This is a genomic window from Solilutibacter silvestris, from assembly GCF_002895945.1.
GTDB classification, from domain to species: Bacteria; Pseudomonadota; Gammaproteobacteria; order Xanthomonadales; family Xanthomonadaceae; genus Solilutibacter; species Solilutibacter silvestris.
In genome coordinates, this window is the sequence record NZ_NPZB01000001.1 from 1,619,672 (window position 1) to 1,664,168 (window position 44,497).

At 58.1% G+C, this 44,497-nt stretch carries 39 protein-coding genes (1 of these 39 only partly in view); 32 read left to right on the top strand and 7 right to left on the bottom strand.

The window, feature by feature from the left end:
• The 6 genes from Lysil_RS07450 to Lysil_RS07475 all read left to right on the top strand — a co-directional run.
• On the top strand, window positions 1-439 hold the 3' portion of the coding sequence (locus tag Lysil_RS07450) for a DNA-binding response regulator (protein ID WP_129588398.1). It extends 257 nt beyond the left edge of the window; the window shows 439 of its 696 coding nt (coding positions 258-696); the start codon falls outside the window, past its left edge; the stop codon is at window positions 437-439.
• The gene (locus Lysil_RS07455; protein ID WP_103074852.1) at window positions 439-1,020 is read left to right on the top strand and encodes a hypothetical protein; all 582 of its coding nucleotides are present in this window, start codon (window positions 439-441) and stop codon (window positions 1,018-1,020) included. The genes Lysil_RS07450 and Lysil_RS07455 overlap by 1 nt, the downstream gene beginning before the upstream one ends.
• A gap of 139 nt (window positions 1,021-1,159) precedes the next feature.
• On the top strand, window positions 1,160-4,441 hold the full coding sequence (locus Lysil_RS07460; protein ID WP_205756886.1) for a UvrD-helicase domain-containing protein: 3,282 nt from the start codon (window positions 1,160-1,162) through the stop codon (window positions 4,439-4,441).
• Window positions 4,442-4,528: 87 nt separating this feature from the next.
• The gene (locus Lysil_RS07465; protein WP_103074854.1) at window positions 4,529-5,284 is read left to right on the top strand and encodes a multiubiquitin domain-containing protein; all 756 of its coding nucleotides are present in this window, start codon (window positions 4,529-4,531) and stop codon (window positions 5,282-5,284) included.
• A complete protein-coding gene (locus Lysil_RS07470; RefSeq protein ID WP_103074855.1) occupies window positions 5,259-6,434 on the top strand; it encodes a ThiF family adenylyltransferase in 1,176 nt (391 codons plus the stop codon). Before Lysil_RS07465 ends, Lysil_RS07470 begins: the two co-directional genes overlap by 26 nt.
• The gene (locus tag Lysil_RS07475; RefSeq protein WP_205756888.1) at window positions 6,431-6,880 is read left to right on the top strand and encodes a ubiquitination-like system serine protease family protein; all 450 of its coding nucleotides are present in this window, start codon (window positions 6,431-6,433) and stop codon (window positions 6,878-6,880) included. Before Lysil_RS07470 ends, Lysil_RS07475 begins: the two co-directional genes overlap by 4 nt.
• A gap of 704 nt (window positions 6,881-7,584) precedes the next feature.
• On the opposite strand, the gene Lysil_RS07480 is transcribed toward Lysil_RS07475, so the two are convergent.
• Window positions 7,585-7,998, bottom strand: a complete 414-nt coding sequence (locus Lysil_RS07480) for a glutaredoxin family protein (protein WP_103074856.1) — start codon at window positions 7,996-7,998, stop codon at window positions 7,585-7,587.
• Window positions 7,999-8,910: 912 nt separating this feature from the next.
• Between Lysil_RS07480 and Lysil_RS07485 the strand changes: the two genes are divergently transcribed.
• The 10 genes from Lysil_RS07485 to gspD all read left to right on the top strand — a co-directional run bounded on the left by Lysil_RS07485 (window position 8,911) and on the right by gspD (window position 19,202).
• Window positions 8,911-10,584, top strand: a complete 1,674-nt coding sequence (locus Lysil_RS07485; protein WP_103074857.1) for a GspE/PulE family protein — start codon at window positions 8,911-8,913, stop codon at window positions 10,582-10,584.
• Entirely contained in the window at window positions 10,581-11,801 is a 1,221-nt protein-coding gene (locus tag Lysil_RS07490; protein WP_103074858.1) for a type II secretion system F family protein, read from the top strand. Before Lysil_RS07485 ends, Lysil_RS07490 begins: the two co-directional genes overlap by 4 nt.
• A 13-nt stretch (window positions 11,802-11,814) precedes the next feature.
• Window positions 11,815-12,252 carry a type II secretion system major pseudopilin GspG gene (gene gspG, locus Lysil_RS07495; protein WP_425477153.1) on the top strand — a complete coding sequence of 146 codons (438 nt, stop codon included), beginning with the start codon at window positions 11,815-11,817 and terminating at the stop codon, window positions 12,250-12,252.
• Between the two features lie 19 nt (window positions 12,253-12,271).
• A complete protein-coding gene (locus Lysil_RS07500) occupies window positions 12,272-12,727 on the top strand; it encodes a GspH/FimT family pseudopilin (RefSeq protein ID WP_165782414.1) in 456 nt (151 codons plus the stop codon).
• Window positions 12,724-13,137, top strand: a complete 414-nt coding sequence (locus Lysil_RS07505) for a prepilin-type N-terminal cleavage/methylation domain-containing protein (RefSeq protein ID WP_103074861.1) — start codon at window positions 12,724-12,726, stop codon at window positions 13,135-13,137. The genes Lysil_RS07500 and Lysil_RS07505 overlap by 4 nt, the downstream gene beginning before the upstream one ends.
• Window positions 13,134-13,769, top strand: a complete 636-nt coding sequence (locus Lysil_RS07510) for a prepilin-type N-terminal cleavage/methylation domain-containing protein (RefSeq protein ID WP_103074862.1) — start codon at window positions 13,134-13,136, stop codon at window positions 13,767-13,769. Before Lysil_RS07505 ends, Lysil_RS07510 begins: the two co-directional genes overlap by 4 nt.
• 29 nt (window positions 13,770-13,798) lie before the next feature.
• Window positions 13,799-14,560 carry a type II secretion system protein GspK gene (locus Lysil_RS07515; RefSeq protein WP_165782415.1) on the top strand — a complete coding sequence of 254 codons (762 nt, stop codon included), beginning with the start codon at window positions 13,799-13,801 and terminating at the stop codon, window positions 14,558-14,560.
• Window positions 14,561-14,643: 83 nt separating this feature from the next.
• Window positions 14,644-15,627, top strand: a complete 984-nt coding sequence (locus Lysil_RS13225) for a PilN domain-containing protein (RefSeq protein ID WP_129588401.1) — start codon at window positions 14,644-14,646, stop codon at window positions 15,625-15,627.
• Window positions 15,624-16,256, top strand: a complete 633-nt coding sequence (gene gspM, locus Lysil_RS07525) for a type II secretion system protein GspM (protein WP_165782416.1) — start codon at window positions 15,624-15,626, stop codon at window positions 16,254-16,256. The genes Lysil_RS13225 and gspM overlap by 4 nt, the downstream gene beginning before the upstream one ends.
• A gap of 765 nt (window positions 16,257-17,021) precedes the next feature.
• Window positions 17,022-19,202 (top strand): type II secretion system secretin GspD, encoded by a 2,181-nt coding sequence (gspD, locus tag Lysil_RS07530; RefSeq protein WP_205756914.1) that lies wholly within the window; start codon window positions 17,022-17,024, stop codon window positions 19,200-19,202.
• Window positions 19,203-19,323: 121 nt separating this feature from the next.
• Here the strand turns inward: gspD and Lysil_RS13230 are convergent, their stop codons facing one another.
• Window positions 19,324-20,031 carry a hypothetical protein gene (locus tag Lysil_RS13230; RefSeq protein WP_129588402.1) on the bottom strand — a complete coding sequence of 236 codons (708 nt, stop codon included), beginning with the start codon at window positions 20,029-20,031 and terminating at the stop codon, window positions 19,324-19,326.
• Window positions 20,032-20,206: 175 nt separating this feature from the next.
• On the opposite strand from Lysil_RS13230, the gene Lysil_RS07535 reads away from it, so the two are divergent.
• Both Lysil_RS07535 and Lysil_RS07540 read left to right on the top strand, forming a co-directional pair.
• Window positions 20,207-21,136 (top strand): RHS repeat-associated core domain-containing protein, encoded by a 930-nt coding sequence (locus Lysil_RS07535; protein ID WP_240600227.1) that lies wholly within the window; start codon window positions 20,207-20,209, stop codon window positions 21,134-21,136.
• Between the two features lie 2 nt (window positions 21,137-21,138).
• The gene (locus tag Lysil_RS07540; protein WP_103074868.1) at window positions 21,139-21,399 is read left to right on the top strand and encodes a hypothetical protein; all 261 of its coding nucleotides are present in this window, start codon (window positions 21,139-21,141) and stop codon (window positions 21,397-21,399) included.
• Between the two features lie 51 nt (window positions 21,400-21,450).
• Here Lysil_RS07540 and Lysil_RS07545 read toward each other — a convergent pair whose 3' ends face one another.
• Window positions 21,451-21,840: a helix-turn-helix domain-containing protein gene (locus tag Lysil_RS07545; protein ID WP_103074869.1), complete on the bottom strand. Its 390-nt coding sequence runs from the start codon at window positions 21,838-21,840 to the stop codon at window positions 21,451-21,453.
• A 101-nt stretch (window positions 21,841-21,941) separates the two neighbouring features.
• Between Lysil_RS07545 and Lysil_RS07550 the strand changes: the two genes are divergently transcribed.
• The 4 genes from Lysil_RS07550 to Lysil_RS07565 all read left to right on the top strand — a co-directional run bounded on the left by Lysil_RS07550 (window position 21,942) and on the right by Lysil_RS07565 (window position 26,356).
• Window positions 21,942-23,756: a P-loop NTPase family protein gene (locus Lysil_RS07550; protein WP_129588403.1), complete on the top strand. Its 1,815-nt coding sequence runs from the start codon at window positions 21,942-21,944 to the stop codon at window positions 23,754-23,756.
• The gene (gene xerC / locus Lysil_RS07555; protein ID WP_103074871.1) at window positions 23,756-24,745 is read left to right on the top strand and encodes a site-specific tyrosine recombinase XerC; all 990 of its coding nucleotides are present in this window, start codon (window positions 23,756-23,758) and stop codon (window positions 24,743-24,745) included. Before Lysil_RS07550 ends, xerC (Lysil_RS07555) begins: the two co-directional genes overlap by 1 nt.
• A gap of 586 nt (window positions 24,746-25,331) precedes the next feature.
• Entirely contained in the window at window positions 25,332-26,093 is a 762-nt protein-coding gene (locus Lysil_RS07560; RefSeq protein ID WP_240600229.1) for an RHS repeat-associated core domain-containing protein, read from the top strand.
• A 2-nt stretch (window positions 26,094-26,095) separates the two neighbouring features.
• Window positions 26,096-26,356 (top strand): hypothetical protein, encoded by a 261-nt coding sequence (locus Lysil_RS07565; protein WP_103074868.1) that lies wholly within the window; start codon window positions 26,096-26,098, stop codon window positions 26,354-26,356.
• 51 nt (window positions 26,357-26,407) lie between these two features.
• On the opposite strand, the gene Lysil_RS07570 is transcribed toward Lysil_RS07565, so the two are convergent.
• Complete coding sequence (locus tag Lysil_RS07570; protein ID WP_103074869.1) at window positions 26,408-26,797, bottom strand: helix-turn-helix domain-containing protein; 390 nt, start codon at window positions 26,795-26,797, stop codon at window positions 26,408-26,410.
• A 101-nt stretch (window positions 26,798-26,898) separates the two neighbouring features.
• Here Lysil_RS07570 and Lysil_RS07575 point away from each other — a divergent pair, with 101 nt between their 5' ends.
• The 3 genes from Lysil_RS07575 to Lysil_RS07585 all read left to right on the top strand — a co-directional run bounded on the left by Lysil_RS07575 (window position 26,899) and on the right by Lysil_RS07585 (window position 31,047).
• Window positions 26,899-28,713 (top strand): P-loop NTPase family protein, encoded by a 1,815-nt coding sequence (locus Lysil_RS07575; RefSeq protein WP_129588403.1) that lies wholly within the window; start codon window positions 26,899-26,901, stop codon window positions 28,711-28,713.
• Window positions 28,713-29,702 carry a site-specific tyrosine recombinase XerC gene (gene xerC / locus Lysil_RS07580; RefSeq protein ID WP_103074871.1) on the top strand — a complete coding sequence of 330 codons (990 nt, stop codon included), beginning with the start codon at window positions 28,713-28,715 and terminating at the stop codon, window positions 29,700-29,702. Before Lysil_RS07575 ends, xerC (Lysil_RS07580) begins: the two co-directional genes overlap by 1 nt.
• Before the next feature lie 601 nt (window positions 29,703-30,303).
• A complete protein-coding gene (locus tag Lysil_RS07585) occupies window positions 30,304-31,047 on the top strand; it encodes an RHS repeat-associated core domain-containing protein (RefSeq protein WP_240600347.1) in 744 nt (247 codons plus the stop codon).
• A 429-nt stretch (window positions 31,048-31,476) separates the two neighbouring features.
• On the opposite strand, the gene Lysil_RS07590 is transcribed toward Lysil_RS07585, so the two are convergent.
• The gene (locus Lysil_RS07590) at window positions 31,477-31,872 is read right to left on the bottom strand and encodes a helix-turn-helix domain-containing protein (RefSeq protein WP_103074874.1); all 396 of its coding nucleotides are present in this window, start codon (window positions 31,870-31,872) and stop codon (window positions 31,477-31,479) included.
• Window positions 31,873-31,982: 110 nt separating this feature from the next.
• On the opposite strand from Lysil_RS07590, the gene Lysil_RS13235 reads away from it, so the two are divergent.
• Genes Lysil_RS13235 through Lysil_RS07595 form a run of 3 tightly spaced genes read left to right on the top strand, consistent with a single transcriptional unit; the run spans window position 31,983 to window position 33,112 of the window.
• The gene (locus Lysil_RS13235) at window positions 31,983-32,216 is read left to right on the top strand and encodes an RHS repeat-associated core domain-containing protein (RefSeq protein ID WP_129588404.1); all 234 of its coding nucleotides are present in this window, start codon (window positions 31,983-31,985) and stop codon (window positions 32,214-32,216) included.
• 30 nt (window positions 32,217-32,246) lie between these two features.
• Window positions 32,247-32,708, top strand: a complete 462-nt coding sequence (locus tag Lysil_RS13240; protein WP_129588405.1) for a hypothetical protein — start codon at window positions 32,247-32,249, stop codon at window positions 32,706-32,708.
• Entirely contained in the window at window positions 32,705-33,112 is a 408-nt protein-coding gene (locus Lysil_RS07595; RefSeq protein ID WP_103074875.1) for a hypothetical protein, read from the top strand. The genes Lysil_RS13240 and Lysil_RS07595 overlap by 4 nt, the downstream gene beginning before the upstream one ends.
• 136 nt (window positions 33,113-33,248) lie before the next feature.
• Here Lysil_RS07595 and Lysil_RS07600 read toward each other — a convergent pair whose 3' ends face one another.
• Entirely contained in the window at window positions 33,249-33,575 is a 327-nt protein-coding gene (locus Lysil_RS07600) for a helix-turn-helix domain-containing protein (RefSeq protein ID WP_165782418.1), read from the bottom strand.
• A gap of 2,039 nt (window positions 33,576-35,614) precedes the next feature.
• On the opposite strand from Lysil_RS07600, the gene Lysil_RS07605 reads away from it, so the two are divergent.
• Genes Lysil_RS07605 through Lysil_RS07615 form a run of 3 tightly spaced genes read left to right on the top strand, consistent with a single transcriptional unit; the run spans window position 35,615 to window position 40,262 of the window.
• On the top strand, window positions 35,615-39,070 hold the full coding sequence (locus tag Lysil_RS07605; RefSeq protein ID WP_165782419.1) for an RHS repeat protein: 3,456 nt from the start codon (window positions 35,615-35,617) through the stop codon (window positions 39,068-39,070).
• Entirely contained in the window at window positions 39,067-39,960 is an 894-nt protein-coding gene (locus tag Lysil_RS07610; RefSeq protein WP_338064163.1) for an RHS repeat-associated core domain-containing protein, read from the top strand. The genes Lysil_RS07605 and Lysil_RS07610 overlap by 4 nt, the downstream gene beginning before the upstream one ends.
• Window positions 39,957-40,262 carry a hypothetical protein gene (locus Lysil_RS07615; RefSeq protein WP_103074879.1) on the top strand — a complete coding sequence of 102 codons (306 nt, stop codon included), beginning with the start codon at window positions 39,957-39,959 and terminating at the stop codon, window positions 40,260-40,262. The genes Lysil_RS07610 and Lysil_RS07615 overlap by 4 nt, the downstream gene beginning before the upstream one ends.
• 147 nt (window positions 40,263-40,409) lie before the next feature.
• Here the strand turns inward: Lysil_RS07615 and Lysil_RS13720 are convergent, their stop codons facing one another.
• A complete protein-coding gene (locus tag Lysil_RS13720; RefSeq protein WP_129588411.1) occupies window positions 40,410-40,619 on the bottom strand; it encodes a helix-turn-helix domain-containing protein in 210 nt (69 codons plus the stop codon).
• Window positions 40,620-40,912: 293 nt separating this feature from the next.
• On the opposite strand from Lysil_RS13720, the gene Lysil_RS07620 reads away from it, so the two are divergent.
• On the top strand, window positions 40,913-44,392 hold the full coding sequence (locus Lysil_RS07620) for an RHS repeat domain-containing protein (protein ID WP_129588407.1): 3,480 nt from the start codon (window positions 40,913-40,915) through the stop codon (window positions 44,390-44,392).
• Window positions 44,393-44,497: the final 105 nt, after the last annotated feature.

The window sequence follows — 44,497 nt, forward strand, 5'->3', positions numbered from 1 at the left end:
TCTGGCCAAGGAATCCATCGAATACCAGGACAAACTCGACTTCTGCGAGATCCAGTTCGCCGGGGCGCTGGTACGACTCCTGCAAGATGCCCGAAAAAAGGCCACGAAGGATAAAAACCGCAAGGCTCCCTTGATGAACGAGGAAACCGGGGAGGTCGACGCGCAGGTCGATCAGGCTGCAGGTTCGTTCAACCCGTTCGACCCGGAAAATATATCCGAGGAAAAGTACCGGACGGTTCTCGATGAAGCGATGGAAGAGTTACCCGCCACGCAGAAAAGGATTCTCGAGATGCTGCGCAATAATATCCTCATTGACTCACAGGATCCGACCGTCCCGACTATTTCGAAGACCCTGGGGAAGTCGGAGAAGACCATTCGCAACCAGCGCGACAAGGCTATCGCAGCCATCAAGGCGTTCGTGAACAAGGGAGAGCGATAATGTTGGCCCGTAAAAACAACCTATCCCTAGAAGAGATCCTGGACTCCTTTGCAATGGAGCCAAATCCCAGTGGCGAAGTGTTGGGTCGCTATTTGGCCGACTTTCCTCAGTTTGCGGAGGACCTTGTCGATTTGTCCCAAGAGATGTTCCAGGTTGGCTTGGTGCAGGACCGGGAGCTTACGAGCCTGGACAGCAATCGGATCAGTTCGGCTTGGAGTGTGCTTCAAGCCAGTATCGGTCAACCTTTGGCCGACCCGCTTGCGAGCCTATCGCAGCAGGTCATGGGCGATCTTTCGGAGGTGCTGCAGGTCCCACGGCAAGTGATCCTGGCCTTTTGGGAAAGGCGAGTGCTGCCTGCGTCAGTGCCCCGTCAATTTCTCAACAGAATGGCGAGCGCTCTCGATGCGAGCGCACAATCGCTGATCGAGTCGCTCGCTCTTCCAAAGCAGGCACTCGCACGCAGCCACAAGGCCGACGAAAAGCCGACATCTGACGCCGACAAGCAGGCATTTGAGCGGGTGCTTCGAGACGCAAAAGTGCCTGAGGATCAGATTGCTGCCCTTCTGACAGAAGGCGCTTGATGTGGATGGGGTGGAGATAGGCCGACAAACTGCTCAAGCCCTCCATCTAGCGGCAGTTGCAGCCGGAGGCGATCCGTGGTCGCCTTTGGCCTTCGCGTTAGCCCAAGTAGAACGCGAGGGCCTGTCGGTTAATCCCGCCATGCCTGGCGCCGATATTTTGGACGGCGGTCTGGCCTGCTATATCCCCAAAGCCGGTCTAATCGTTTACGAAGATAGCGACACGGATTTTGATCGGGCGTTCCGGATCGCCCACGAGCTCGGGCATCTGCACCTTGGCGACAGTGAGGAGGAAGACTTCACCGGTCCGCCTTACGCGATCAACCCAGACAGGCCAGCCGAGGCCGCGCCGATAGGTGTCGAGCGCGTGATCGACTATGGGCGACGCCAGCGACGAGAGGTCCAAATGGACCTGTTTGCTCGTGAGTTTCTCTTGCCCCGGTCAGTTGCCAAGAAGCTCCATCTTGAAGACGGCATGACCGCCGCTCAGATTGCCAGCAAGCTCGGTGCCCCAGTCGCCGTGGTTGCGCAGCAGCTCTTCGATGCTCTGTTGTTGCCACCGGTCGAGCTTCCCAGCGACGGCAGTATCCCCGAGAAGCCGCTAAATGATCTCCAAGCGGCCGCCGCCAAGCACCAAGGCAGCGCCTTTCTGCTAGAAGCCGGGCCTGGCACTGGCAAGACCAAGACCTTGGTAGGGCGGATCAAGCACCTGCTGAGTCAAGGCATAGACCCACGGCACATTCTGGTGCTGACCTTTTCCAACAAAGCTGCCGCTGAGATTGTTGAACGCATTGCAGCGGTGGACGCAAAGGCGTCCGCGGCCATGTGGATAGGCACCTTTCACGCCTTTGGGTTGGATCTGCTCCGTAGGTTCTACGGCGAGCTCGATCTCCCAGCCGATGCCCGAATGCTTGATCGAACCGAAGCGGTCGAGCTCATCGAGAATGAGTTTCCTCGCCTGGGCCTGGTCCATTACCGCGACATATACGATCCAACCAAGATTATCTCTGACCTTCTCGCCGCGATCTCGCGGGCGAAAGATGAAGTTGTATTTGCCGATGACTACGAGCGCTTGGCGAAGGAGATGCAGTCCTCTGCCAGCGAGGAAGAGCGCATCGCTGGTGACAAGGCCGCCGAGGTCGCACGCGTCTATCACACCTACGAGAAGCTCAAACGCAGCGTGCAGGCTGTGGATTTCGGCGACCTGGTGTCTTTGCCGGTCCGCCTATTGGAGGATAGCCAGGAGATTGCGCATGCGCTCAGGCAAGCCCACCAACATGTTCTTGTGGACGAATACCAAGATGTGAACCGAAGCAGCGTTAGATTGCTCAAAGCGCTATGCGGCGAAGGGCAGAACCTCTGGGTTGTCGGCGATGCGAAGCAATCCATTTACCGGTTTCGCGGCGCGTCCTCGGTCAGCATGGACCAATTCAATACTCATGACTTTCCGAATGGCGCGAGGGCACAGCTGAAGGAAAACTACCGTTCGGTCCCGGAAATCGCAAGGACCTTCTCCCACTTCGCCTCAGCCATGAAAGCGGCGAGCGCCAAAAGCGAGGTCGAGTCCAACCAAGCGGAAAGCGGCCTCGTTCCTTCCATGCGGCGCGTCGATCGGAAGGTCGACCAGGTGGTGGCGCTTGCGGAGACCATCTTGGAGATGCGTTCTGCCGGCCACTCGTTCCGCGACCAGGCTGTGTTGTGCACGGGAAACGACAAGCTTTCTGACTTTGGTGAACAGCTGGAGCGGATGGGTATTCCCGTCCTATTTCTGGGCAGTCTCTTCGAGCGCCCTGAGGTTAAGGATCTGCTGGCCGTGCTTACCTTGTTGGTCGATCGGCGGGCGACGGGCTTGCTGCGAACTGCCTGCATACCCGATTTCGCAATGTCCTTGGAAGATGTAGTCGTAGTTTTGAACTACCTGCGCACCGCAGAGCATGCCCCAGGTGCCTGGCGAGAACTGCCCCCAGCCGTGGAAGGGCTTTCTGCGGCAGGTAGGGCCGCATTGGTGAGCTTGGACGCAGCATTGGCCGGCCTGGAGCGCGAAAGCGATCCGTGGGAAGCCATGTGCCAGTTCCTGCTTGGGCCTTCCAAGCTGGTGGCGCAGTTGGTTGCATCGGGCACGCCTGGCGATCGGGCCAAGGGTATAGCCGTCTGGCAACTGCTGAACTTCATGCGCGTGCAGCCGAAAGGGCAGGGCTTGCCCATCCAGCGACTGACCGACCGCATCCGCAGGTTGGTGCGCTTGGCCGATGAGCGTGACCTACGGCAATTGCCCGCTGCCGCTCGCAGCATCGACGCCGTGCGGCTCATGACCATTCATGGGGCCAAAGGACTTGAATTTGAAGTCGTCCATTTGCCAGGAATGAATCAGGGAGCCCTTCCGCGAACGGTGCCGCAAGGCCCATGTCCACCTCCGACGAACATGGTAGAGGGTGCTCATGGAGCAGCTGCGCAGTATCACAACGACGAGACGTTCAAGGAGCACGAGTGTCTTTTTTATGTCGGCCTATCCCGGGCGCGTGCACGGCTGTTCTTCTATGCGGTGAATTTCACAGACAGTAGCGGCGACCGAAAACCATCCAAGCGCGCGCAATCGCCCTTTATCGACCGCATTGCTGGCTTCATCAGCAACGAAGTTGTAACGCCTAAGACAGAAGCGCCTGCGGTCCCGGAAAGCATTCCTGTAGAACTGGTAACGGAGGGCGGGGTCGTTCTCGAAGGCTATCAGGTGGGCCGCTACGACCATGGGTGTGAACGCAATTATCTGTATGTTCATTTGTTGCAAGTGGGCGGAAAGTCCAAGGCAACCGCGTTCTTGCAGATGCATAACGCGGTGCGGAAAGGCTATCAATCGGTGGTGCAAGGGGGTGATGCGGACCTGGCGGCCATAACAGCCGCATTGAGAGAGTCGTTTGCCGCAAGCGGATTGGACCAGCACGGGTATGTCGAGGACTATCTGGCGTTGGCCAATGGCATGCTCGCTTCTTTCCTGGCCAGCCGCGCGGGTCGCTCGGCCGAAAAGCCGGTCGCCCTGACGCTTTCCTTTGGTGATGACAAGATTTTGGTAACGCCCGACGACGTCCTGTTGGAGTCAGACGGCCGCAAAACCTATCGCAAAGTGAGCACCGGAAAGACGCGCTCTGACGACGAAACCGACATCGGGGTCGCCTCGTTGCTGCTCGCTGCGCGAGCCATCGATCCATCAGCTCAGGTTGAGCTGGTTTACCTTTCGGATGGCAACAAACTGTTTTTGGATCGGTCGGCAAAGCAGTTGGATAACAGTAAGCACAAGGTGCAAGGTGCGATTGGCCGCGTTCGCGCCGGTCGCTTTATGGCAAAGCCATCCAACTTTACCTGCCCCACCTGCCCAGCGTTTTTTCTGTGCGGCCCGCTACCGTTTGGGGCATTGCACAAATCGTTCTAGGCTGTGTTACCGGTCGAGCAATGTCGCTTCGATTAATAGGTGAGACCGAACAATTCGTTCGGCTAAATCTAAGAGGCGATACAAGACATGACTCCGAACGACCCGATTGATTTTGAAGACGTAGGCCAGGCCATCCGCGAGGACCGCGCTCTGCGCCCAGCCCCCCGTTACCGCATCCAGTTCGCTCAAGACGGGCTTGATTTCCGAGCCGTGGATGTCGAAAGCGCCATCCCTCTGGGCCAGCAGATCCTGGCCGCCGCAGGCCTGAGCATCGCCGGCGAGTTCAGCCTCTTTGCCATCCTGTCCACCGGAGACTTCGAGGACGTTCTCCTCAATGAACCGTTCGACTTGCGGGGAGCCGGTGCCGAGAAGTTCGTCGCTTTCCAATCTGATCGTGATTACAGGCTGATGGTCAACCAGGCTCAGATGAGCTGGGGCAAGCCCGCTATTTCCGGGCGCACGCTCTATCAGTTGAGTGAGGCCAAAGAAAACGAGGTGGTTCTTCTGGAAGTACCTGGCGGCGATGATCGGCTGATCGAAGATTCCGACCTCATCGATTTGACCGCCGCTGGCGTGGAGCGCTTCTTCACGGCCCACAAGCCCCAGCACGCCATCCAGATTGTGGTCAACGGGCGCGAAGTTGAAGTTCCCCAAAGCCACCAGACCTTCGAGGACCTGGTCGCAATCGCCTACCCGGGCGAGCCCCCGATGCCCAATGTCACCTACAGCATGACCTATCGAAAGGTCGCTTCCGTCCCCCACAGCGGCGAACTCGCTGCGGGCGGCTTCATCGAGGTCAAGAACGGGAGCATCGTCAATGTCGGACGCACTGTTCAGTCGTAATGATGACCTAAAGCGCCTGCGGGACGCCGGCTACCTGATACAGGTAGTCGGCGGTCTCCTGGTGATGCGAGAGGTCCCGTATGTAAATGCGCAGAAGGAGGTCAAGCGCAGTGTATTGATCTCCACTCTGTGCCTCTCAGGCGATCTGACCCAAAAGCCTGAGCCGCACACGGTCCAGTTCTGTGGCGATTTCCCATGCCAGGCCGATGGCGTGCCGCTGCAGGCGATTGCCGCGGGAACGGGACAGTGGGACCTGGGTCATGGGCTGGCAGCCCAGCACATGTTTTCCAGCAAACCCGACAACCGCGGCTATCAAAACTACTTCGACAAGATGACCACCTACGCCAACATCCTCGCCGGCCCTGCCGCAGTGCTGTCGCCGGGAGTCTCGGCTAAGGTGTTCAGGGAGCCAGACGAGGACGAGGAGAGCGTTTTCAACTACCTGGAAACAGCTTCTGATCGCGTCGGCATCGGAGCGCTGACGGCTCGCCTCAAAGGGGAGCGGGTCGCCATAGTCGGGGTTGGAGGGACGGGGTCTTACATTCTGGATCAGGTTGCGAAGACGCCAGTAGCTGAAATCCGCCTCATCGACAAGGACGAGTTCCTGCAGCACAACGCGTTTCGGGCGCCGGGCGCTCCCAGCTTGGATAGCCTGCGGCAGGTCTGGAAGAAGGTGGAGTATTTCAAGGAAATCTACTCGCGCATACACCGGCATATCGTGGCGCATGCCGTCCAGCTCGATGCCAGCAACGTCCATGTGCTGGATGGCGTGACCTTCGCCTTCCTGAGCATGGACGCAGGGGAGCCCAAACGCGCGGTCATCGAACGGTTGGAGTCGATGGGGGTGTCCTTCATCGATGTGGGGATGGGTCTGGAACTCAAAGGCGATTCATTGGGTGGGATCTTGCGCGTAACTACGAGCACTCCTGGCGCCCGCGAGCACTTGCGCCAACGCGTCTCCTTCGATGGCGGCGGCGACGATGTTTATGTCTCGAATATCCAGGTTGCCGAGCTCAATATGCTCAACGCGGCACTGGCAGTGATCAAGTGGAAGAAGATCCGCGGCTTTTACAGGGACCTGGAACAGGAGCATCACTGCTCTTACACCATCGACGGAAACATGCTGCTCAATGGGGACCAGACATCATGAAGCACGACGTCCTCGAACCTCGTTTCGTCAAGGTGGTTCCACGCGACTTGGAGCCCGGTGTTCTCTATGTCTCGATGGAATATGGCACCGTCGTGCATAGTTGCTGCTGCGGGTGCGGCTTTGAAGTGGTAACACCCCTTACCCCCACCGATTGGCGCCTCACCTTCGATGGTGAAAGCGTGTCCCTATGGCCGTCGGTGGGAAGTTGGAATCTGCCTTGCCAGTCTCACTACGTAATCGAAAACAATCGTGTCAGGGAAGCACTGCAGTGGAGCACTGCCCGTATCGAAGCGGAGCGGACTAGGGATGGACAGGTCAAGGCGAAGTTCTACGCGCGACAGGCTGCCATCGAAGCGATCGATGCGCCCGTCATCGCTCCTGTGCCGCCTTGTCCAGAAGTCCGCCCGACTGGATTGCTTGCTAAGGTTCGCAGGTGGATCTTCTAGTGAAGCCCCAATGTGGCGCGTGAGGCCACCAAGCAAACTCGATGGCGCAGGTGCGAATTGAGATCGAAGTCGTATCCAGGGCGCGACATTGGTGAACAGCACCATCGCGCAATTCTTCGAGTGGCTGCTTCTGGCTGGAAGCCGCCACTTGCACTTGCCACATGGGCGGAGCCGTCGCCTCTGGATTGCCATTTGAGTCGCTGATAAGTTCATCTCAAACAGCCACCGATCGGCGACAGAGAGAAATCCTCCCAGCCGCAACTCAGCCAATTTCCCTGGGAGTCGGCTAATTCGAGCTGCGCCGCGGTTTTCTGCTGATATATGACCAGATACTCAGCGCGGTTCCTGAGTGTTATAGCCACTAGGCGGTCCAAATTGAGTCGGATAGGGAGGTGGGACTACCACCCCCCTATTTCGGACATCAGCAATTTCGATCGCAAATCGACCAGCAAAAAGAATTTGGTTGATTTGGATCACAATTGCTGCAGCACGGCCTCGCAAATGCAGACCAACTGACCCCCATCCCTACAGCAAAAGTGCAGATGCATAGAATGATGCGTCGGCGGTTGAACTTCGATTTCATCTGATTGTCCCTCACTAGATTAAGGATCTGAATTCCGCATTCCTAGCGAAACCTGTCCCGATGACTCTTCAGCGGCCAATCCGCACAGAGCCGTTAAGCTGCGAATCCATCCGAAGCTAAGCTACTGCTTTACCGCATCAGCATTGATGTGAGCGTTCTTCAAGGCATCCCGGATAACTCCCTCACGAAATCCAAGAATGCGGCGATCTCCAATGAACAATAGAGGCACCCCGTCGCCATTCAACACCTTGAAACGGCCTTTCGCATCAGAGTCTTGATCGATGACAAAATCTCGGTAGGTCACCCCAAGCGCACCTAGCAATCGCTTTGCATCGCGGCAATGCGGACAAGTTGATGTTGAGAAGATCACTACCTGCGCATTGCTTTTGCTGTAAACATCGGAATAATCCCCCGTAATGTAGAGCGGCAGCGGGAAAGCTCGTTCGTACGCAACTCGCGCCAGCGGCCCAAGCCAAAGTCCTGCGGCCAAGCAAGCAGCCATTACGAGCCCATTCAACAACATCTTTTTGATCATAGTCCTCCCTCCCGTGCAGAAGCTCTGGTCCCCTGTGCGACCATATGCACGGATTCAGAATGGCTATAACTTTTACAAAATGCATATTGCAGCGCACCATACAAGCCGTTGCTATTGGCATGAAGGCATGAACGACGAGCAAAACAATCTGGAAGACCCACGTCTAACCGACAGCGAACGGTAGCGACCTGATAAACGGGCTGGCCACTCGGTCAATAACTAGCGTTCCGAATGATGAGAATGCCTCGTACGCACACGTTACGGGCCAGCGTTTTACACCGAAGTCGATTTCGATACCCGGGCGCGCATCGGCCAACAACGGCTTCAGCTGAGTGTTCTTTTGTTCAACTTCCTTCAAGCGCCCGGCGTCTTCGACATTCATGTCGCTGCGCTTACGAAGTCAGTTGGCCGCACTAAAGCCATGTTGGCGGGCCAGCTCGGCATGGTCAGCTCGCTTGATGAAGCTAATGAGCTGCTACGGCTCTTCTTCATGTCCGTCTTCTTGCGTTGACGGACTTTACGCCTTCACGTGATATGGCTGAGTGGGACAGGTCAGGCCGTAATGGCGCTCAAGCTTCTGTTCGTCTTATCAATTTCTTGTAGCAGTAAAATACGCTAGCATCTAAGAACTAAAGTTGATGGAGAGGGGCATGGCAACCAATAGAATCCTAGCGAGCATCTGTATTGTCATCCTGCTGACGGCTTGCTCAAGCCGGCAGAACGCTCCTAACGACACTGCCGCTGCCGAACAAGCAGCCGCAAAGGCTCAAGAAGCGGCAAATCGCGCGGCCGTTGCCAATAGGCCAGGAGCCGCGGCCGGGACAACCGCTTCGGAACCCGCCAAAGCAAGCGAAAGCAAAAAATAAGTAGTACTCCTCTGTGGGCCGTCCTCATGCCCGGCCAACGGTTTTCATGAACGCAGAAGCGGCCATCGTTTCCGAATTGCTGGCGAACGGCGACATCCGTCCGGATGAACTGCGCCGCGCCGAAGCCGTGCTGGAACCGGGAACGGGCGTGTTGGCGATGCTGGAGAAACTCGGGCTGTTGTCCGAGCAGCGTCAGGCCCTCGCGACCGCGCATGTGCTGCATCTTCCGCTGGCCGATCCCGCCAATGCGCCGGAACTCGCGCCGGATATCCAGCCGGTATCGATGCGCTTCCTGCGCCAGTTCCAACTGATCCCGGTGCGGCTGGAGGCGGATGGACTGGAGGTGTGGTCGGCGCAGGCGCATGTGCATGCAGCGCTGGATGCCATGCGGATCGCCACCGAACAACCATTGAAGGTGAAGGTCGCATCTCGCTCGGTGGTGACCGCGTTGCTCGATCGCTGGTATCCGGAAGTGGCACCCGATACTGCGGATGGCGATGGCGAAAGCAGCGATCTCGAGGATGTCGAGCATTTGCGTGACATGGCGTCGGAAGCGCCGGTCATCCGTATTGTCAACCAGATCCTGCAGCGCGCCGCCGAGCTGGGTGCCTCCGACATCCATCTCGAACCGTTCGAACGCCAACTCAAGTTGCGTTACCGCATCGATGGCGTACTGGAAGACATGGAATCGCCACCGGTGGCGATGGCTGCGGCGATCCTCAGCCGCTTCAAGATCCTCGCCAAGCTCGATATCGCCGAACGTCGCTTGCCGCAGGACGGCCGCATCCAGTTGCGCGTGCAGGGCCGCGAGCTTGACCTGCGTGCGAGCACGGTGCCGACCACGCACGGCGAATCGCTGGTGTTGCGCTTGCTTGATCGCGAAGCTGTGCAGTTCGATCTTGCGCAGATGGGCTTCTCCGATCATTTGCGTGCGCAGTTCGAGGAGGTGTTGCAGCAACCGCACGGTATCGTGCTGGTGACCGGGCCGACCGGGTCGGGCAAGACCACCACGTTGTATGCGGCACTGAGCCAGCTCAACACGCCGCACGTCAAGATCATCACCGTCGAGGATCCGGTCGAATACCGCATGGAGGGCGTCAACCAGATTCAGGTGAAACCACAGATCGGCCTCGATTTTTCTCATGCATTGCGCAGCATCGTGCGCCAGGATCCGGATATCATCCTGGTCGGAGAAATGCGCGACATCGAAACCGCGCGCACCGCGATCCAGTCGGCGTTGACTGGCCACTTGGTGTTGTCGACACTGCACACCAATTCCGCAGCGGGTGGGCTGACGCGCCTGCGCGATATGGGCATCGAAAACTATCTGGTCGCATCGACCGTCAATGCGCTGCTGGCGCAACGACTGGTGCGGCGGATCGAATCGACGCACGCGCAGCCGTATCTCGCCAGCGAATCCGAAATCGAACGCTTCAGCCTGCGCCGCTACCAGCCGCAGGGCGATATCGTGCTGCATCGTCCGGTGCCGTCGGCGTTGACGCCGACCGGTTATCGCGGCCGCGTCGCTATCGCCGAACTGGTGCTAATGAGTGATGCGCTTAGTCGTGCGGTGATGGACAACGCCGCGACCGGCGCGCTCGAGCGCATCGCGCGCGAAGAAGGCAGCGCGAGCATGGCCGAGGACGGTATCCGCAAGGCGCTGGCCGGCCTCACCACGCTGGAAGAAGTGATGCGGGTGACGCAGGCGGATCGCGAATGACGCAATTCGATTTCCGCGCGCTGGATGCATCTGGCAAGACGCAATCAGGCATGCTGGAAGCCGCGGCACAGGCACAGGTGGTGGAAGCGCTGCAGGCCAAGGGCTGGGTGCCGATGGACATCGCACCGGTAGGCAGCGGACTGGTCCGCAATGGCACGTGGAATTGGCGGCGTGGGCGAACACGCGTGCGCCTGGCCGAACTGGTTGCGGCGACGGATCAGTTGTCGACCTTGCTGTCGGCGGGACAGCCGCTGGATCGCGCGCTTGGCATCCTCAACGAGGTGGGTGGCAATCCGGCCTTGATGGCGGCGATCGCTGATGTCCGCGACCAGGTGCGCGGTGGCGCGGCATTGAGTGACGCCTTGGCGCGCCATGCGCAGATCTTTTCGTCGATGTATTGCGCGATGGTGCGCGCCGGCGAAGCGGGTGGCGTGCTGCCCCAAGTGCTGGCGCGGCTGGCGGAACATCTCGCGCGTGCATCGGAATTTCGTCGCAATGTCACCAATGCGCTGGTCTATCCGGTGATCCTGCTGGTGACGGTGCTGCTGTCGATGGGCTTCCTGCTTGCCTACGTGGTGCCGCAGTTCGCCGACATGTACGCCAACCTGCACGCGGAACTGCCGTGGTTCTCGCGGATCGTTTTGGGCATCGGCATGGCGGTGCGCCGCTGGTGGATGCTGCTGGCGGGCGCGGTGTTCGTGGCGCTGCTGGTGATCAACCTGTGGCTGAAGCGGCCGGAATCGAAACGCTGGCTGGAGCAGCGCATGTTGTCGGTGCGCGGACTAGGCCCGTTGCTGGCGAAGATGGAAGCGGAACGCTACTTGCGCACGCTGGCGACGCTGCTGGTCAGTGGCGTGCATCTGGTGCAGGGCTTGCGCATCAGTCGCGCGGTGTTCTCGAATGGAATGTTCGTCGATGCCGCGGCGCGCGCAGAGGATCGCGTGCGTGGTGGCACGCGTTTTTCCGATGCATGGGCGGACGCGGCACATTTCCCGCGATTGCCGCTGCAGATGGCGCGCATCGGCGAAGAGGCGGGCGAACTCGATGCGATGTTGCTCAAGGCGTCGGACACGCTCGCTGCCGACATCCGCACGCGGCTGGATCGCGTTCTCGCCGCGCTGGTCCCCGCCGTCACCGTGCTGATGTTCCTGCTGATCGGCGCGGTGGTGATGTCGATCCTTGTTCCCCTCTACGACCTGACTTCCGTCATTGGATAAGCCCATGCACAACATTCGTCGCAATCGCATCGCCACGTCGGCGCTGGCCCGCCAGCAAGGCGGCTTCACCCTGATCGAAATCATCCTGGTGGTGATGCTGATCGGCGCGATCGTGGCGTTCGCGGCGTCGCGCATCCTCGGTGGCAGCGATCGCGCCAAGGTCAATCTCGCCAAGGCACAGGTGCAGACCACGGTCGACAAGATCGAACAGTTCAAGGCCGATACCGGCCATCTCCCGGCGAAGCTGGATGATCTTGTCACCGCGCCGACTGCAAACGGTACAGGCTGGTTGGGCCCGTATGCCAAGACCAACGACCTGAAAGACCCATGGGGGCACGATCTGCTATACCAGGTGCCGGGACAGAACGGCAAACCGTTCACCGTGACCAGCCTCGGTCGTGATGGTGTACCAGGCGGAAGCAGCGTCGATGCCGATCTGGTGTCGGAATAAGCACGGAGTATCGAGGGTCGTGTCACCCCGACAACAGCAGGGGTTCACCCTGATCGAGATCGTGCTGGTGATGGCGTTGGTGGCGCTGGCGACGGCGTTGGTGGCATCGACCATCTCGCGCAACAGTGGTGGCCAGCGCCTGCGCGACGCCGCGCAACAGATCGCGATGGGATTGCGACAGGCGCGCACCGAAGCGATGCGCAGCCAGTTGCCGCAACGTTTCGTGCTGGAACCGCAACAACACCGCTGGGCGATCGTCGGACGCAATGCGCGCCCGCTCGATCCCGATCTCGAAGTGACGATGGAAAGCGGCCGCGAACTGGCACAAAACGCGCAACAAGGCGTGATCGTGTTCTTCCCCGATGGCGCATCGACTGGCGGCCGCGTCACCCTCGCGCGCAACGGCCAGCGCTGGCGCAGCGACGTCAACTGGATCACCGGCGAAGTCACGCTGCAACGGGATGGCGCGCCGTGACGCGGCAGCGCGGTTTCACCCTGATCGAAGTGATCGCTGCATTCGCGCTGATGGCGTTGGCATTGACGTTGTGCCTGTCGGTGGCGAGTCGCGCCTATCGGCAAGTGGCGTGGTCGGACGCCAATGCGCGCGCGGTGCTGTGGGCGCAGAGTCTGGCTGACGAAGCGCTGGCGCAGCCGTTGGCGATCGGTGTGCAGGAAGGCGAGACGCCGGATCATGTCTTCCGCTGGAGGCGGGAAGTCGCGGCGTGGGTCGACCCATCCGGCGCCGTCATCGCGCACGGCGAAAGCACCGGCTTGCTGGAAATCAGCATGCAGGTATCGTGGCTGGATGGCGAAGCTACACGTTCGTTTTCTACCCGCACCTTGCGCTTGCCGTCGCCGAAACTAGTGACGGGCGCTACGCCATGACGATGGGCGTCCCCGACCGTGCACAGGGTGGATTCACCTTGCTGGAATTGCTGCTGGCAACAGTGCTGCTGGCGCTGGCGATCACCGTGACCGGCGCGGCCTTGCGCGGATTTTGGATGGGGCGCGAACGCAGCGATCGCCAGATCCGCCAGGCCGAAACGCGCGATGCCGCATCGAATGCGTTGCGCGAACGCCTGTCGGCGATCACCCCGACGCCATTCCTCGCCGGCGACGGCAGCGAAGTGTTGTTCATCGGCACGGCGAACAAGATGGCATTCGTTGGCAATGTGCGCGCCTACATCGGTGCCGGCGGTACTTTCCGCCAGACCCTGCAGGTGGTGCCGGGCCGCGACGGCGTGGCGATCTGTTTGCGTGCGGGCGCGCTGCGTGATCGCAACGAAACTCGCGATTGCGAGCCGGACGCGCAGACCACCGTCGCCGATGGCTTGAAGCAGGTGCGCTTCCGGTATCGCGGCCATGGCGCCGATGGAAAAATGACCGACTGGAATCCGCGTTGGGCGCTTACCGGGGTATTGCCGGAATGGATCGAGGTCAGCGTGACGCCGGCATCCGGCCCGGACTGGCCGCCGATCCGCGTGCACCTGCCGCTAACCGGGAGCGACGGACCATGATGCGGCGATCGGCCATCACTGGATTCGCGTTGCCGTTGGTGCTGTGGCTGATCGCGATCATGACCACGGCGATCGCGCTGCTGGCGATGTCGGCATCGAATCGCCATCTGCAATCGTCCACCTTGGGCGACCGCGTCGCGGCGGAAGCGGCGGCGCGTGCTGGCATCAACTATGCCGTCGCCCGCATGGATGCGCGACTGGGTGCGCAGCGCTGGCTGCCCGACGGGCAACCGCGCAAGTGGGACTACGACGGGTATGAACTGACCATCGTCATTCGCGATGAATGGGGCAAGTTCGACCTCAACGCCGGCGATCCCGACGTGCTGCGCGCGCTGATGCAGCTCGACGACATGCCACCGGATGAGATGTCTGCAGTGATCGAGGGCCTCGGTGTTATGCGCACGGCGCGATTGTCGCGACAAGAGGGAATGAACGATGCGGGCGATATGCCTACGCATCTATTCACAGTCGCGTCGCTGTCGCAGCTGCGTGGCGTCTCCCCGGAAATACTGGCGCGGCTGGCGCCGGAACTGACTGTATACAGCGGTCGGTCATTGCCCGACATGGGTTTGGCGGATGCACGGATGCGTACGGCACTGATGGCATCGGGCAAGGCGGTGGGTACGCCGGTGGGGATTGCCACTGGCAGCGGACTATACGACATTGATGTCACAGCAATTCGGCCGGGCAAGCCTCCAGGACGGGTTTGGGTCGTATTGCAGCAAATGCCGCGTTACGATGGCGGCATTGAGATCAAATGGCTTGCTTGGGGGCATGGGGTTTGGCAGTAAGAGTTCAATTTCGATGGTTTGGGGGAGGACTGAAGTCTGGATCGGGGTTTCTGCATTGGGAAATCCAAGGCCTGACGCTCTGGTTGACCCCCACCACGCGCGCTCGCTGGTGCCCGCCACTGTCGCGCGTCTGGCTGCGCATGGTCAGCGGTGAATGGCAGAAACGTACAATAGGTTTCAAGGCAGATTTGGAAACGGTCGAAACCGGCGCGATAGGTCGCCTCTTGTCGCGGTACCCAGATCGTCCGCGCTGGTTGCTGGTCGATGACAGCATTGTGATCCGCGCGACACTGCGACTTCCATTGGCGGCCATTGACCACCTGAGGCAGGCTGTTCGTTACGAGATCGATCGACAGACGCCCTACGCGGAAAGCGATGTCGCCTATGACGCACGGGTGGTCGAGCGTGATTCCATCAACAAGCGGATGACCGTCGAGCTGTTGGTCATACCGCGCATACGGCTTGCACCCCTGGTGGAAGAAGCCGAGCGCGAGCTGGGTGTCGCACTGCATGGGGTGGATGTGGCCGGCAGCGACGGGCACCCGCTTGGTGTGAATCTGTTAGAGGTAGAGGCGCGTGCACCCCTTCATCGGCCTTACCGGCTCCTCAACTCGATATTGGCGGCATTCGCGGTGGTGGTCGTTGGGTTGGCACTATGGCGCACGGTGATCAACGAGCGATCCCGTGCCGATGCACTCGAGGCTAGCCTGAAGCAGCAGGCGTATCAGGCAAAGGTGGTCTCGATTCAGCGCCAGCGACTTGAAGATCTGGTGGCAGGTGCAAAAAAAGTCACGATAGAACGCAAGCGGCGCACCGATCTTGTCACGCTCAGCAATGCCCTGGCAGAACGATTGCCGGACAATATCCATATTGAACGGATGAACCTGCAAAATGGGCAAATGGAATTAAGTGGGCAAGGCGCACAAGCTGCGGCGTTGATGTCCTATTTAGGTGCGAATCCATTATGGGACGCGCCATCGCTGGTCGGGGCGGCAATGAATGCCACACCTTTTGGACGAGACCGTTTTGGCATCGGCCTCCACTTGAAATCGGAACCGCATCCGTGAGCACGTCATCGGAGCAGTGGCTGACCCCGGCGCAGTATCGTCAACGTGCGATTGCGACGGCGCTGGCGCTGGTGCTGTTCGCAGGCGTGTTGATTCTCCTCTATGTGTTCTGGTGGCGACCATGGTCCATACAAAGGGATCGGCTGCAGAGTCTGCAGGAGCGACGTGCGCGTGTTGAAGCAGTCCTGAACTCCCGCCCAGCGATTGAGACGGCGTTGCGGGGCGCTGAATTGGCAGCCAACCGTGATCCTTTGCTTTTCCCAGAACCAACACGTGATCAAGCAATCGCCGGGATGATGCAGCGAATTCAGGAGCGCGTGACCTCGATCGGGGACGAGGGAAAGCATTGCCGCATCGATAGTCAGAACCCAGTCACGGCAAATCAAACAGCCGACCCCCAGCGGATCGCCGTCAATCTGCGTTTGCATTGCGGGAATAGCGAGTGGTTGCAATTTGCGCAGGCGGTGGAGTCGGCGCGGCCAGCGATGTTCATTGATGAATTGAATATCACTGCACCGTCGGAGCAATCAAATGGAATGAGTAGCGCGCAGCAAGGTGCGTTGGATATCGGCTTGACCGTCTATGGATTTCTTCGCAATGCAGAACCTAAGGTGGACGTGCGGCCGTGATGTCGCTACGTATATTGCCACTGCCCACACTTGCTTTGCTTGGTCTTTCGGCGGCGAGTCTGGGCTTTCTTGGATGGATCTTGTTGCCGGGAGCACGATCATTACCCCTTGCGGCCGCCGCGCCGCAACCCTCAGTGTTGTCTGCCTACGCAGTGGGTCGCATGTTGCCCGTGGCATCTGTCAGTGTCGCCGACCCTGCATGGTCACACCCGTTGTTCTTCCGGGATCGCAAGCCGCATGTCGCATCACTCATGGACACGGGATCTGTGCCTCAGATAGCAACGTTTGACGCGACGCTCACCGGGATCATTCGCTCGAACACGTTGAATATGGCCTCTTTACAATGCACAGGCGCGTCACAGCCGACTCGCGTTCGCTTGGGGCAAGAGGTGCCGGATGCACCCGGTTGGCGCCTTGTTGCTCTGACCACACGAACCGCACGCTTCCGCTCGGGTGACGATGAAAAAGTCCTCAAGCTGGAAGTCGCACGATTGGATGGGCCAGCACCGCCACCGAGTCCAGCCGCCACAACTGTGCCTCCTGTGGTGGCCAATACCTCTGGTCAGTCGACAGGGGGATCAGAGAAACAACAGTCGGTACCTCCACCACTGGTGACCAATTCCATGCCACCACCAAAACCGACAGCGCTGACACAACAACAGCAAGTTGACGCGGTACGACAACGCGTCGATGCCGCAAGAAAGGCCATGCATCAGCCGTCGTCTACCGCTAACCATTGATGGGCCAATGAATCGAATGAATCGAATGAATGTCCGAGCACTACTTGTGGCTACGATGATCGGCTCACTGGCCGCTTGCGCAGCCAATCCTGTGCCTCAGGTGCGGCGAGATGCTGATCTTGAGCGGTTGCCTGGCGCCGTGACTGGAAGTTCAGCCGCAAAAGTTCAAGCTCTGGACGATGACCAATCGACCGATAGGCTGCAGCCGGAAATCCGCCGTGGAAGTCAAGCGCCGCTTCGGGATATCGCGCCGGCCAATGGGAATACCGCGCCCTCGCCGCGCCAACGTGGGTCGACGGGTTTCAATTTTCAAGGCGTACCGATCCAAATCGTGATTGCGGCGATCCTTGGCGACATGCTGGGACAGAAATATGCGATCTCGACAGGAGTCCAAGGGACTGTCACGCTCAACACGCCCAAGCCGGTGACCCACGCCGAAGCACTGCAATTGCTGGAAACCGTGCTCAGCTGGAATAACGCGCGGATGATCTACAGCGGCGGCCGCTACAACATCGTGCCAGCTGATCAGGCACTCAACAGCGGCATGGTCTCGCCGCGCGGCAGCACGGCTGCGTACGGCTATCAGGTCCGACCCGAACGCTTGCGTTATGTCTCGGCCAATGAGATGAAGAAGATTCTCGAACCGTACGCGCGGCCCAATGCCATCGTCAGCGTCGATAGCATGCGCAACATCATCACTCTTGCCGGTACGCCGGCGGAACTTGCCAACTACGAACGCACTATCCAGACCTTCGATATCGACTGGATGGCCAGCATGTCGGTAGGGGTATATCCGTTGCAGAGTGGCAACGCTGCGAAAGTCGTCACCGATCTCGAGCGCGTCTTCGGCGAGCAGAGCCATACGCCAGGTGCGGGCATGTTCCGCTTCATGCCACTGGAATCGGCTAACGCAGTGATGGTGATCGCCGCACAACCGAACCAGCTCGACCGCATCCAGACGTGGATCGATCGTCTCGATGGCGGCGGCGGTGGCGGTTCACGACTCTATACACAGGAATTGCGTTACATCAGCGCACGCGATCTTGCGCAGCGGTTGGCGGAAGTTTTTGGTGGTGGTAATAACCAGAACGGACAGGTGCCAACATCCAGCCTAATGCCCGGCTTGCAATCGACGCAGATCGGCGATAGTGCGATGGATACCGCAACCAGTAGCGCGCCGATCACGGGCACGAATGGTGCATCGTCTGGCGGTGCGCCGATCGGACAAATGACATTGCCGCAACGCAACGGTGGCGCCGCGTCCGCCAGTTTCAAAGTCGGACGCGACGACGTTGGCGTGTCCGCAGTTGACGAGAACAACGCCTTGTTGGTGCGCGCCAGCCCCGCGGCGTGGAAATCGATCCGCGAAGTGATCGAGAAGCTTGACGTGATGCCGTTGCAGGTCCACATCGAGGCGCAAGTGGTCGAGGTCAAACTGACAGGCGACCTCAAATATGGCGTGAATTGGTATTTTGGCAATCTGATCGCCGATCCGGTGTTGCGCGCTGCGGCAACTGCACGCAATGCGATGGCTGTGGTCGGCGGATCCAATGAGGGCGATGGCAACGGCTTGGTGCTGAACTACGTCGGTGGCAATTCCGTCGCAGTGATCAATGCGCTCGACAAGGTGACGGATGTTCATTTGTTGCAAACGCCATCCGTCATCGTGCGCAACAATACTGAAGCCACGCTCAATGTCGGCAGCCGCATCCCGATCGCATCGGTCACGGTAAATCCTGGGACTGGAAGTAGCACCAACACCTATTCGCAGGTACAGTACATGGACACCGGCACGATCCTCAAGGTGCGCCCGCGCGTGACTCGCGATGGCATGGTGTTCCTTGATCTGGTGCAAGAAGTAAGCAGCCCTGGAAGCGTGGCGGATGCCTATGGCAACGTCCGGATCGATACCCGGCGGTTGCGGACCGAGGCTGCGGTACAGAGTGGCGACACCGTAATGCTTGCCGGCCTCATTAGTGATGGCGTGACACATGGTTCCAGTGGCATCCCAGGCCTGAGTCGCATCCCGGTGATTGGCGGACTATTCGGGACCAAGCAGCAACTTGCAGAACGCAGCGAAATCATCATCCTGTTAACGCCCACGTTGATCCGCGATCCGATGGAAGCGCGCAAGCTAACTGACGAGTATGGGCAGAAGTTCCGAGGGATGGACCCGATTCGCAATCAGAGAAAGCAAACGCATTGAACTGAGCCCAAGGCTGGTCTAATGTAGCGCATGTATTGGTTTCAAAGACACCAAAATCAGACTTTTTACAGAGATAACAACTTAAGGTTTGGCATTGTGCTTGAGCCTTGTGTCTATAAAATTAGAGCGTCAAATCCATTTCAGTTGAAAAAACTGATTCATATCCTGCATAAGGCATGGGTTGGGCCATTAGTGCGGCTGCCTCCAGTTGGAGTTGATCTTCTTTGGAGAGACCGCATGTCGCTGCCGATGCGGCGGTCACGGCTCCGCCGGGATTTTGGCTGAGATGGATCGTGCATCCACTGGGGTAAGAATTCTTTGATAAGCCTTGCCATGTTTTGAAGATGGCTACACGCATGGCAGCTTGATAGCTGGCAAGGAGATCGTTTCCAGTATTGCCACCACTTGAAGCCAATGGGGTGTTTCTCGTTGCTACCTGGGCCTTTTTTGTGTGGGGCTGTGGCTCGGGCGTCTCAGGGGCAGCGGTGTGTGCGTTCAATTCGACTTGGCGGATTGATCGTGAGAGATCTAGATTTTTAATCAATGAAACTTGCTTCGCAGCCGAATCACTTGGTTTGGCTTTTGATACATCGTCAATTATTGGAACTGGGGTTGGCGAAGTCGATTTCAATCTGTTTTCGGGTGAGGTGATGACAATCGGGTAGACGACAAGACTGTCGCCATGGCCAATGCTGTTTCCGGTGTGCCTGTTACGGCCATTGCTTGCATTGCACAATAGAAGCGATAGGAAGAGGGCGTGAACAAGGAGCGCACAAATGGCAGCGATCACTTTATCGCGCCGTGAAACTCCTTGGAGATTGGATCCCATGGGCATCCCAAAACTGTACAGGCCAATGCCATCTAGGGTGCCACGAGTGTGTGCTTGCACTTGCATGGGGATGTCGTTTATAAGAGGCGGGCGCGGGTCGCTTAGCTGCGAGCGAGGGTGATCGTAATCGATTAGGCAAGCAATAGGTTCTGGCGCGAGACAAATGCTAAGGGGAATGGCTGTGCAGCGAATCGGTAAAATTTTGTATGCAATCTGTCTCTTGCTATTAGCGATTCTGATGACGCCGGTGGCCCAGGCACAGGTGGTCGAGTACGTCCACACCGATGCTCTAGGCAGTCCGGTAGCGATCACCAATGAATCTGCGCAGGTGATTGATCGGACAGACTATGAGCCGTATGGCAACCTGATCGGCAAGGTGAATAATGATCGACCGGGCTATACCGGGCATGTAATGGACAGCGCGACAGGGCTGACCTACATGCAGCAGCGCTATTACGATCCCACCATCGGACGGTTCCTGTCCACCGATCCTGTCGCGGCAGATGCCAACACGGGTTCGTTGTTTAATCGCTATTGGTATGCATCGAATAATCCGTACCGCTTCACTGATCCAGACGGGCGTTGCGATAATTCACCTAGTTCGTTCTGCAACTTCGTGAAGGGGATAGTGCTTGCGGTTCACGACACTATTGCACCAATAGCGAATGCAATTGCTGATCCCGATGGCACGAAGATCGATGGGAGCTATGATCGGTTTGGGCCGGGTAGCAATCCGATGACTCAAGGCGGATATAAGTTTGGTGGCGCGTTAATTACTGCTGAAGCAATTAAGGCGCCGAGCACTGTTGCAGGTGCTGTAGTAGATGCTAAAGCCCCAGTTGCACTTACAGAAGCACAAACGAAGAATTTAGCTAGATTTAACTCCAAGCTTCCTGCCGCGAACACAGGGACAACGGTGGAAAGAACGGGTAAAGGAGTTACTTTTACTAGCGAAGTTCCAGGCAAGGTGCCGGGATCGCAAGCGACGTATCAGAAAACTGTAAATTCGGCGGGCCAGACTACTGGGTATACGAAGACTACGACAGCACCCAGTGGCCAAGTCATCCATGTGAAGGATAAGTTTCCGGACAAGCCACAAAATTAGTTATGAGCCAGATGCATACGACTTTTGTTAAAGAAGATGACTTGATATCCATTCTTGAGCGCTTCATGTTGCGAGAGCTCAACAAGAAAGGCGTTGAGGATTGGGCGGAGAATAATGATGCGAATGACTCCATTGAGTTTTCTTCCGATCTTGTGCGCGATTTGGTTTTTGAGCTTTCAAGCCCGGAAATTAACGGCGAGTTGTCTGATGAACGTGCCCTTCAACTGATTGAGATTCTCAAAAGCAATAGGCTCTCTGCATAGCAAGAAGCCCGCGCACTGCGCGGGCTTCTTGTTGTGCAGCGTTGGCGATTGTTAGCGTGTAGCTTGCGCCAACACCGAATCGATCACTTGCATGACGAACTGTTGCTTGGTACGCGGCAGTTGGTTGATGCGCTCGACCTGTAGTTGCAGCTTGCCCACCGGCCCGCGCTTGCTCGCGCGTGTGGGCGAGCCGATCAGTTCCTCGATGGTGACGTGCAGCGTCTTGGCGATCACCGGTAGGTTGGATACTTGGATGCGCCTGCGTCCCGTCTCGTAGGCGGTGATGGTCTGCTGCGAGACGCCCAGCAGTTCGGCCAGTTGCACCTGGGTGATGCCCTGTTCCTTGCGCAGTTGGGTGATGCGGCTGCCAAGTTGGACGAAGAAGGCTTGTTCTTCCTTGCTGAGTGCCACGGCGACAGGTGCGGGGGTGGAGTTGTCCATACCGTAAGCCTGACCTGCGGAGAGTGGTTGCCTATACTACCTAAAGTAGTATCATGCGACGAGTTGTTCTGCTTGACAGGTTTTTTGCCCGGAGGCCGTTTATGCAGCAAGCCCTTGATCCTTCGTCGGCGTCGCTGTTGCCGGCTCTCCCTGCCAGCCCTTCCGTGGAGGTCGTTAGCCCTGACGAGGCACGCTTCGCCCGCGGCCCGCGTGCGTACCGGGTGCGCGGGCTGGCGCGCTGCCTGTCGGCGGAATCCCTCAAAGTTCTCCTACGTGTGTCGCTAGGCGATCGCGTGCATCTGGACACGCTGGACCTGTACCAGGCACGTGGGCGTGGCACGTTCGCAAAATCCGCTGCCCTTGAACTCGGCGTCGGCGAAGACGTGATCGCGGGCGACCTGTCGGCGCTGGCGCTGGCCTTGGAGCCGGTGCAGGACGCGGCGATCCGTGGCGCGCTGAAACCCTCGGTCCCCGAGCAACCCGCACTCACCGCCGAAGCGGAAACGGCGGGGCTGGCGTTGCTGCGCGATCCACGGCTTGCCGAACGCATCGCCGCCGATGTGGAAGCCATCGGCGTGGTCGGCGAAGGCGTGAACGCGCTGGTGGGTTACATCGCCTGTGTCTCGCGCCTGCTCGACAAGCCGCTGGCGATCCTGATCCAGAGCACATCGGCTGCGGGTAAATCCACCCTCATGGATGCGCTGCTGTCGCTGTTGCCAGACACCCAGCGCATCCACTACAGCGCCATGACCGGGCAATCGTTGTTCTACCTCGGCGAGAAGGACATGCGCCACAAGGTCCTGGCGATCGCCGAAGAAGAAGGCGTGCGCCAAGCTGCCTATGCGTTGAAGTTGTTGCAATCGCAGGGCGAACTGTCGATCGCCAGCACCGGCAAAGACCCGGCCACCGGCAAGCTCGTGACCGAGGAATACCACGTCGAAGGCCCGGTGATGCTGTGCCTCACCACCACGGCCATCGATATCGACGAAGAACTGCTCAACCGTTGCCTGGTACTGACGATCAACGAGACGCCGGAGCAGACGGCGGCGATCCAGCAGCGGCAACGGCAGGCGCGGACACTGGCGGGCCTGCAGGCACGCGTGCGCGGCGACGCGGTGCTGGCGGCGCACCGCGCCGCGCAAACGCTTCTTCGTCCGCTGGCGGTGGTGAACCCGTTCGCCGAATCCCTGACGTTCGCCAGCGACCGCGTGCGGTTGCGCCGCGACCATGCCAAATACCTCGCTCTCATCGACGCGATCGCACTGCTGCACCAGTACCAGCGCAAGGTGCATGCCGTGGAAGTCGATGGCGCAACCGTCGAATACGTCGAGGTCATCGAGGCCGATATCCAGTTGGCCAACCGTCTTGCACACGCCGTCCTCGGCCGCAGTCTAGATGAACTACCGCCACAGACGCGCCGCGTGCTGTCGGCGTTGGATGCATGGGTGACACAGCAGATCGCCGGCACCGATACGCCGCGCAGCGATGTGCGCTTCACGCGCCGCATCGTGCGCAGCGCGTTGGGCGTAAGCGACACGCAGCTGCGCGTGCACCTGGATCGGCTGGTGCAGCTGGAATACGTGCGCCAGCACACGGGCCAGAACGGCAGTCTCTACACGTACACGCTGGTCTTCGACGGCGAGCCTGCAAGCGATGGGCCGCAGTTAATGGGCTTGGTGGAACCCGCGACCTCGCGGCCTGCGGGGCCGACCTTGCGGGGCAAGAAGGCGACCTTGCGGGGTGCAACCCCCGACCTCGCGGGGGGCTTGCGGCCACCTTGCGGTACCCCTGCGGGCACCTTGCGGGGTGACAAATCCGCCAAAAACCCCAAAAAATCCAGCCCCATCGCAGCAAAAGGCCTGTCGAACGTCCGCAAAGCACTTCACGGGACGCTCAACGGCCACGCGGAGGCGTGATGGCGCGGGGCGTGCGCCTGCGGGTGTTCATGGGGTCCGGGGAACCGGAGAGCCTCACGGCATGGATGTGGCGCTACCTCGCGCATCTGGAAGCCCTGCAGCGCAGCGTGAACGACGTGCGTACCCGGCGCACGAAGCTGACCATGTTCTATCGCTGGTGCGAGGATCGCGGCTTGCGCGATCCCAAGCAGATCACGCACCGGCACCTGGAACAGTTCCAGCACTGGCTGTTCCGCTATCGCAAGAAGAACGGCCAGCCGTTGGTGATCAACTACCAGCGCATCGCCTTGTTCACCTTGCAGATGTTCTTCCGTTACCTGGTCAAGCAGGGCGTGGTGCCATCGAACCCGGCGGCAGATCTGGAGCTGCCGAAACGCACGATGGATCTGCGCGATCCGCTGACGCTGGAAGAAATGGAGGCCGTGCTTGCGCTGCCTGACCTCGACACGCCGGAAGGCTTGCGCGATCGCGCCTGTCTGGAACTGTTCTATGCCACCGGCATCCGCCGCGCTGAACTGACGCATCTGGCCATCACCGACGTGGACCACAGTCGCGGCACGCTGCATGTGCGGCTGGGCAAGGGACGCAAGGATCGCTTCGTGCCGGTGGGCGAACGGGCGCTGGCGTGGATCGACAAGTATCTGCAGGAAGCCCGCCCAACACTTGCACGCCGCGATGGCGAACGTCGCTTGTTCGTGAACCAGTACGGCGAGCCGTTGTCGCAAGACGGGCTGACGGCGCGGGTGCGGCGCTACTTCCGTGAGGCGGGCATCACCAAGGCTGGCGCCTGCCACTTGTTCCGGCACACGATGGCCACCGCCATGCTCGACAACGGCGCCGATATCCGCCATGTCCAGGAAATGCTCGGCCACAGCACGATCGCGACGACGCAGCGCTACACGCACGTCTCGGTGGCGCGGTTGAAAGCCGTCCATGCCGCGACGCATCCGGCGGCCAGGCTCACGCACGGGAGCGCGCCACCGGAATGATCCACGCTTGCTGATGGTGTTGATCTTCTTCCTCTCACGAAGGAGGAATGCGCGTGCGCAATGGAACGCACCGAAGCGATGGACGTACCGCTACCGCCCAACGGTGAAGCTAAGCCGCGCCGCGAAGCGGTGTCGGCTTGGGCGCGTGGTTGGGCTGTTGACGTTGCGTGTGGTTCACCGGGCGACGCGGCCTGCCGCCTGCGGCGGCTCGCGGGGCAAACATAACGCAGAGGTTATGCGCAGTGTTGCAACCGCTCCACGGCCTGCGCTACGTGTGAGAGGCACTTCGCTTCGGCCTGCGCGGTTGCAACACTGTTCGGCTAGCGCCCGCATAACCTGCGTTATGTAACCCCGCGCCGTGCTCGCTGCGCTGCGCGCGGGGCCGCTGTGAGCATCTTCGCAGTCGCCAGGAACGCCGGGCGGCTGTCCATGCGTTGTCCACATGCGAGACGCGCATCAGGGGATGCCCCTCGCATCCCCGCGCGTCTCGCGCTCATGTGGGCAACGGGTGGGCAGCCATCGAGGAAGCCCGCGCCTTGACGTGCGCGCCTGCATGGGCGAAAAAGTGCATCACGGGACTTCGAGGGTGGGCGAAGAGGGCATGTCGGGGGTGTTGGCCAGCGCAAACGCTTATCGCATCAAGGCGAGTCACCGTCGCCGGCGGACAGTCGCGTCGGGTCGCCGAAGACAGCGCTATTACGATCCCACCATCGGACGGTTCCTGTCCACCGATCCTGTCGCGGCAGATGCCAACACGGGTTCGTTGTTTAATCGCTATTGGTATGCATCGAATAATCCGTACCGCTTCACTGATCCAGACGGGCGTTGCGATAATTCACCTAGTTCGTTCTGCAACTTCGTGAAGGGGATAGTGCTTGCGGTTCACGACACTATTGCACCAATAGCGAATGCAATTGCTGATCCCGATGGCACGAAGATCGATGGGAGCTATGATCGGTTTGGGCCGGGTAGCAATCCGATGACTCAAGGCGGATATAAGTTTGGTGGCGCGTTAATTACTGCTGAAGCAATTAAGGCGCCGAGCACTGTTGCAGGTGCTGTAGTAGATGCTAAAGCCCCAGTTGCACTTACAGAAGCACAAACGAAGAATTTAGCTAGATTTAACTCCAAGCTTCCTGCCGCGAACACAGGGACAACGGTGGAAAGAACGGGTAAAGGAGTTACTTTTACTAGCGAAGTTCCAGGCAAGGTGCCGGGATCGCAAGCGACGTATCAGAAAACTGTAAATTCGGCGGGCCAGACTACTGGGTATACGAAGACTACGACAGCACCCAGTGGCCAAGTCATCCATGTGAAGGATAAGTTTCCGGACAAGCCACAAAATTAGTTATGAGCCAGATGCATACGACTTTTGTTAAAGAAGATGACTTGATATCCATTCTTGAGCGCTTCATGTTGCGAGAGCTCAACAAGAAAGGCGTTGAGGATTGGGCGGAGAATAATGATGCGAATGACTCCATTGAGTTTTCTTCCGATCTTGTGCGCGATTTGGTTTTTGAGCTTTCAAGCCCGGAAATTAACGGCGAGTTGTCTGATGAACGTGCCCTTCAACTGATTGAGATTCTCAAAAGCAATAGGCTCTCTGCATAGCAAGAAGCCCGCGCACTGCGCGGGCTTCTTGTTGTGCAGCGTTGGCGATTGTTAGCGTGTAGCTTGCGCCAACACCGAATCGATCACTTGCATGACGAACTGTTGCTTGGTACGCGGCAGTTGGTTGATGCGCTCGACCTGTAGTTGCAGCTTGCCCACCGGCCCGCGCTTGCTCGCGCGTGTGGGCGAGCCGATCAGTTCCTCGATGGTGACGTGCAGCGTCTTGGCGATCACCGGTAGGTTGGATACTTGGATGCGCCTGCGTCCCGTCTCGTAGGCGGTGATGGTCTGCTGCGAGACGCCCAGCAGTTCGGCCAGTTGCACCTGGGTGATGCCCTGTTCCTTGCGCAGTTGGGTGATGCGGCTGCCAAGTTGGACGAAGAAGGCTTGTTCTTCCTTGCTGAGTGCCACGGCGACAGGTGCGGGGGTGGAGTTGTCCATACCGTAAGCCTGACCTGCGGAGAGTGGTTGCCTATACTACCTAAAGTAGTATCATGCGACGAGTTGTTCTGCTTGACAGGTTTTTTGCCCGGAGGCCGTTTATGCAGCAAGCCCTTGATCCTTCGTCGGCGTCGCTGTTGCCGGCTCTCCCTGCCAGCCCTTCCGTGGAGGTCGTTAGCCCTGACGAGGCACGCTTCGCCCGCGGCCCGCGTGCGTACCGGGTGCGCGGGCTGGCGCGCTGCCTGTCGGCGGAATCCCTCAAAGTTCTCCTACGTGTGTCGCTAGGCGATCGCGTGCATCTGGACACGCTGGACCTGTACCAGGCACGTGGGCGTGGCACGTTCGCAAAATCCGCTGCCCTTGAACTCGGCGTCGGCGAAGACGTGATCGCGGGCGACCTGTCGGCGCTGGCGCTGGCCTTGGAGCCGGTGCAGGACGCGGCGATCCGTGGCGCGCTGAAACCCTCGGTCCCCGAGCAACCCGCACTCACCGCCGAAGCGGAAACGGCGGGGCTGGCGTTGCTGCGCGATCCACGGCTTGCCGAACGCATCGCCGCCGATGTGGAAGCCATCGGCGTGGTCGGCGAAGGCGTGAACGCGCTGGTGGGTTACATCGCCTGTGTCTCGCGCCTGCTCGACAAGCCGCTGGCGATCCTGATCCAGAGCACATCGGCTGCGGGTAAATCCACCCTCATGGATGCGCTGCTGTCGCTGTTGCCAGACACCCAGCGCATCCACTACAGCGCCATGACCGGGCAATCGTTGTTCTACCTCGGCGAGAAGGACATGCGCCACAAGGTCCTGGCGATCGCCGAAGAAGAAGGCGTGCGCCAAGCTGCCTATGCGTTGAAGTTGTTGCAATCGCAGGGCGAACTGTCGATCGCCAGCACCGGCAAAGACCCGGCCACCGGCAAGCTCGTGACCGAGGAATACCACGTCGAAGGCCCGGTGATGCTGTGCCTCACCACCACGGCCATCGATATCGACGAAGAACTGCTCAACCGTTGCCTGGTACTGACGATCAACGAGACGCCGGAGCAGACGGCGGCGATCCAGCAGCGGCAACGGCAGGCGCGGACACTGGCGGGCCTGCAGGCACGCGTGCGCGGCGACGCGGTGCTGGCGGCGCACCGCGCCGCGCAAACGCTTCTTCGTCCGCTGGCGGTGGTGAACCCGTTCGCCGAATCCCTGACGTTCGCCAGCGACCGCGTGCGGTTGCGCCGCGACCATGCCAAATACCTCGCTCTCATCGACGCGATCGCACTGCTGCACCAGTACCAGCGCAAGGTGCATGCCGTGGAAGTCGATGGCGCAACCGTCGAATACGTCGAGGTCATCGAGGCCGATATCCAGTTGGCCAACCGTCTTGCACACGCCGTCCTCGGCCGCAGTCTAGATGAACTACCGCCACAGACGCGCCGCGTGCTGTCGGCGTTGGATGCATGGGTGACACAGCAGATCGCCGGCACCGATACGCCGCGCAGCGATGTGCGCTTCACGCGCCGCATCGTGCGCAGCGCGTTGGGCGTAAGCGACACGCAGCTGCGCGTGCACCTGGATCGGCTGGTGCAGCTGGAATACGTGCGCCAGCACACGGGCCAGAACGGCAGTCTCTACACGTACACGCTGGTCTTCGACGGCGAGCCTGCAAGCGATGGGCCGCAGTTAATGGGCTTGGTGGAACCCGCGACCTCGCGGCCTGCGGGGCCGACCTTGCGGGGCAAGAAGGCGACCTTGCGGGGTGCAACCCCCGACCTCGCGGGGGGCTTGCGGCCACCTTGCGGTACCCCTGCGGGCACCTTGCGGGGTGACAAATCCGCCAAAAACCCCAAAAAATCCAGCCCCATCGCAGCAAAAGGCCTGTCGAACGTCCGCAAAGCACTTCACGGGACGCTCAACGGCCACGCGGAGGCGTGATGGCGCGGGGCGTGCGCCTGCGGGTGTTCATGGGGTCCGGGGAACCGGAGAGCCTCACGGCATGGATGTGGCGCTACCTCGCGCATCTGGAAGCCCTGCAGCGCAGCGTGAACGACGTGCGTACCCGGCGCACGAAGCTGACCATGTTCTATCGCTGGTGCGAGGATCGCGGCTTGCGCGATCCCAAGCAGATCACGCACCGGCACCTGGAACAGTTCCAGCACTGGCTGTTCCGCTATCGCAAGAAGAACGGCCAGCCGTTGGTGATCAACTACCAGCGCATCGCCTTGTTCACCTTGCAGATGTTCTTCCGTTACCTGGTCAAGCAGGGCGTGGTGCCATCGAACCCGGCGGCAGATCTGGAGCTGCCGAAACGCACGATGGATCTGCGCGATCCGCTGACGCTGGAAGAAATGGAGGCCGTGCTTGCGCTGCCTGACCTCGACACGCCGGAAGGCTTGCGCGATCGCGCCTGTCTGGAACTGTTCTATGCCACCGGCATCCGCCGCGCTGAACTGACGCATCTGGCCATCACCGACGTGGACCACAGTCGCGGCACGCTGCATGTGCGGCTGGGCAAGGGACGCAAGGATCGCTTCGTGCCGGTGGGCGAACGGGCGCTGGCGTGGATCGACAAGTATCTGCAGGAAGCCCGCCCAACACTTGCACGCCGCGATGGCGAACGTCGCTTGTTCGTGAACCAGTACGGCGAGCCGTTGTCGCAAGACGGGCTGACGGCGCGGGTGCGGCGCTACTTCCGTGAGGCGGGCATCACCAAGGCTGGCGCCTGCCACTTGTTCCGGCACACGATGGCCACCGCCATGCTCGACAACGGCGCCGATATCCGCCATGTCCAGGAAATGCTCGGCCACAGCACGATCGCGACGACGCAGCGCTACACGCACGTCTCGGTGGCGCGGTTGAAAGCCGTCCATGCCGCGACGCATCCGGCGGCCAGGCTCACGCACGGGAGCGCGCCACCGGAATGATCCACGCTTGCTGATGGTGTTGATCTTCTTCCTCTCACGAAGGAGGAATGCGCGTGCGCAATGGAACGCACCGAAGCGATGGACGTACCGCTACCGCCCAACGGTGAAGCTAAGCCGCGCCGCGAAGCGGTGTCGGCTTGGGCGCGTGGTTGGGCTGTTGACGTTGCGTGTGGTTCACCGGGCGACGCGGCCTGCCGCCTGCGGCGGCTCGCGGGGCAAACATAACGCAGAGGTTATGCGCAGTGTTGCAACCGCTCCACGGCCTGCGCTACGTGTGAGAGGCACTTCGCTTCGGCCTGCGCGGTTGCAACACTGTTCGGCTAGCGCCCGCATAACCTGCGTTATGTAACCCCGCGCCGTGCTCGCTGCGCTGCGCGCGGGGCCGCTGTGAGCATCTTCGCAGTCGCCAGGAACGCCGGGCGGCTGTCCATGCGTTGTCCACATGCGAGACGCGCATCAGGGGATGCCCCTCGCATCCCCGCGCGTCTCGCGCTCATGTGGGCAACGGGTGGGCAGCCATCGAGGAAGCCCGCGCCTTGACGTGCGCGCCTGCATGGGCGAAAAAGTGCATCACGGGACTTCGAGGGTGGGCGAAGAGGGCATGTCGGGGGTGTTGGCCAGCGCAAACGCTTATCGCATCAAGGCGAGTCACCGTCGCCGGCGGACAGTCGCGTCGGGTCGCCGAAGACAGCGCTATTACGATCCGACCATTGGTAGGTTCTTGAGCACAGATCCGGTGCAGGCGAATGCGAACACAGGCGCATCGTTCAATAGGTACGTATATGCAAACAACAACCCCTACAAATTTACTGATCCTGACGGACGGTCTATTACCTGCGACCAGAATAGCTGCACCATTCATAGCCACTCAGTTGGGGAAGCAGTTGTTGACTGGGGAACATTTGGTGTGATTTATCTGCGCCGCCTGCTACAAAACGCACTTGATGGGCAACCGCATAGAAGTGAATCTTCGGGTGGGGATTCTTCAACATCTAAACCTGCGCCTGGAGAGATTGTCGGAACTCAAGATGGTAAAAGTGGACAGCAGGGCGATAGGGTTAACAACGGCCCTCTATCGCCGGAACACGGCGGAACAGGGAATCCCGAATCAGATTTCGATCATCTAACGGGTGGGCATTCGGCACCTGTCCCGGAAGGTTCCCGTCTGCCGCCCGGATCGAAAGTAGGCGATAACGGTGTCATTTATCGTCCACCCAATGGATCGAGTGGCCCGCGTATAGATATCCCCGGTAATGGGGACAAGCCACACGAAACCCTTCACTATCCCAAGCCGCCACCACCTCCGCGTCCGCCTGAAAGAAAACCAGATCCCTCAAATCTTTAGGAGAAGACATTGTCAGATACCTCGCCGGCCAAAAGAATATTAGAGTCCCGCCTATCTGACACGGCTGGTGTTTACGTCAATGAGGGAGTTGATGCGGAGTCCTACTTCCAAGAGATCGCGGATGACATACGAAGGAATGAATGTGAGCCTTTTGAGCTTGACGCGATTGTCGAGCAGCCTGGGTTCCCTCATCTCAAGCTAGGCGAGCGTGTATCTGGAATGTGCGTGGCACACAAGCCTGGCTATTGGTTGGTATACAGGAGCGAGGACAAAAACTTCTATATGTTCTGGGGAGAAGAAGAAAATAATCTTGGCTCTCCTGGAGTTTTTGGCTCGCCTTTGTATTGCTGGTCAGCCTGAGAGGTAAGTCGGTAATGAAGCAATAGCCCGCGCATCGCGCGGGCTATTGTTGTGTAGTGTTAGCGATTGTTAGCGTGTGGCTTGCGCCAACACCGAATCAATCACCTGCATGACGAACTGCTGCTTGGTGCGCGGCAGTTGAGTAATGCGATCCATCTGCTGTTGCAGCTTGGGAGTTGGGCCGCGCTTGTTACCGGCCTTGCCGTCGTCGGCAAGCAGCGCTTCGACGGCGACGCCGAGCCGCTTGGCCACGTCGGGCAATAGCGACACGGGGATGCGCCTGCGCCCGGTCTCGTAGGAGTTCATCGTCTGCTGGGAGATGCCAAGCATCTCGGCGAGTTCGGCTTGGGTGATGTCCTGCTCCTTGCGGATACGCGCAATGCGTCCGCCAAGGGCAATGAAGAAGTCGCGTTCGTCGCTGCTGATGGCCACGGGATCGAGAGATGGAAGAATGAGCTTGTCCATGCGTTGTCCACATGCGAGACGCGCATCAGGGGATGCCCCTCGCATCCCCGCGCGTCTCGCGCTTATGTGGGCAACGGGTGGGCAGCCATCGAGGAGGCCCGTGCCTTGACGTGCGCGCCTACATGGGCGAAAAAGTGCATCAAGGGACTTCGAGGGTGAGCGAAAAGGGCATGTCGGGGCTGTTGGCCAGCGCGAAGTCGCGTTACATCAAGGCGAGCCATCGTCGGCGCTGGAAAGCCACGGCGGGCCACACCCGTTATGCAAATAACAACCCTTACACATTTACAGATCCTGATGGTCGTGAAACTGCGATGTTCCAGTCGGATCAATATCGAATGGCGTAGCCGAAATGTGATGCGGGATATGGAAAAATCTTGGGGGTAGCAGCAGATTTCACCCCGGTGGTGGGTGGCATTAAGGGGGTTGTTGAGGCATTTCAGAATCCTTCGGCGGTGAACATTGTGATCGCTGCCATCGGGATCATTCCAGAGGCTGGTGGCGCTGCGAAGACCGTTTTAAAAGAAGGGCGCGAAGCAATCTCAATGACGAAGGCAGTTGAGAAAGGGGTGGCACATACTGGCTCTGATGCTAAGGTGGTTTTAACACCACATGGAAATGTACAGTTTTCGTCTTCAACTGTTGACGCTGCGGGAAACACGGTCACAAAGAACGCACGTTTTGACGTTAATCCGAATAGTGGACATGTTCAGCAACAAGGGCCGCATTTGAATTTAGAGACACAGATTAAGTCGCCTGCGGGGCAAATTACGAAGCTTCCTGATCCGCATATCCCTATCAATCCGGAAACCATTCGTCCAGGGGATTACAGGCCATGACTGACGTTGAACAAAGCATCCCAGGCATTAAGGCATTATGGGACGGTGTCGAGCTTTCCCTAAGCTTTACCACCGAATCGCTGTCCGAATTTACCTTTGCTATTAGCAGAAAAAGCGGGGCCAAATTTCGGATTGAGCCTGGTTTCGGGCGAAAGGAAACTGAGACGGAAGTGTTAACGAGAGTAACGGACGGGCCTGCAATGCTTGCCGTGAAAGGCGATTCGATTCTATTAACTGGCAGCTCAAATGCGTTAGGTCAGATTGCCCAAAACTCATTTAGTCTCATTGATCTGGCTATGGAAACGGGCGTATCTCATATGCACTTCGATTCCATTTCTGATAGCGATTTAATCGATGAGGGTTCCGCCGCGCTTGTCATTTGCTTGGAGTTGAATCCGGCATAGGAATTTGCTTTAGGCGTGAACGTAGCGCAAGGAGATGGGTTCTCACTCACAACAAACAGCCCGCGCAATGCGCGGGCTGTTTGTTAGCGCTTCGATCTGAAAATTACTGATGCGCAGCGAGCACCGAATCCAACACCTACACGATCGCGCGTTGCTTGGCAGCCGGTAGCGCTTGGATGCGTTCGAGCTGCTGCGCGATCTTCGGCTGCGGCCCGCGTTTGCCGCCGACACGCTTGATCTGCGAAGTGCCAATGAGTTCTTCGACCGAAATGCCGAGAACGCGAGAAACTGTGGGCAGCGTAGCCACGGCAATCCGCGCCGTGCCGCCTTCGTAGTGCGCCATGGTCTGCTGGGCGATGCCTAGCTCCTGCGCCAAATCCGTTTGCGTGAGTGGTTCTTCTTGTCGTTCTGATTGTGAATAAGGTGTCGATAAGAACAAATAAGCCTCTTCCTGCTTAAACAAAAGCCCCGCATTGCGGGACTTTTGTTGTCTAACACTGGCTATCGTTAACGACTTGCTTGTGCTAGCACCGAATCGAGCACCTGCATAACGAACTGCTGCTTGGTGCGCGGCAGTTGGTTGATGCGCCCGATCTATACTGCAGCTTGCCCACGGGGCCGCGCTTGCTCGCGCGAGCAGGCGGGCCGATCAGTTCCTCGATGGTGATGTGCAGTGTCCTGGCGATCACCGGGAGGCTGGAGACTTGGATGCGTCGACGTCTTTCACATATGCAGGTCACGATCGACTTGACAGAAATAATATTTTTCATGATAGTTCGGAAAGAGGGCAGCACTATCCATTAAAGGGGAAGACGAGTGATTCGAGGTGCGCGGATTTTGGCGCAATTATGCGCGTTTGCAGTGCTCATATCGATTATGGTGGGCTCCAGGGCGGAAGCTCAAACTGTCACTCCACAACAAGATTACTTTCGCTATCTCTCGCCTGCGCAGCAGATCACGCCAGTTTCTTCGTTTGGCGATCAGATCAGCCCGCGTGATGGTAGTTTGACATTCCGTAACACCGATATCGAGCTTCAAGGAATCGGGCCGACAATTCGCATTACGAGAACCTACAACATCGCTGGCGTTGGCATAGGAAATCGAGAGACATCCGGGAACCGGTTTGGTGATTGGGAGCTCGAGCTCCCACGCTTAAAGACGCTGACAAACGCCAACCCAAGTGTGTGGCAGGGTACTGCGGTTGGCTGGCAAATTGGCTCCGGAGACAGCACTATCGCCGCCTCGAATGCGCGATGCACTAACTTCGCTGGGCCCGATGATATTTATATAAAGAGTAAAGACAACCCTGTTTTCCAGGAAAGCAGATGGTGGGCGGGCTACCAGTTTGTAGATGACCAAGGACAAGAATCGCCTGTACTTGTCGCGACGGGAACCGTGGGACAATCCAATTATGTTGCCCGCACGACTAGCAATTGGTTGTTTACCTGCCTTCCTTCCACCAGCAATGGCCAGCCTGGGGAAGGGTTCCAAGCGATTTCGCCAGATGGGACACGCTACTGGCTGGATTATCTCGTCTACCAACCTGGAGACAGGATCGGTCCACCTAATGGGCCAGGCTGGATGTCTCGCAACTATGGCAGCATGCTTGTTACGCGAGTACAGGACCGATTCGGTAACTGGGTGACCTACCACTACACCAATGGGGGCCTTGATTCCATTGATGCCAGTGATGGCCGCCATGTTGGGTTGACGCGCAATGGTTACATTAATTCCATAACGGTCGGAACTGGAGCTTCGGCGAGGACTTGGCAATACCAATATTCCTCGGGACAACTGTACGTTCCCACCTCACTAAGCGCGGTAATTCTACCGGATGGATCTGCTTGGAATTACAACTTTGGTGCCTTGTCTAGTCTGGACCGTACAACCAATACTTCTACCGGACTTCCGAGCGCCTTTTGTTCGTATTTTACATCCACTGACCCGATTGATAGTGGCCTTGATGGAGCGAGTGGCAGTTACGCGAGCGCGACGGTAACCACGCCGTCTGGTGCAACGGCGGCATATGCAATCGGAAGGCTGCACATTGGGCGTTCAAACGTGCCCAAATATTGCTATTCGATGGATACCAGTCCGCCATCCATTGAACAGATTCCAAAAGATTCGTGGGTTTACGCAATCCTTAGCAAAGCTGTGAGTGGCCCAGGACTTGCGCAAGCGACGTGGAATTACGCCTATTCTCAAGGGAATTCGAGTTGGTCTTCGGAGTGCACAAGTGGCTGTGCTACGTCAGTTTGGACGGATGTGACCGATCCGGACGGAACACGACACCGCAACATCTTCAGTAACCAATATGGGCAGACAGAAAATAAACTGCTCCGGGAAGAAACATACACGCCCAGCTCAGGTGCCCTTGTCCGGGCAGAGGATTATGCGTATGCAGTATGTGTTTCGACGGGGCCAACTTGTTCTGCCGGAGGTCCCATTCCCTATCCGTGGCCTATCAATCTAGGAACCGATCTAAATGCGAGATCGAATAGCTTGACTGGCGCTCGCTGGACGCCACTGCTATCAACCACCATTACCCAGGATGGAGTGACGTTCAGCAATGCGGTGAACAGTTACGACGCATATGCACGTTCATTGAGCGTGCACAGGTGGAGTTCATTGGGGTATAGCAAGACCGACAATACTGATTATTACGACAGCATCCCGCACTGGGTACTTGGCCAAATCAAGCGTCATTACAACGCGGACACCAATATTATTGACGTCCGCAACGAGTACGATCCTTATACTGATTTGCCCGTCCAGACCTATGCCTTCGAGAAGCTGAAGGCAACAATGACCTACAACGTCGATGGTACGTTAGCGACCAGTAAGGACGGCAACAACAACACAACCAACTATAGCAACTGGATGCGCGGGATTCCGCAGACCATCCAGTTCGCTGATGGTACGTCGGTCTCGGCATCGGTCGACGGCAATGGCTGGATCCGGTCTGTCACCGACGAGAACGGTTATGTGACGGGTTACGGCTACGACGCCATGGGCCGGGTCTCCGGGATCACGTATCCCAACGAGGCCAACCTGACCTACAACACCACAACGATCACCTTCTTGCAGTCCACGGCAGCGGTCTATGGCCTGCCGGCGGGGCACTGGGAGCAAGTCACCCAGACTGGCAATCGCAAGAAGGTGGTGTACTTCGATGGTTTATGGCGTCCGGTGGTAGAAGAAAACTACGATACCGCCAATGTCAATGGAACACTCAGCCAAGCGATCAATCGCTACGACACCAATGGACGGGTGGTTTTTCAGGCTTACCCCCAGCGTGTCCTTAACTCGGCGATCAACAACACCTGGGGTGACCCCACGGTAACTGCAAACGCATCAGGCGTTCGGACGAGTTACGACGCACTCGGGCGTGTGACGAAGGTGCAGCAGGACTCGGAGCTGGGTGTACTGACGATCACAACAGAGTATCTGACTGGCCTCCAGGTCCGCACGACCAATTCTCGTGGCTACCAGGCGACTAACGGCTATCAGGCGTATGACCAGCCGAGTTATGACCTGCTGGCCTGGAGTGCGCAGCCGGAAGGCAAGACGATCGAAATCACCCACAACTACTTTGGGATGCCGGGCTCGATCAAACAGCATGCCGCGGACAACACTGTCAGCGTGACGCGGACCTACGTCTATGACGGTAACATGCAGCTGTGCAAGACGATTGAGCCAGAAGTCGGGTCGACGGTGATGAGCTACGATGCGGCTGGCAATCTGGCATGGTCAGTTGCCGGCGGCAGTTATCCGGATCCGGCGAACTGCAATACGACCGATGCTTATGCTTCTGGTCGTCGTGCTGACAGGACGTACAACACCCGCAACCGGGTGACATTGCTGGCCTTCCCGGATGGGCGTGGTAATCAGAGCTGGACGTACACGCCCGATGGCCTGGTGAGCACATCGTCGGTGGACAACGATGGCCCAAGTCAGGGGTCCGTCGATGAAACATACTCCTACAACCACCGTCGCCTGTTGGCTGGCGAGAGCATGAGCGAGCGCAGTTGGTACACATGGAGCCTCGGCTATGGCTACGATGCCAACGGGAACCTGAGTACCGAGCAATATCCAAATGGCCTGATGGTGAGCTACAGCCCGAATGCGCTGGGTCAGGCAACCTCGGTGGCGAGCACGGCAGGCAAAGTCTATGCCTCGGGGGTGAGCTATTACCCCAACGGTGGAATCAGTCAATTCACCTACGGCAATGGCATCGTGCACACGATGACCCAGAACGCGCGCCAGCTGCCAAGCCGTAGTACGGATGCTGGGATCATCAACTACAGCTTCACATATGACGGCAACGCCAACCCGACTTTAATCGCTGACGACCAACGAGGAGGTGCCTTCAGTCGTTGGATGAACTATGACGGTCTGGATCGTCTGACGGGTGCGGGTTCCGGGATGTTCGGTGGCACCGACAACTGGCACCACTTCACCTATAACGCGTTGGACAACATCACGTCGTGGAAGCTGGCAGGCGTGAAGGACTATGCCAACTACATTTACGACGCCAGCAACCGACTAACGAACATCCAGAACACTGCAGGCGCAAGCGTCGTAGCGTTGGCCTACGATCTGCAGGGCAACTTGCAGAACAAGAACGGTCAGGCCTACAGCTTCGACTACGGTAACCGGTTGCGAGGTGCCGCGAATCAGGAAAGTTATCGCTACGACGCACAGGGTCGGCGTATTTTGCAGTGGGGCGTAGCTAGCGGGAAGAATATTCTGTCGATGTACTCGATGGGTGGCAAACTGATGTACATGGAGGATGACCGCCGAAGCGAGACGTTGGCGTACATCTACCTTGGAGCAAGCCAAGTGGCGCGAGTCCGTGCGGCTACCTCATTGCCGATGACGCCAACTTTGACGGCACCCGCCACGAATGCAGGTGGCAGCTATGCGTTGACATGGTCAACGACGGCCATCACTGACTATTACGTGCTGGAAGAGAGCACCAATGGTGGGTCGACTTGGGCGACGCTCTATAACGGGACAGCCACGAATGCGGCGGTGAGCGGTCGAGCGCCAGGTTCGTATGCGTATAGGGTCAAGGCGTGCAATACGCTTGGGTGCTCGGCGTCGTCGGCAACGAGTACTGTTCAGGTGCTCACTGCACCCGCTGCGGCACCCGCAGTGTCGGTGCCTTCCAGCACCTATACTGGTGCCTATGCCGTGACATGGACAACGGTTGCGAGCGCGAGTAGTTACATCCTGGAAGAGAGCCTGAATGGCGGCGCCTGGACACAGGCCTATAACGGTGCATCGACCGCGTCGAGTTTCAGTGGGCGTGCAGGGGGCAATTACAGTTATCGTGCCAAGGCCTGCAATATCGCTGGCTGTGGCCCGTACTCGGCGACCGGTACGATTCTGGTGTTGTACACGCCGACATCTGCACCAAGCCTGACGGTGCCGGCCAACAGTTACGATGGGAGTTATACAGTTTCCTGGGGTAGTGTTGCGACGGCAGATCATTACGAGCTTCAGGAAAGTGCGAATGGTGGGGCGTGGACGCAGGTCTATAGCGGAAACACAACATCACAGGGGTTCAGTGGTCGCACAAGTGGAAGCTACGGATATCAGGTGCGTGCATGCAATGCGGCAGGGTGTGGGCCGTTCTCGGCGAGTGGGGCTGTCAGCGTCACTATCACACCAGCCACACCAACGTTGAGCGGTAGCGGTTCGAAGGACACGACAACCAAGCCATATACGACATCTTGGGACATGCAGTGGACTGCATCCGCGAATGCGACGTCGTACCAGTTGGAGCATCAATCCGGAACCACGGTGACTGCCGTATACAGCGGGACAAACACCTACTTCACGGAGTTCAGCACCGGAACCACGACATATTCGTACCACGTGCGGGCATGCAATGGGTCCGTGTGCTCTGCTTGGTCAGCATGGTATGCACCGACCGTGACGCTGGGGCCATGAATATGACGCGAGCGCTTGTGTTTATCCTTGCATGGTTCTGCGTTGCGAATGCGCATGCGCAGGTGGTCGAGTACGTCCACACCGATGCTCTGGGCAGTCCGGTAGCGATCACCAATGAATCTGCGCAGGTGATTGATCGGACAGACTATGAGCCGTATGGCAACCTGATCGGCAAGGTGAATAATGATCGACCGGGCTATACCGGGCATGTAATGGACAGCGCGACAGGGCTGACCTACATGCAGCAGCGCTATTACGATCCAACCATCGGAAGGTTCCTGAGTACCGACCCGGTGCAGGCGAATGCGAATACCGGCGCGCTGTTCAATCGGTTCGCTTATGCATCAAATAACCCGTACAAGTTCACCGACCCAGATGGACGACAGGACGCCTACTATCACGTACAGGCCATTGTTGATGGGTGGCGCCGAACGGCTGATTGGGTGCAAAAGAAGTTCGACACTGCAGTTGCGAAAACAGATGTTCGAGTTCAGGCGGATGTATGTAGTGGTGCATGCGTAAGCGTCGATCAAAGCATTTTGCATGGCGATGGAAATTTGAGCATTACTCCGGTTGGATGGGCAGGTGGTAGTCCATCTAAAGGTGGCCAAGGTGCGTTTGTAGGAGTTTTTGTTCAACCAAGAGAAGGTCTTGTTGTTACCGAGGGCGCTAAGGCCGGTGCGAATAGTCCTGTTAACGCCGCGAGTGGTGCAGAGGTGAAATATGGTGAAGGCCTTGCTGCTGGTGCAGATGTGCAAGTCAGCCCTACGGGAAAATCGGAAGTAACGCCAAAGGTTGGTCTCGGGGTTGGAGAGGTAACGAAGCCGCTAGAGGTTAAGTTGTTCAAATGGGATTTTTCTAAGAAGCCTGAGGACAAGAGCGACAAATGAAGCCTCACGTCTTTTTTTGGCCGGCGGTCGCGTATGTGCTTATTTACGTGTACCTTGCGAATAAAGCTGTTAAAAGCGTTCGACCGCTTTTAGATGACTACGAAAAAGTCGGGAAGGCTGAAGAGCTTCTTGGATGGAAAAGATCTATTTCTGCCGTGAGGTTGATGCTGGATTCGTCTCTGCCTAGAGAATCTTTCCCAGAAGATGTAAAGAAGAAAATTGAACGGGCGCGATTTTTCTTTTATACGGCGCCGATCGTGTGTGTTATCTGTTGGTTGTTGATGGTGTTCTTCTCTGACTGAAAGGTGATCAAGTAAAAAAGCCCGCGCATTGCGCGGGCTTTTTTTGGTGCTTCAATCTGGCGGTTACTGATGCGCGGCGAGCACTGAATCCAATACTCTTGAAATTATCCGCTGCTCGGCAGCAGGCAGCGCCCGGATGCGCTCGAGTTATTGCGCGATCTTCGGTTGTGGCCCGCGTCTGCCGTTGCGGCGCTTCGTTGAGACGCCGATTAGGTCTTCGACGCTGGTATCGAGTATCTGCGCTGCCGGTGCGAATGTCTCCTCGGTGATGCGCGACACCCCGCTTTCATAGTGCGTGATGGTTTGCTGGGCGATGCCGAGTTGCTCGGTTATTCGGCACCAAGACTCAATTGGCAGAACGCAGCGAGATCATCATCCTGCTTACCCCGATGCTGATCCGCGGCCTGAGGCGCGCAAGCTCTCCGACGGATGCGGACAGACGTTCCGCGGGTTGGAGCCGTTGCCGGCGGCGAAGCAGAAGTGAAGCGCGGATAGTGCTAAGAAATGGGGAGGGCGGCCACAATGCAACGTGCGAACTGTTTTGCTATTGACAGCAGTCACGGTTTCCTCCGATAGTCCTGTGAAGGGCCGGGCATTTCAGGGGAAGGGGTTGGGAAAGCTTTGACGTTCCGGACATATTCAGGAATTTTGTGAGCTCGTCTTTTGAAGACGGCTTATCGAATCAGGCATTTGAAACTGGGGGATACATTATGCGGTTGAAGGTGGTGGGAAGTGTTTTGAAGGCAGCGCTGATCGGTTGTCTCGGGTGCATTGGCTTTGGTGCCGCACATGCGCAAGATGCCGGCGACATTAAGCAAACCATTCTCTCAAAAGAATCGCTTCCGGCCCTCAGTGGCCAATCCTTTGGTGAGCAGGTTAATACGATGACGGGCGCGCTCACGTTCAGCGCGGAAGACATTCATCTCAAGGGCATTGGACCGGACATTGTTGTCCATAGAAGTACAAATCCCGGGCCTAGGATCAAAACAACCAGCGCTTTTGGTAATTGGTCATTCGATTTCCCAAGCATTGAAGTGCATATCGGATATCCCATGTTGCAAGGCGTTCCGCCGACGCCTGGCGACTATTGGATGATCTCGCAGACGGGAAGCACCCAATACAACCGATGCACATCCACGCCATTCCCGACGGTTTACAACGCTTATGATGAATTTGGATGGATTTACGATGGCATTACGGTCAATGATGGCCAATCATCCAGCCAGCTGATCAGGAGGGGGGCCGAGAATTCTGTCGCGCCATCGGGCCAGACAACGATCTACCCCTACGTTGCAAATCGAGGGGATTGGCAAATCAGCTGTCTGTCCTCGACCTCCAATGGTGAAAAAGGCGAAGCGTTTCTTGCGACTGGCCCGGATGGGACCAAATATTACCTTGATAACCTGATGGGTTATTCGATTCCGCAATTTTCCTACCTGGATTCGGCAACAGGGGAGCGCGTCAAAGTAAATTCGATGCGAATTGTGATGGGCGTAAGCCGCATTGTCGATCGATTCGGCAATTGGGTCGCCTATCACTACAACGGCAATCAGATTTCCAGCATTGATGCCAGCGATGGCCGACTGGTGCAATTTACTTATGATGCAACGACCAGTGTCATTTCCCAGATTGTTGTCCAACCCAATTCGCCGTATTCCAGAACATGGCAATACCAATATGCAGCCGCCACTGGTTTGGGCAACAAGATAGATTCCGGTTATGACGCCGATTTGAGTCGCGTCGTCCTTCCCGACGGTTCGACCTGGGAATACTCGAGCATTCAGTCAATCGACTGGGGTTACCAGTTTGCGGCGTCTTGCCCCAGGACCGGGGATTCAGCTGCGTATGCCCCCGATTTTACATCCACGGTCAAAGCCCCCAGCGGGGCAACAGCCACATTCGCGATGAGTGCCGTCTCGCATGGACGGAGCTACGTACCCACGATCTGCGAAGCAGTTCTTGGGGGGGGACATACCGATCAAATCGCGACTGTTTTCCAGAGCTATTCCTTGGTTCAAAAAACCATATCCGGCGTCGGTATTCCGACCTTGTCCTGGAATTACTCATATTCCAGCGCGATTGGCAGTGCGAATACAGACGCGTGCGCGGCAAATTCGACTTGTCAGGACTCCGCCTACGTTGATGTCGTCGATCCCTATGGCAATCGCACTCGTAATACCCTCAGCACCCGAGCAGATGAAACAGAAGGGCAACTGCGCAGGATAGAAACGTACTCGGGATCGAACACGCTGATCCGTCAGGTTGACTATCAATATGCGCCCAAAGACCTGGGCCCGTACCCGTCCCGGCTCGGGACGAGCTATACCGCGAATCTAACCCCATCTCCACTCTTGTATCTGACGCCACTGCGTTCAACCGTCATCACTCAAGATGGCGTGACGTTCAGCAGCATGGTGAGCAGTTTCAACACTCTTGCGCATCCCTTGAGCGTGCATAAGTGGAGTTCATTGGGATACAGCCGTAACGACGTGACCGACTACTACGACAACACGACGCATTGGGTGTTGGGTCAGGTCAAACGCCATTACAACGTCGAGAGCGGTCTGGCCGATGTTCGCAATGAGTACGACCCTTATACCGACCTGCCAGTCCAAACCTACGCCTTCGAAAAACTCAAGGCGACGATGACGTATTACACCGACGGGACATTGGCGACGAGCAAAGATGGCAACAACAACACGACAACCTTCAGCAACTGGAAGCGCGGCATTCCGCAGACGATCCAGTACGCAGATGGCACCAGCATATCTGCGGCCGTGGACGACAACGGCTGGGTCCGGTCGCTCACTGATGAAAACGGCTATGTTACCGGCTATGGCTACGACACCATGGGTCGAGTGGCCGGTATCGTCTATCCCAACGAGACCAACCTCAACTACAACACCACGACTATCACCTTTCTGCAATCCACATCGGCAGCGTATGGCCTACCAGCCGGACACTGGGAGCAGATCACGCAGACCGGGAACCACAAGAAGGTGGTGTACTTCGACGGTCTGTGGCGACCGGTGGCGGAGCAGGAAGAGGATGTCGGGGCATCAAGTACGACGCTGCACTGGCTGGCCAAGCGCTACGATAGCGATGAGCATTTGATCTTCCAGAGTTATCCGATCAACCCCTATGTCTCGGGTTGGAAAAACTTTACTGATGCCTTGGCGGGTATTAACACGACCTATGATGTCTTGGGCCGAGTGACGCAGGTCAAACAGGATTCGGAACTGGGGGTATTGACGACCACGACGAATTATCTGACCGGATTCCAGGTGCGCACCACCAACCCTCGGAGTTATCCGACCACGACCGGCTATCAGGTCTATGACCAGCCGAGCTACGACCAGCTGGCATGGAGCGCCCAGCCGGAGAACAAGGACGTCACCATCGCGCGCAATTACTTCGGCATGCCGACATCAATCACGCAGTCCGATCATGCGAACTCGGCGGTCAGCGTAACGCGCAGTTATGTCTACAACGCCAATATGGAGTTATGCAAGACGATCGAGCCGGAAGTGGGGTCGACAGTGATGAGCTATGACCCGGCCGGCAATCTGGCGTGGTCGGCTGCGGGTGGTATCTATCCGAGCACGACGAGCTGCAATACCACCGAAGCTTATAGCTCGGGTCGTCGTGCGGATCGCAGCTACGATCCGCGCAATCACGTCTTGTCGCTGGCCTTCCCTGATGGGCGTGGCAACCAGAGCTGGACGTATACGCCGGATGGACTGGTGAATACCTCGACAGTGGACAACGATGGTCCGAGTCAGGGCACTGTAAATCAGGTCTATACCTACAACCATCGTCGCCTGTTGGCAGGGGAAAGCACGAGCCAACCTGGGTGGTACACCATGGGCATCGGCTACGGCTATGACCAGAACGGCAATCTAAGCACACAGCAGTACCCGAACAACTTGACGGTGAGCTACAGCCCAAATGCGCTTGGTCAGGCAACATCGGTCGCGAGTACAACCGGCAAGATATATGCCTCGGGAGTGAGTTATTACCCCAATGGTGGGGTCAGCCAGTTCACATATGGCAATGGCATCGTCCACACGATGGCCCAAAATGCCCGTCAGCTGCCGAGCCGCAGTACTGGACCGCCCAGCCTTTCGTAGACACCCAGGAGCCATAATTCATGGCAACGGCAGAGGTGTTGATGAGCAGCAAGCGATATACGGATGAGTTCAAGGCCGAAGCAGTCAAGCAGGTGCTCGATCGCG

Bases quoted from the DNA above. Each gene is read 5' to 3' on its own strand.
- Lysil_RS07575 (WP_129588403.1), top strand. From the start codon at position 26,899: ATGCAGCAAGCCCTTGATCCTTCGTCGGCGTCGCTGTTGCCGGCTCTC.
- xerC (WP_103074871.1), top strand. From the start codon at position 23,756: ATGGCGCGGGGCGTGCGCCTGCGGGTGTTCATGGGGTCCGGGGAACCG.
- Lysil_RS07570 (WP_103074869.1), bottom strand. From the start codon at position 26,797: ATGGACAACTCCACCCCCGCACCTGTCGCCGTGGCACTCAGCAAGGAA.
- Lysil_RS07545 (WP_103074869.1), bottom strand. From the start codon at position 21,840: ATGGACAACTCCACCCCCGCACCTGTCGCCGTGGCACTCAGCAAGGAA.
- Lysil_RS07585 (WP_240600347.1), top strand. From the start codon at position 30,304: ATGTCGGGGGTGTTGGCCAGCGCAAACGCTTATCGCATCAAGGCGAGT.
- Lysil_RS07615 (WP_103074879.1), top strand. From the start codon at position 39,957: ATGAAGCCTCACGTCTTTTTTTGGCCGGCGGTCGCGTATGTGCTTATT.
- Lysil_RS07550 (WP_129588403.1), top strand. From the start codon at position 21,942: ATGCAGCAAGCCCTTGATCCTTCGTCGGCGTCGCTGTTGCCGGCTCTC.
- Lysil_RS07455 (WP_103074852.1), top strand. From the start codon at position 439: ATGTTGGCCCGTAAAAACAACCTATCCCTAGAAGAGATCCTGGACTCC.
- Lysil_RS07540 (WP_103074868.1), top strand. From the start codon at position 21,139: ATGAGCCAGATGCATACGACTTTTGTTAAAGAAGATGACTTGATATCC.
- Lysil_RS07535 (WP_240600227.1), top strand. From the start codon at position 20,207: ATGGCTGTGCAGCGAATCGGTAAAATTTTGTATGCAATCTGTCTCTTG.
- Lysil_RS07565 (WP_103074868.1), top strand. From the start codon at position 26,096: ATGAGCCAGATGCATACGACTTTTGTTAAAGAAGATGACTTGATATCC.
- Lysil_RS07470 (WP_103074855.1), top strand. From the start codon at position 5,259: ATGTCGGACGCACTGTTCAGTCGTAATGATGACCTAAAGCGCCTGCGG.
- gspD (WP_205756914.1), top strand. From the start codon at position 17,022: ATGAATGTCCGAGCACTACTTGTGGCTACGATGATCGGCTCACTGGCC.
- Lysil_RS07475 (WP_205756888.1), top strand. From the start codon at position 6,431: ATGAAGCACGACGTCCTCGAACCTCGTTTCGTCAAGGTGGTTCCACGC.
- xerC (WP_103074871.1), top strand. From the start codon at position 28,713: ATGGCGCGGGGCGTGCGCCTGCGGGTGTTCATGGGGTCCGGGGAACCG.
- Lysil_RS07510 (WP_103074862.1), top strand. From the start codon at position 13,134: ATGACGATGGGCGTCCCCGACCGTGCACAGGGTGGATTCACCTTGCTG.
- Lysil_RS07460 (WP_205756886.1), top strand. From the start codon at position 1,160: ATGCCTGGCGCCGATATTTTGGACGGCGGTCTGGCCTGCTATATCCCC.
- Lysil_RS07595 (WP_103074875.1), top strand. From the start codon at position 32,705: ATGACTGACGTTGAACAAAGCATCCCAGGCATTAAGGCATTATGGGAC.
- Lysil_RS07610 (WP_338064163.1), top strand. From the start codon at position 39,067: ATGAATATGACGCGAGCGCTTGTGTTTATCCTTGCATGGTTCTGCGTT.
- Lysil_RS07485 (WP_103074857.1), top strand. From the start codon at position 8,911: ATGAACGCAGAAGCGGCCATCGTTTCCGAATTGCTGGCGAACGGCGAC.
- Lysil_RS13230 (WP_129588402.1), bottom strand. From the start codon at position 20,031: ATGGGATCCAATCTCCAAGGAGTTTCACGGCGCGATAAAGTGATCGCT.
- Lysil_RS07480 (WP_103074856.1), bottom strand. From the start codon at position 7,998: ATGATCAAAAAGATGTTGTTGAATGGGCTCGTAATGGCTGCTTGCTTG.
- Lysil_RS07465 (WP_103074854.1), top strand. From the start codon at position 4,529: ATGACTCCGAACGACCCGATTGATTTTGAAGACGTAGGCCAGGCCATC.
- Lysil_RS07490 (WP_103074858.1), top strand. From the start codon at position 10,581: ATGACGCAATTCGATTTCCGCGCGCTGGATGCATCTGGCAAGACGCAA.
- Lysil_RS07590 (WP_103074874.1), bottom strand. From the start codon at position 31,872: ATGGACAAGCTCATTCTTCCATCTCTCGATCCCGTGGCCATCAGCAGC.